The organism is Kitasatospora sp. NPDC005751, assembly GCF_040630835.1.
Taxonomy (GTDB): Bacteria; Actinomycetota; Actinomycetes; order Streptomycetales; family Streptomycetaceae; genus Kitasatospora.
The window spans coordinates 1-57,395 of the sequence record NZ_JBEXYC010000028.1; the positions used below are offsets into that span (position 1 = coordinate 1).

The 57,395-nt window shown below is 73.4% G+C and carries 45 protein-coding genes and 3 tRNA genes (1 of these 48 running past the window's edge); 37 read left to right on the top strand and 11 right to left on the bottom strand.

The features are described 5' to 3' along the window. Positions 1–257: 257 nt before the first annotated feature. The 3 genes from ABZ497_RS23365 to ABZ497_RS23375 all read right to left on the bottom strand — a co-directional run bounded on the left by ABZ497_RS23365 (position 258) and on the right by ABZ497_RS23375 (position 4,647). The gene (locus ABZ497_RS23365; RefSeq protein ID WP_359808008.1) at positions 258–1,799 is read right to left on the bottom strand and encodes a glycosyl hydrolase family 18 protein; all 1,542 of its coding nucleotides are present in this window, start codon (positions 1,797–1,799) and stop codon (positions 258–260) included. A gap of 165 nt (positions 1,800–1,964) precedes the next feature. Then, positions 1,965–3,107 carry a UDP-N-acetylglucosamine 2-epimerase (non-hydrolyzing) gene (wecB, locus tag ABZ497_RS23370; protein WP_359808010.1) on the bottom strand — a complete coding sequence of 381 codons (1,143 nt, stop codon included), beginning with the start codon at positions 3,105–3,107 and terminating at the stop codon, positions 1,965–1,967. A gap of 106 nt (positions 3,108–3,213) precedes the next feature. Beyond that, entirely contained in the window at positions 3,214–4,647 is a 1,434-nt protein-coding gene (locus ABZ497_RS23375; protein WP_352289173.1) for a glycosyltransferase family 2 protein, read from the bottom strand. Positions 4,648–4,821: 174 nt separating this feature from the next. Here ABZ497_RS23375 and ABZ497_RS23380 point away from each other — a divergent pair, with 174 nt between their 5' ends. The 8 genes from ABZ497_RS23380 (at position 4,822) to rodA (ending at position 13,621) form a co-directional block, all read left to right on the top strand. Beyond that, positions 4,822–6,213, top strand: a complete 1,392-nt coding sequence (locus tag ABZ497_RS23380) for a folylpolyglutamate synthase/dihydrofolate synthase family protein (protein ID WP_359808012.1) — start codon at positions 4,822–4,824, stop codon at positions 6,211–6,213. A gap of 2 nt (positions 6,214–6,215) precedes the next feature. Beyond that, positions 6,216–6,560, top strand: coding sequence for a DUF4233 domain-containing protein (locus tag ABZ497_RS23385; RefSeq protein ID WP_329487632.1), 345 nt, complete (start codon positions 6,216–6,218; stop codon positions 6,558–6,560). Positions 6,561–6,669: 109 nt separating this feature from the next. Beyond that, positions 6,670–7,083 carry a nucleoside-diphosphate kinase gene (ndk, locus tag ABZ497_RS23390; RefSeq protein WP_329487631.1) on the top strand — a complete coding sequence of 138 codons (414 nt, stop codon included), beginning with the start codon at positions 6,670–6,672 and terminating at the stop codon, positions 7,081–7,083. A gap of 309 nt (positions 7,084–7,392) precedes the next feature. Beyond that, positions 7,393–8,418 carry a rod shape-determining protein gene (locus ABZ497_RS23395; RefSeq protein ID WP_305067939.1) on the top strand — a complete coding sequence of 342 codons (1,026 nt, stop codon included), beginning with the start codon at positions 7,393–7,395 and terminating at the stop codon, positions 8,416–8,418. A 93-nt stretch (positions 8,419–8,511) separates the two neighbouring features. Then, positions 8,512–9,465: a rod shape-determining protein MreC gene (gene mreC, locus ABZ497_RS23400; protein WP_359808014.1), complete on the top strand. Its 954-nt coding sequence runs from the start codon at positions 8,512–8,514 to the stop codon at positions 9,463–9,465. A 3-nt stretch (positions 9,466–9,468) separates the two neighbouring features. Beyond that, a complete protein-coding gene (mreD, locus tag ABZ497_RS23405; RefSeq protein ID WP_329487629.1) occupies positions 9,469–10,110 on the top strand; it encodes a rod shape-determining protein MreD in 642 nt (213 codons plus the stop codon). Between the two features lie 53 nt (positions 10,111–10,163). Continuing rightward, entirely contained in the window at positions 10,164–12,425 is a 2,262-nt protein-coding gene (gene mrdA, locus ABZ497_RS23410) for a penicillin-binding protein 2 (RefSeq protein WP_329487628.1), read from the top strand. Then, positions 12,422–13,621: a rod shape-determining protein RodA gene (rodA, locus tag ABZ497_RS23415; RefSeq protein WP_352289164.1), complete on the top strand. Its 1,200-nt coding sequence runs from the start codon at positions 12,422–12,424 to the stop codon at positions 13,619–13,621. The genes mrdA and rodA overlap by 4 nt, the downstream gene beginning before the upstream one ends. 76 nt (positions 13,622–13,697) lie before the next feature. Here rodA and ABZ497_RS23420 read toward each other — a convergent pair whose 3' ends face one another. Further along, positions 13,698–15,002 (bottom strand): M14 family zinc carboxypeptidase, encoded by a 1,305-nt coding sequence (locus tag ABZ497_RS23420; protein WP_329487626.1) that lies wholly within the window; start codon positions 15,000–15,002, stop codon positions 13,698–13,700. 276 nt (positions 15,003–15,278) lie between these two features. On the opposite strand from ABZ497_RS23420, the gene ABZ497_RS23425 reads away from it, so the two are divergent. The 11 genes from ABZ497_RS23425 (at position 15,279) to ABZ497_RS23475 (ending at position 30,143) form a co-directional block, all read left to right on the top strand. Then, on the top strand, positions 15,279–17,204 hold the full coding sequence (locus tag ABZ497_RS23425; protein ID WP_359808015.1) for a TIGR03960 family B12-binding radical SAM protein: 1,926 nt from the start codon (positions 15,279–15,281) through the stop codon (positions 17,202–17,204). Positions 17,205–17,426: 222 nt separating this feature from the next. Further along, positions 17,427–18,227 carry a TIGR03936 family radical SAM-associated protein gene (locus ABZ497_RS23430; protein WP_359808016.1) on the top strand — a complete coding sequence of 267 codons (801 nt, stop codon included), beginning with the start codon at positions 17,427–17,429 and terminating at the stop codon, positions 18,225–18,227. A 396-nt stretch (positions 18,228–18,623) separates the two neighbouring features. Beyond that, the gene (locus ABZ497_RS23435; RefSeq protein ID WP_359808018.1) at positions 18,624–22,301 is read left to right on the top strand and encodes an Rne/Rng family ribonuclease; all 3,678 of its coding nucleotides are present in this window, start codon (positions 18,624–18,626) and stop codon (positions 22,299–22,301) included. Between the two features lie 223 nt (positions 22,302–22,524). Beyond that, positions 22,525–22,842 carry a 50S ribosomal protein L21 gene (gene rplU, locus ABZ497_RS23440; RefSeq protein WP_030397424.1) on the top strand — a complete coding sequence of 106 codons (318 nt, stop codon included), beginning with the start codon at positions 22,525–22,527 and terminating at the stop codon, positions 22,840–22,842. 12 nt (positions 22,843–22,854) lie between these two features. After that, positions 22,855–23,112 (top strand): 50S ribosomal protein L27, encoded by a 258-nt coding sequence (gene rpmA, locus ABZ497_RS23445; RefSeq protein WP_329487622.1) that lies wholly within the window; start codon positions 22,855–22,857, stop codon positions 23,110–23,112. Positions 23,113–23,211: 99 nt separating this feature from the next. Next, positions 23,212–24,690, top strand: coding sequence for a GTPase ObgE (gene obgE, locus ABZ497_RS23450; RefSeq protein ID WP_359808020.1), 1,479 nt, complete (start codon positions 23,212–23,214; stop codon positions 24,688–24,690). 333 nt (positions 24,691–25,023) lie between these two features. Beyond that, a complete protein-coding gene (gene proB, locus ABZ497_RS23455; RefSeq protein ID WP_329487620.1) occupies positions 25,024–26,160 on the top strand; it encodes a glutamate 5-kinase in 1,137 nt (378 codons plus the stop codon). A 118-nt stretch (positions 26,161–26,278) separates the two neighbouring features. Then, the gene (locus ABZ497_RS23460; protein ID WP_329487619.1) at positions 26,279–26,806 is read left to right on the top strand and encodes a hypothetical protein; all 528 of its coding nucleotides are present in this window, start codon (positions 26,279–26,281) and stop codon (positions 26,804–26,806) included. 109 nt (positions 26,807–26,915) lie between these two features. After that, positions 26,916–28,238 (top strand): glutamate-5-semialdehyde dehydrogenase, encoded by a 1,323-nt coding sequence (locus ABZ497_RS23465; protein WP_359808022.1) that lies wholly within the window; start codon positions 26,916–26,918, stop codon positions 28,236–28,238. 100 nt (positions 28,239–28,338) lie between these two features. After that, complete coding sequence (locus ABZ497_RS23470) at positions 28,339–28,932, top strand: hypothetical protein (RefSeq protein ID WP_329487617.1); 594 nt, start codon at positions 28,339–28,341, stop codon at positions 28,930–28,932. A 134-nt stretch (positions 28,933–29,066) separates the two neighbouring features. Then, complete coding sequence (locus ABZ497_RS23475) at positions 29,067–30,143, top strand: hypothetical protein (RefSeq protein ID WP_359808024.1); 1,077 nt, start codon at positions 29,067–29,069, stop codon at positions 30,141–30,143. Between the two features lie 135 nt (positions 30,144–30,278). Here ABZ497_RS23475 and ABZ497_RS23480 read toward each other — a convergent pair whose 3' ends face one another. Further along, positions 30,279–31,337: a M48 family metallopeptidase gene (locus ABZ497_RS23480; RefSeq protein WP_329487615.1), complete on the bottom strand. Its 1,059-nt coding sequence runs from the start codon at positions 31,335–31,337 to the stop codon at positions 30,279–30,281. A gap of 245 nt (positions 31,338–31,582) precedes the next feature. Between ABZ497_RS23480 and ABZ497_RS23485 the strand changes: the two genes are divergently transcribed. The 8 genes from ABZ497_RS23485 to ABZ497_RS23520 all read left to right on the top strand — a co-directional run bounded on the left by ABZ497_RS23485 (position 31,583) and on the right by ABZ497_RS23520 (position 36,348). After that, entirely contained in the window at positions 31,583–31,729 is a 147-nt protein-coding gene (locus tag ABZ497_RS23485) for a hypothetical protein (protein WP_329487614.1), read from the top strand. Between the two features lie 159 nt (positions 31,730–31,888). Next, positions 31,889–32,047, top strand: a complete 159-nt coding sequence (locus tag ABZ497_RS23490; protein ID WP_329487613.1) for a hypothetical protein — start codon at positions 31,889–31,891, stop codon at positions 32,045–32,047. A 136-nt stretch (positions 32,048–32,183) separates the two neighbouring features. Next, positions 32,184–32,816, top strand: coding sequence for a nicotinate-nucleotide adenylyltransferase (nadD, locus tag ABZ497_RS23495; protein WP_329487612.1), 633 nt, complete (start codon positions 32,184–32,186; stop codon positions 32,814–32,816). A gap of 19 nt (positions 32,817–32,835) precedes the next feature. Next, the gene (locus ABZ497_RS23500; RefSeq protein WP_359808027.1) at positions 32,836–34,698 is read left to right on the top strand and encodes an LCP family protein; all 1,863 of its coding nucleotides are present in this window, start codon (positions 32,836–32,838) and stop codon (positions 34,696–34,698) included. Positions 34,699–34,871: 173 nt separating this feature from the next. Continuing rightward, positions 34,872–35,342, top strand: coding sequence for a ribosome silencing factor (rsfS, locus tag ABZ497_RS23505; protein WP_329492097.1), 471 nt, complete (start codon positions 34,872–34,874; stop codon positions 35,340–35,342). Beyond that, positions 35,339–35,986: a histidine phosphatase family protein gene (locus ABZ497_RS23510; protein WP_359808067.1), complete on the top strand. Its 648-nt coding sequence runs from the start codon at positions 35,339–35,341 to the stop codon at positions 35,984–35,986. Before rsfS ends, ABZ497_RS23510 begins: the two co-directional genes overlap by 4 nt. Positions 35,987–36,165: 179 nt before the next feature. Next, positions 36,166–36,238 (top strand) — tRNA-Ala (locus ABZ497_RS23515). 37 nt (positions 36,239–36,275) lie between these two features. Further along, positions 36,276–36,348 (top strand) — tRNA-Ala (locus ABZ497_RS23520). 86 nt (positions 36,349–36,434) lie between these two features. On the opposite strand, the gene ABZ497_RS23525 is transcribed toward ABZ497_RS23520, so the two are convergent. Beyond that, a complete protein-coding gene (locus ABZ497_RS23525) occupies positions 36,435–37,340 on the bottom strand; it encodes a helix-turn-helix transcriptional regulator (protein WP_359808029.1) in 906 nt (301 codons plus the stop codon). A gap of 102 nt (positions 37,341–37,442) precedes the next feature. Between ABZ497_RS23525 and ABZ497_RS23530 the strand changes: the two genes are divergently transcribed. The 8 genes from ABZ497_RS23530 to ABZ497_RS23565 all read left to right on the top strand — a co-directional run bounded on the left by ABZ497_RS23530 (position 37,443) and on the right by ABZ497_RS23565 (position 50,137). Further along, positions 37,443–38,885 carry an MFS transporter gene (locus ABZ497_RS23530; protein ID WP_359808031.1) on the top strand — a complete coding sequence of 481 codons (1,443 nt, stop codon included), beginning with the start codon at positions 37,443–37,445 and terminating at the stop codon, positions 38,883–38,885. A gap of 101 nt (positions 38,886–38,986) precedes the next feature. Continuing rightward, positions 38,987–39,059: transfer RNA gene (locus tag ABZ497_RS23535), tRNA-Ala, on the top strand. Positions 39,060–39,282: 223 nt separating this feature from the next. Further along, entirely contained in the window at positions 39,283–40,731 is a 1,449-nt protein-coding gene (locus ABZ497_RS23540) for a hypothetical protein (RefSeq protein ID WP_359808033.1), read from the top strand. A gap of 208 nt (positions 40,732–40,939) precedes the next feature. Further along, positions 40,940–43,837, top strand: coding sequence for a leucine--tRNA ligase (gene leuS / locus ABZ497_RS23545; protein ID WP_359808035.1), 2,898 nt, complete (start codon positions 40,940–40,942; stop codon positions 43,835–43,837). 296 nt (positions 43,838–44,133) lie between these two features. Continuing rightward, positions 44,134–44,919, top strand: a complete 786-nt coding sequence (locus tag ABZ497_RS23550) for a hypothetical protein (protein WP_359808037.1) — start codon at positions 44,134–44,136, stop codon at positions 44,917–44,919. Positions 44,920–45,175: 256 nt separating this feature from the next. Continuing rightward, entirely contained in the window at positions 45,176–46,021 is an 846-nt protein-coding gene (locus tag ABZ497_RS23555; protein ID WP_359808038.1) for a DegV family protein, read from the top strand. 278 nt (positions 46,022–46,299) lie between these two features. After that, the gene (locus ABZ497_RS23560) at positions 46,300–47,337 is read left to right on the top strand and encodes a ComEA family DNA-binding protein (protein WP_359808039.1); all 1,038 of its coding nucleotides are present in this window, start codon (positions 46,300–46,302) and stop codon (positions 47,335–47,337) included. 232 nt (positions 47,338–47,569) lie between these two features. Next, on the top strand, positions 47,570–50,137 hold the full coding sequence (locus ABZ497_RS23565) for a ComEC/Rec2 family competence protein (RefSeq protein WP_359808041.1): 2,568 nt from the start codon (positions 47,570–47,572) through the stop codon (positions 50,135–50,137). A 125-nt stretch (positions 50,138–50,262) separates the two neighbouring features. On the opposite strand, the gene ABZ497_RS23570 is transcribed toward ABZ497_RS23565, so the two are convergent. Beyond that, positions 50,263–50,556, bottom strand: a complete 294-nt coding sequence (locus ABZ497_RS23570) for a hypothetical protein (RefSeq protein ID WP_329487602.1) — start codon at positions 50,554–50,556, stop codon at positions 50,263–50,265. Positions 50,557–50,743: 187 nt separating this feature from the next. Here ABZ497_RS23570 and holA point away from each other — a divergent pair, with 187 nt between their 5' ends. Then, on the top strand, positions 50,744–51,745 hold the full coding sequence (gene holA / locus ABZ497_RS23575) for a DNA polymerase III subunit delta (protein WP_329487601.1): 1,002 nt from the start codon (positions 50,744–50,746) through the stop codon (positions 51,743–51,745). Between the two features lie 136 nt (positions 51,746–51,881). Here the strand turns inward: holA and ABZ497_RS23580 are convergent, their stop codons facing one another. The 3 genes from ABZ497_RS23580 to ABZ497_RS23590 form a co-directional block, all read right to left on the bottom strand. Next, entirely contained in the window at positions 51,882–52,454 is a 573-nt protein-coding gene (locus tag ABZ497_RS23580) for a hypothetical protein (RefSeq protein WP_359808044.1), read from the bottom strand. Between the two features lie 838 nt (positions 52,455–53,292). Further along, positions 53,293–53,559 (bottom strand): 30S ribosomal protein S20, encoded by a 267-nt coding sequence (gene rpsT, locus ABZ497_RS23585; protein WP_329487599.1) that lies wholly within the window; start codon positions 53,557–53,559, stop codon positions 53,293–53,295. Between the two features lie 169 nt (positions 53,560–53,728). Further along, the gene (locus ABZ497_RS23590) at positions 53,729–54,034 is read right to left on the bottom strand and encodes an antibiotic biosynthesis monooxygenase (RefSeq protein ID WP_329487598.1); all 306 of its coding nucleotides are present in this window, start codon (positions 54,032–54,034) and stop codon (positions 53,729–53,731) included. A gap of 297 nt (positions 54,035–54,331) precedes the next feature. On the opposite strand from ABZ497_RS23590, the gene lepA reads away from it, so the two are divergent. Continuing rightward, on the top strand, positions 54,332–56,200 hold the full coding sequence (gene lepA / locus ABZ497_RS23595) for a translation elongation factor 4 (RefSeq protein ID WP_352289110.1): 1,869 nt from the start codon (positions 54,332–54,334) through the stop codon (positions 56,198–56,200). Between the two features lie 188 nt (positions 56,201–56,388). On the opposite strand, the gene ABZ497_RS23600 is transcribed toward lepA, so the two are convergent. Continuing rightward, positions 56,389–57,395 carry the 3' portion of an FAD-dependent oxidoreductase gene (locus tag ABZ497_RS23600; protein ID WP_359808046.1) on the bottom strand. It continues 61 nt past the right edge of the window, so only the last 1,007 of its 1,068 coding nucleotides appear in the window; its start codon lies beyond the right edge, outside the window; the stop codon is at positions 56,389–56,391.

Here is a 57,395-nt window from a genome sequence, read left to right on the forward strand (position 1 = left end):
GCACATCCGCGCGGGCGTAAAGGCATTCGTAGAACTCGACCCGAAAGCGGGACAGGACGCCCAATGCATCACCAGCGGGCACATCGGCAGGCAGACTCATACACAGCGGCCGTTCTCTTGTGCTTCGTGACTCAACACCTCGAAGCGTGGAGAACGGCCGCCTCTGCTGTCCCGGGAAGAACCGCAGATCAGCAGGTCGAGTGACGTGCGTGGATAAACGCCAAGCTGAGACCCGGCCCGGGCCCACGGGGCCGCGCCTACGGCATCGCGTGCAGGTGCGAGCCGACGGTGCCGGCGATGCCGCCGCCGGCCTTGGCGTCCCAGTTGGTCGACCAGGTCATCGCCCCGCCGATGCCGGGCCACTTGGAGTCGGGCTTGAAGCTCCCGCAGTTGGTGCCGGCGGCCAGGCAGTCCAGGGCGTTGTTCACCACGGACGGGCTGACGTACCCGCCGCCCGCCGCGCTGGTGGAGGCGGGCACCCCGAGCCCGACCTGGTCGGGCCGCAGTCCGCCCTTGAGCTGGATGCAGGCGAGCGCGGTCAGGAAGTTGACGCTGCCCTGCGAGTACACCTGCCCGTCGCAGCCGAGCATCGCGCCGGAGTTGTAGTACTGCATGTTGACGATGGTGAGGATGTCCTTCACGTTCAGCGCCAGCTTGAAGTACTCCATCCCGGTCGACTGCATGTCGATGGTCTGCGGCGCCATGGTGAGGACGAACCCGCTGCCCGCCTTCGCCGCCAGCGCGTGCAGGGCCTGGCCCATGTAGGTGGCGCTGACGCCGTTCTCCAGGTCGATGTCGATCCCGTCGAAGCCGTAGCTCTGCATCAGGGCCCAGGCGGTGTTGGCGAAGGTGGTGGCCGAGGCGGAGCTGTTCACCGAGACGGTGCCGTTCTGGCCGCCGATCGAGAGCACCACCTTCTTGCCGGCCGCCTTCTTGGCCGCGATGTCGGCCTTGAACTGCGCGTCGGTGTAGCCGCCGAGCTTGGCCGACAGGGCCGGGTCCAGGGTGAAGCTCAGGCCCCCGGGTGTGCCGGTGGCGTCCGCGAAGGAGACCGCGATGATGTCGTACGCGGCCGGGACGTCGCTGATCCGCTGCACCGTGGCGGTGTTGTCGAAGTTCTGCCAGTAGCCGGTGAGCAGGTGCTTGGGCAGCCCCGGCCGGGTCGGCGTGACGGTCGGCGTGACCGTCGGCGTCCCGGTGGGCGTCGGGGTCGTGGTCGTGGTCGGCGTCGCGGTGGGGGTCGCGGTCCCGGTCGGGGTGGGCTTCGGGTCGCCCGGCCCGATCAGCGAGACGTCGTCGGCCAGGTAGGAGGGCTGGCCGTACCAGCCGTGCAGGTAGACCGTGACGCTGGTGGTGGCGGCCCCGGTGGTGAAGGTGGTGGAGAGCTTGGACCAGCCCGCCGAGTTGGTCCAGGTGCCGGGGTCCGTGCCGCCGGTGCCGCGGGCGCCGAGGTAGACGTAGGAGCCCTGCACCCAGGCGCTCAGGGCGTACGTGGACGAGGGCTTCACGGTGACGGTCTGGGTGCACTCGCCGGTGTCGCCCGAGCCCGGGGTGGCGCGCAGCGCGTACGAGCCGGAGTGGACGGTGGCGGTGTCCGCGGCGGCGCCGGACGGACAGGTCCAGTGGCCGAGGTGGTCGGCGGCCTCGAAGCCGCCGTTGTCGATCACGTCGACGTCGGCGGTCGCCGCGCCGGAGGCGCTGGTGGCGACGACCAGGCCGCTCAGGCCCAGGGCGATCGCCGAGGCGCCGGCGAGCAGGGTGTGGACGACGCGGGCGCGCCGGTGTCGGGCAGGTGGCATGACTCCATCTCCTGTGGGGGGAGACCGTCGGCTCACGTGGGGGAGAGCCGTCCGGCTGTCGCTGGTGCGGGAGCTACCGACATCTCAAGTCCCTGTCGGGGGAGGAGACTTGCCCTCACAAGGTGGAGTAGACCAATCCGGCTGTCAAGAGTGCCTGTCCGGGCGTCAGGCGGCGGCGGGCTCCGACCGCGCGGCGAGCCCTGCCGTGAGCCGGGCGATCCGGGCGGAGGCCAGGCCGTCGCCGTACGGGCTCGGGGTGGCCGCCAGCCGGGCGAGCCGCTCGGGGGTGTCGGCCAGCCAGGTCCGGGCCAGCCCGCCGAGCTCCTCGCCGGGGGCGACCAGGGCGGCGAACCCCGCGTCGACGGCCTCCGGGCGTTCGGTGGAGCGGCGCACCACCAGCAGCGGGCGGCCGAGTACGGTGCACTCCTCCTGGACCCCGCCGGAGTCGGAGACCAGCAGTGCCGCGTGCCGGGCCAGGCCCAGGAACTCCGCGTACCCGACCGGCGCGGTCACGGCGATCCGCTCCAGCAGGCCGTCCAGCGCGAACCGCTCGACGGCGGCCGCGGTCCGCGGGTGCATCGGGAACAGGACGGGGGTGCCGGCCCGGGCGATCCGGTCCAGTTCGGCGAGGACGGCGCCCAGGGCCTCGGCGCTGTCGGTGTTCTCCGGCCGGTGCACGGTGGCCAGGACGTAGCCGTCCGGCTCCAGCCCGTGCGCGGCCAGCAGCGCGGCCCGGGCGGCCCGGTCGGGCAGCCGGCGGTGGACCACCTCGACGACGGTGTTGCCGGTGACGGTGATCCGTTCCTCGTCCAGCGACTCGGCGCGCAGGTTGGCCGCGTTCTCCGCGGTGGCGGCGCAGAGCAGGTCGGAGACGTGGTCGACCATCACCCGGTTGTGCTCCTCGGGCATCGCCCGGTCGAAGCTGCGCAGCCCGGCCTCGACGTGCACCAGCGGGATCTCCCGGGCGTTGGCGGCCAGCGCGCCGGCCAGGGTGGCGTTGGTGTCGCCCTGGACGACGACGGCGGCGGGCCGGTCCTCGGCGAAGGCGGCGTCCAGCTGGCCGAGCGACTGGGCGATCTGGCCGGCACGCGGGCGGCCGCCGACCCCGGTCAGCAGCTCCGGCCGGGGCAGGTCGAGGTCGCGCAGGAAGCGGCCGGACAGCGCCTCGTCCCAGTGCTGGCCGGTGTGCACCAGCCGGGTCGCGGCGCCGAGCTCGTGGATCAGCGGGGCGAGCTTGACCAGCTCGGGGCGGGTGCCGAGGACGACGGCGACACTGGCGGGCGGCAGCGGGGGAAGGCACGGGGACACGGTGGAACTCCGGACGGGTCTGGGCGGGACGGCGGGATCGCCTGCGGGCATCGAGGGTGTCGAGGACGCCGAGGCGCAAGCGGGTGGAGGGCGGAGCCGGCGCGGCTCAGGTTTCGAGGGCGGTGGGGGCGCCCACCGCGACCTTCTCGGCGTTGCGCCTGGTCTTGGCCCAGCCGTTGCGGCCGAGCAGCAGGCGGACGGCGGCCCGGGTGGCGACCAGGAACAGGTGGTAGGCGTAGAGCCAGACCAGGACGCCCCAGAGCAGGCCGGTGAGCCGGCTCCGGTCGGGGTGCACGCGCCGGCGGTAGGCGAAGCCCCAGAGCACCATCGGCAGCGTCGCGATCACGAAGGCGGCGGCCATCAGCGGCCCGAACCGGGCCTGGAAGTCGACGGTGTCCTCGGGGAACAGCGCCAGTCCGGCGGCCGTGATCCCGAGCGACAGCGGGGTGAGCACCACCAGCAGCACGCAGACCACCGGCTGCAGGAAGGTGTACAGCACCTCGGCCTTGCCGGCCCAGCGGTAGTGCGGCGAGCGCAGCACCCGCCCGGTGTAGCGCAGGCACTGCATGTTGCCCTGGGCCCACCGGGTGCGCTGGGTGAGGAAGCGGCGGAGCGAGACCAGCCCCTCCTGGGACACCCGGGCCTCCGTCACGTGTGTCAACCGCCACCCGGCCAGCCGCAGTTCGAGACCGGACTCGTAGTCCTCCAGGAGGGCCCGCTCCGGCCAGGGGCGGCCCTCGCGGCCTTCGTCGGCGGTGAGCGAGTCCAGCGCGGTGAGCCGGACGAACTGGCCGTTTCCGCCGAGACCGACGCTGCCGGTGCGCCGGCGCAGCAGCTGCATGCCGGCGTTGTTGGCCTGGAACTCGACGTCCTGCATCCGGACCAGCGCGCGGGCCAGCGCGTTGGCGGTCCGGCCGCGGCCGGGCAGCGGCCGTTCGTCGTCCGCGTTGCGCATCCGGACGCCGATCTGCACGGCGCCGGTGTCGGGGCGGGCCAGCGCGTGGTCGGAGCAGACCAGGCCCAGGGTGCCCGGCTCCAGCTCGCCGTCGGCGTCGACGACGCCGATGATCACCCGGGCGCGGTCGGCGTCCTCGGGCAGCCAGGCGTCGACGCTCCGGTAGGCGGCGTTGAGCGCGGCGCCCTTGCCGATCCGCGCGTGCGGACGGCGGCGCTGGACGAGGTGGATCCGGTCGTCCCGCTCCGCGGCGGCCAGGACCAGCTCTCGGGTGCGGTCCTCGCTGTCGTCGTCGATCACCCACAGGTGCGCCTCGGGGGCGGCGGCGCGCAGCCCGGCGAGGGTCTGGGTGACGACGGCCTCCTCGTCCCGGCAGGGGATCAGCAGGTGCCACTGGAAGGCGGCCGGATCGCCCGGCTCGGCGGGCCGGTCGTGCCGGAAGGCGTGCCGGGAGCCGGCCCAGTAGAGGAGGAAGCGGCCGAACACCAGGACCATGTAGGCGAGGAGCACCAGCGACAGCAGCTCGGCGAGCTGGACGACACCGCTCCGATGGACCAGGAACGACTCGCGCAGGGCGTCGGGCATGGGACTGTCCTCCTGGTGATCAAAGGTGATGCGTCTCCCTGGGGTGCGAATCGATGCTTCATTGCCGTCTGAACTCGCTGAATCAATAGTAAATCGGGTGAATCGGAAAGTCAGGGCAAAGTGGTGGTTCTCACCCCGTCGGGAGCGCGCGACGCCGCTCCGTAGACTGTGCTCGTGAGCGACAAGGCCGACCCGAACCCGTACACCCTCCGCCCCGCCGACGACGGCTCCGGCGACGCCCTGCGCGACGTCGAGGTGGAACTCTCCAAGCGCTGGCCTGAGAACAAGCTGGAGCCCTCGCTCGACCGGATCGAGGCGCTGATGGACATCCTGGGCCAGCCCCAGCGGTCCTTCCCCTCGATCCACATCACCGGCACCAACGGCAAGACCTCCACCGCGCGGATGGTCGAGCAGCTGCTCAACACCTTCGAGCTGCGCACCGGCCGCTACACCAGCCCGCACGTGGAGTCCGTCACCGAGCGGATCAGCCTGGACGGCGCCCCGATCACCCCCGAGCGGTTCGTCGAGGTCTACCGGGACATCGAGCCCTACGTCCGGATGGTCGACGAGCGCGAGCCGGTCGCGATGTCCTTCTTCGAGGTGCTGACCGGCATGGCCTACGCGGCCTTCGCCGACGCCCCGGTGGACGTCGGCGTGATCGAGGTCGGCATGGGCGGCTCCTGGGACGCCACCAACGTGATCGACGCCGCCGTCGCGGTGATCGCCCCGATCTCGCTGGACCACACCGACAAGCTGGGCGAGACCACCGGCGAGATCGCGGTCGAGAAGTCCGGGATCATCAAGCCGGGCTCCATCGCGGTCGTCGCCCAGCAGCAGCTGGACGCCGCCCAGAACATCCTGCGGCGCGCCGTCGAGGTGGACGCGACGGTGGCCCGCGAGGGCATGGAGTTCGGGGTGATCCGCCGTGAGGTCGCCATCGGGGGCCAGCTGGTGACGCTGCGCGGGCTCGGCGGCGAGGAGTACACGGACGTCTTCCTCCCGCTGCACGGCGCCCACCAGGCGCAGAACGCGGCGCTCGCGCTCGCGGCGGTCGAGGCCTTCTTCGGTGTCGGCGGCGCGCGCGGCGGGCAGCTGGACGCGGACAAGGTGCGGCAGGCGTTCTCCGGCGTCGCCTCGCCGGGCCGCCTGGAGGTCGTCCGCCGCAGCCCGACCATCGTCCTGGACGCCGCGCACAACCCGGACGGCGCGCACGCCACGGTGGCCGCGATCGGCGAGTCCTTCGGCTTCACCCGGCTCGTCGGCGTGATCGGCACCAGCGGCGACAAGGACGTGGCCGGCCTGCTGGAGGCCTTCGAGCCGATCCTGGCCGAGGTCGTCATCACCCAGAACTCCACCCACCGCGCGATGGACGCGGACGCGCTGGCCGCGCTCGCCGTCGAGGTCTTCGGCGAGGACCGCGTCCAGGTCGAGCCCCGGCTCGACGATGCCATCGCCGCCGCCGTCACCCTCGCCGAGGAGGACGGGGACCTCGGCGGCGCCGGGGTACTGGTCACCGGTTCGGTCATCACGGTGGGCGAGGCCCGCCTGCTGCTCGGGAGGAAGTGACGATGAGGACGCTCTGTTCCTCGACGCTGATCGGCGAGGCGCTGCTGGCGCTCTTCGCCGGGCTGGTGGCCATGCAGCTGTCCGACGTGCCGACCGCCACCGTCTGGACCGTGACGGGCATCGCGATGGCGCTGTGCGTGCTGCTCTGCGGCATGATCACCCGCCCCGGCGCGGTCGCGATCGGCTGGGTGCTCCAGCTCGGCCTGATCGCCAGCGGCTTCATCCTGCCGACCATGTTCGGCCTGGGCGTGGTCTTCGCCGGACTCTGGTGGTGCTCGGTGCACTACGGCCGGAAGATCGACGAGTTCAAGGCCGCCCGCGCGGCCGGCGCGGTCCCGGCGGCATAGGGCCCGGGCTCGCCCAAGGCCCGCTGCTCACGCAAGGTAACCTCTGCGGTAGTCGCACTCCGCACCGCGAACCGGGTGCGCGCCGAACCGAATTCCCAGGAGACGCACCGTGTCCCAGCGCACTCTCGTCCTGCTCAAGCCCGACGCCGTCAAGCGCGGCCTGGCCGGCGAGATCATCAGCCGCATCGAGCGCAAGGCCGGCTGGCGGCTCGCCGCCGTCGAGCTGCGGACCTTCGACCGGGCGACGCTGGAGCAGCACTACGCGGAGCACGTCGGCCGCCCGTTCTACGAGCCGCTGCTGGAGTTCATGACCTCCGGTCCGTCGATCGCGCTGATCGTCGAGGGCGAGGAGGTCGTCCCCGGCATCCGGATGCTGGCCGGTGCGACCAACCCGCTGGAGGCCGGTGCCGGCACCATCCGCGGCGACTACGCGACGATCACCCGGGAGAACCTGATCCACGCCTCCGACTCCACGGAGTCCGCCGAGCGCGAGATCAAGATCTTCTTCCCGACGCACGCCTGAGAACCACCCAGGACCTTCGGGTGCCCCGGTCGGGACCATTGGCCCGGCCGGGGCATTCTTATCGTGAAATAGGGAACTGGGGACGCCGACACGGCGTCCCAATGCTCGGAGAAGCGATCACGCTCCGGACAATGGACGGTATGCCCCACGTCGACGTCCGTACTGGCGGGCGTGACTACGATGGACGCGACTCATGGGCCCGGTACGGCTGGTCAGCTCGTCTTCGCCCAAGCCGTGGGCGTGCTCCCTCGTCCACCCCCCGCAATGACTCCGAGCCCGGGAAGGCACCTACACCCCATGGCAACCAACCTGTCGTTCATCGGCCGCGATCTGGCGATCGACCTCGGAACCGCCAACACGCTGGTGTACGTCAGGGGCAAGGGGATCGTGCTCAACGAGCCGTCCGTGGTCGCGGTCAACACCAACACCGGCGGCATCCTGGCGGTCGGCGCCGAGGCCAAGAAGATGATCGGCCGCACGCCCGGCAACATCGTCGCCATCCGCCCGCTCAAGGACGGCGTGATCGCCGACTTCGAGATCACCGAGCGGATGCTCCGCTACTTCATCCTCAAGATCCACCGCCGCCGCTACCTGGCCCGCCCCCGCGTCGTGGTCTGCGTTCCCTCGGGCATCACCGGGGTCGAGCGCCGCGCCGTGATCGAGGCCTCCTCGCAGGCCGGCGCGCGCCAGGTGCACATCATCGAGGAGCCGATGGCGGCCGCGATCGGCGCCGGCCTGCCGGTCCACGAGGCCACCGGCAACATGGTGGTCGACATCGGCGGCGGCACCACCGAGGTGGCCGTGATCTCGCTCGGCGGCATCGTCACCGCGCAGTCGATCCGGGTGGCCGGCGACGAGCTGGACAACGCGATCGTCCAGCACATCAAGAAGGAGTACTCGCTCCTCCTGGGCGAGCGCAGCGCCGAGCAGATCAAGATGAGCATCGGCTCCGCCTTCGCGCTGGAGGGCGAGAAGGACGAGCACGCCGAGATCCGCGGCCGCGACCTGGTCAGCGGCCTGCCCAAGACCGTCGTCATCTCGGCGGCCGAGGTCCGCGAGGCCATCGACGAGCCGGTCAACTCGATCATCGACGCGGTCAAGACCACCCTCGACCAGTGCCCGCCCGAGCTCGCCGGCGACGTCATGGACCGCGGCATCGTGCTCACCGGCGGCGGCGCCCTGCTGCGCGGCCTGGACGAGCGGCTGCGCCGCGAGACCGGCATGCCGATCCACATCGCCGAGAACCCGCTGGACTCCGTGGCGCTCGGCTCCGGCAAGTGCGTCGAGGAGTTCGAGGCCCTCCAGCAGGTACTCGACGCCCAGCCGCGCCGTTAGCAGAGACGTCAGACCTTGTAGTCAACTGAACGGCCCCCGCCCGGGCCCACAGCCCGGGTGGGCGGCCAGGTACGAAGGGGCAGTACCAGCACCGTGAGGGACACACGAGAGAGCCGGCTGCTGCTCATCCTGCTGGTGGCCGTCGCCTTCGCGCTGATCACCGTGGACATCAAGGGCGGCGAGAGTTCGCCGCTCGGCGGCGCCCGGCGCGCCGCCGCAGGCGTCCTCGGCCCGGTCGAGCGCGGCGCCGCCACGGTGGTCGACCCGGTGGCCGACACCGTCCGCGCCTTCCGCGACGCCACCGGCCACAGCGGCCGCACCGACCAGCTGGCCCGCGAGAACACCGAGCTGCGCCAGAAGCTGGCCTCCTCCGACATGGCCGGCGGACGCACCAAGCAACTCGACGACCTGCTGCGCACCGCCGGCTCCGGCGGGTACACCGTCAAGGCCGCCCAGGTGATCGCGATCGGGCCGGCGCAGGGCTTCTCCTGGACCATCACCATCGACGCCGGCGGTGACGACGGCCTCACCCGGGACATGACGGTGATCAACGGCCAGGGCCTGGTCGGCCGGATCACCACCGTCGCCCCGACCACCTCCACCGTCCTGCTCGCCTCCGACCCGGGCTTCAGCGCCGGGGCCCGGCTGGAGGGCACCGGGGAGATCGGCTTCGCCTCCGGCGGCGGCACCAGCGCGATGAAGGTCTCCCTGCTGAACGGCAAGGCCCAGGTGAAGGAGGGCGACCGGCTGGTCACCTTCGGCTCGCAGAGCGGCCGCCCGTTCGTGCCCGGAGTCCCGGTCGGCAAGGTGGTCCAGGTCGAGGCGACCCCGGGCCAGCTGACCAAGACGATCCTGGTCGAGCCCTTCGTCCAGTTCACCCGGCTCGACCTGGTCGGCGTGGTGGTCGTGCCGCCGCGCACCGACCCGCGCGACGCCGTCCTGCCGCCGGCCCCGGCCGCCCAGGGCCAGGCGGCGGCACCGGCCCCGGCCGCGCCCGCCGTCCCGGCCGCCGCCGCCCCGCCCGCCAAGACCACTGGGGGGAACTGAACCATGCGCCTCGCCCGCGTCCCCGTCACCGCCGTCCTCGTCCTGCTCGGCCTGATCCTTCAGGTCAGCGTCTTCGGCAGGCTCCAACTCCCGGGCGCCACACCGGACATACTGCTCCTCGTGGTGGTCGGCCTGGCGATGGTCTACGGGCCGACCGGCGGTTGCCTGGTGGGCTTCGCCGCCGGCCTGCTGGCCGACCTCGCGCCGCCGTCCGACCACGCGATCGGCCGCTACGCGCTGGTGCTCTGCCTGATGGGCTACGCCGCCGGACTGCTGCGCCCCGACCACGGTCGGCAGCGCTCGGTCTCCAGCGCGCTGCTGGTGGTGGCCGCCGCGGCGGTCGCCTCCACCCTGCTGTACGCGATGGTCGGCGCCCTGGTCGGCGACACCGCCGCCCGCCACGTCGGCCTCGGCAGCCTGGTGCTCACCGCCCTGCTGTACGACCTGCTGCTGGCGCCGTTCGTCGTCCCGGCGGTGATGCTGATCGGCCGCCGCTTCGGGCGCGACCCGGTGGCCGCCGCGGCCGGTGACGACGAGGGCGGCCCCGGGCTGGGCACGCTCGCCCGCTACCGGACGACCCGTGAGACCTCGTCCGGGCCGGGCTACAAGAAGCGGCGCTCGCTCGGCTTCGCCAAGCGGCCGTAGCCCCCGCCCCCGCCCATGAACCCCGGAACCCCGCACTCTGGAGCGCACGAGACGTGAGCAACATCCCCGAGACCGGCCGTACCCGGCGGGTGACGATCCGTCTGGTGGTACTGCAGATCCTGGTGCTGTCGCTGCTCGCCACCCTCGGTGGCCGGCTCTGGTACCTGCAGATCCGCAACGCCAGCGTCTACACCGCCAAGGCGACCGGCAACCACATCCGCGAGGTCGTCGAACCCGCCGTGCGCGGCGAGATCCTCGACGCCTCGGGCCGCATCCTGGCCGGCAACGAGACCCGGCTGGTGGTCTCGGTCAGCCGCACCTCGCTGCTCCAGCAGAAGGACGGCGGCAAGGCGGTGCTGGGCCGGCTCGCCGAGGTGCTCGGCATGCCGGCCAAGGACGTCCAGGAGAAGGTCCGGCTCTGCGACGCCAAGACGCCGCAGCCGTGCTGGAACGGCTCGCCGTACCAGCCGATCCCGGTCACCAAGGAGGCGACCACCCAGCAGGCGCTGCAGATGATGGAGCGCCGCGAGGACTTCCCCGGGGTGACCGCGCAGCCCACCGCCGTGCGCCACTACACCGGCGTCGAGGGCGCCAACATGGCCCAGGTGCTCGGCTACCTCTCGCCGGTGACGGACGAGGAGGTCAGCAAGACCGCCGACAAGACCGGCCTGGACCGCTACCTGCCGGCCGACCAGATCGGCCGCGCCGGCCTGGAGTCGGTGTACGACCGCGACCTGCGCGGGACGGCCGGGATCACCAAGCTGGAGGTGGACAACCTCGGCCGGGTGATCGGCAACGCCGGCATCGTCGAGCCGCAGACCGGCAACAACCTGGTGACCAGCATCGACGCCCGGGTGCAGAAGGTCGTCGAGGACAACCTGGCGCAGGCGATGAACGACGCCAGGAAGACCTTCGACAAGGTGACCAACCGCAACTACGAGGCCGACTCCGGCGCCGCGGTCGTCATGGACGTGCACACCGGGCGGATCGTGGCGATGGCCAGCGCGCCGACGTACGACCCCAACCTCTGGCAGGGCGGTATCTCCGGCAAGGACTACCAGGCACTGACCAGCAAGGACTCCAACTTCCCGCTGCTGAACCGGGCCATACAGGGTCAGTCCGCGCCCGGCTCGACCTTCAAGGTCATCTCCACCACCGCCGCCGTGCAGGCCGGCTACTCGCTGGACGGGACGTACCCGTGCCCGAAGAGCATGACCATCGGCGGCCGTGAGTTCAAGAACTTCGAGAGCGAGAGCTTCGGCTCGATCACGCTGGAGAAGGCGCTCGAAGTCTCCTGCGACACCGTCTTCTACGGGCTGGCCTACGACCAGTGGATGAAGGACGGCGGCATCAAGCCGAAGAAGGAGACCGCCGACTGGTTCTTCAAGACCGCCCACCAGTTCGGCCTCGGCGCCAAGACCGGCATCGACCTGCCCAGCGAGGTCACCGGCCGGGTGCCGGACCGGCAGTGGAAGCAGTCCTTCTACGACAACAACAAGGACGCCTGGTGCCGGCAGGCGGAGAAGGGTGGCAACACCTTCTCCGACCAGATCGCCCGGGAGAACTGCGTCGACGGCTACCAGATGCGCGCCGGGGACTCGGTCAACTTCGCGATCGGCCAGGGCGACACCCTCGTCACCCCGATCCAGATGGCCCGGATCTACTCGGCGCTCGCCAACGGCGGCACCTTCTACCGGCCGACCGTCGCCAAGGCGGTGATAAGCCCGGGCGGGGAGCTCGTCCGCGAGATCGCCCCGCACGAGGACGCCAAGTTCCCCGGCGACCAGAAGCTGCTGAGCTACATCGACCAGGCCACCGCGGGCGTCGTCACCAGCGGTACCGCCGCCTGGAAGTTCACCGGCGCCGGCTGGCCGCAGGGCAAGATCGAGCTGCACGCCAAGACCGGCACCGCCGAGGTCGAGGGCAAGCAGACCACCTCGTGGCTGACCACCTACAGCGGCGACTACGCGGTCGTGATGACGATAAGCCAGGGCGGCACCGGCTCCGGCGGCTCCGGCGACGCGATCCGACGGATCTACCAGTCGCTCTACGGCGTCGACGACAAGGGCAACATCGACAACGGCAAGGCACTGCTGCCCAAGCCGCAGGCCGAGCTGCCGAAGTTCAACGCGGACGGCACCGCCATCATCAAGCCGGCCGGCTTCACCGCCGCCGCTGGGGACCCGGGCGTGACCGGCGGCTCGCCGCGGGTCTTCCTGGACCCGGCACCGCCGGCCGGCCCGCCGATCGCGCTCGCCGCGGTGGACGCCGCCGCCGTCGAGCCCAACCGGAGCACCGGAAGGAGCCGGACATGACCTCCTACGGCTCGTACCGCCAGCTGCGGCTCGCCCCGCAGCGCAGCGGGGTCTCGAAGGCCCTCGCCAAGGACTCCCCGCTCTGGCGGATCGACTGGATACTGCTGCTGGCCGCGATGGTGCTGTCGCTGGGCAGCTCGCTGCTGGTCTGGTCCGCCACCCGGGGGCGGGACTCGCTCACCCACGGCGATCCGCAGTACTTCCTGTTCCGGCACCTCACCAACGTGGTGATCGGACTGGTGCTGTGCGCGGTGGTGATAGGGATAGGGAGCCGGCGGTTCCGCACGGTGGTGCCGTTCCTGTACGTCGCGGTGATCCTGCTGCTGGTGGCCACGCTGAGCCCGCTCGGCTCGACCATCAACGGCCAGCACTCCTGGATCCAGCTCGGCGGCGGCTTCTCCGTCCAGCCGGCCGAGTTCGCCAAGCTGGCGATCGTGCTGGCGATGGCCGTGGTGCTGTCCGACCAGGTGGACGCGGGGGAGCGGGAGTTCCCCTCGCACCGGGCGGTCTTCCGCGGACTGGTCTGGGCCACCGTGCCGATGGCGATCGTGATGCTGATGCCGGACGCCGGGTCGGTGATGGTCATGGCCGTCATCGTGCTGGGCATCCTGCTCGCCTCCGGCGCGGCCAACCGCTGGGTGTTCGGGCTGATCCTGGCCGGCGTCGGCGGCTGCGTGGCGATCTGGAAGCTCGGGGTGCTGAGCAAGTACCAGATCGACCGCTTCGCGGCCTTCGCCAACCCGGCGCTGGACCCGTCCGGAGTGGGCTACAACACCGCCCAGGCCCGGATCGCGATCGGCTCGGGCGGGCTCACCGGCAAGGGCCTGTTCCACGGGACGCAGACCACCGGGCAGTTCGTGCCGGAGCAGCAGACCGACTTCGTCTTCACGGTGGCCGGCGAGGAGCTGGGCTTCCTCGGGGCGATGGCCATCATCGTGCTGCTCGGCGTGGTGCTCTGGCGGGCCTGCCGGATCGCCCGGCACGCCACCGACCTGTACGGCACCATCGTGGCCGCCGGGGTGGTCGCCTGGTTCGCCTTCCAGGGCTTCGAGAACATAGGGATGTGCCTGGGCATCATGCCGGTGGCCGGCATCCCGCTGCCGTTCGTCTCCTACGGAGGGTCGTCGATGTTCTCGACCTGGGTGGCGATCGGACTGCTGCAGGCGGTGCAGAGCCAGCGGCCGATAGCGGCCTGAGCGAACGGACGCACCGGCGGGGCCGGTCCGGGGTCACCCCCCGGACCGGCCCCGCCGCCGTGCGGGCGGCCCGCCGCTACCGGCTCCGGCCGCGCAGGCAGGCGGCCGCGGCGAGCACCGCGCGGGTCTGGTGGGCGGTCTGGACCTCCACCGGCACCCAGCGGGCGCCGAAGCGGTGGCGCAACTGGTCCAGGCTCTCGGTGACGATCCCCAGCGCACGCTCGCGGGCGGCGTCCACGGCCGGACCCCCGGTGTCCGCCAGCAGGCGCAGCAGCACCGAGGCCACCCGCAGCGGGATCCGCGCGGCGGCGAGCCCGGCGGTGGTCACCCGGGAGACGGTGAGCGGCTGGGCGCACCACTGCTCCAGCCACTCGTCGGCGACCGGCGAGCAGACCGCCAGCGTGAACTCCACGGCGCGCACCATCGGGCCGTAGGCCCGGCGGGCGTGCGGCGGGACGTGCACGAGCAGGCCGGACAGCTCCTCGGCGCGGTCCCGCAGCACCCGGGCGGCGGTCCCGACCGCCTGCCGGACGGCCGGGTGCCGGCGGCCGTCCCCCACCGCGTCGACGGCCCACATCGGCACCTCCAGGACGGCCGTCACCCCGCCGTGGCGGCCGGCGTACGACCAGGTGGACAGCTCGGGCTCGTCCGGGAGCGCCCGGGACAGGCCGGAGCCGCCGGGCGCGGGCATCAGGTACGTCCCGGGGGCGGGGCTGGCCCAGCCGACCGCGTCGTACGAGTCGACGTCCAGCGGGACGGCGCCGCGCGCCGCCGAGCGGCCGAAGCGCTCGGACAGGCCCGGGACGGGCCCGGTGAGCTGCACGAAGGCGCCGCCGAAGTCCACGCCGTGCAGGGAGCACTGCAGGAACGGCCGCAGCTCGTCGATCAGACCGGTCAGCGCCAGGCTCTCCGGCATCGGCGCGCGGTCGGCGCCAGCGGGCGGCAGCAGCTCGGGCTGCTCCTCGAAGGAGGGCCGGAAGAAGTGCTCGTAGTGGCGGCGCATAGTGAGCGGGCCGTCCAGCCAGCCGGCGTTGAACGCGGCGCCGTCCGGGTCCAGGCAGGGCAGGATGTGCCAGGAGACGCCCGGCCGGGGCGGGTGGTCCAGCAGCCGCTCGGCCAGCCGCAGGGCGCTGCTGACGCCGACCGGCTCGTTGGGGTGCGGGCCGCCGACCACCAGGACGGCGTCCGGGCCCGCGTCCACGGAGAGCAGCAGCAGCGGGTGCCCGGCCCGGGAGCGGCCCACCTCCCGCAGCCGGCAGCGGCCCGGATGGCGGCGGGCGAGCCGGCGGGCCGCCGCCTCGGCGCGGGCCACCGTGAGGTAGCGGTCCGCCTGCTCGGGCGCGGGGTGGCACTGGGGCACCCGCCGGCCGGTGTCGGTCATGTCAGGAGGCCGGTGTCGGTGCCGTCGTGCATGGTCAACTTCCTTGTCCCGATGGCGTGCAGGGCCTCCCGGCGGAGCCCTGCCAGTACCGCATGGGCCGTCCGGGGCTGTCAACAGCCGATTCGACCCCCGCTCGGGGGCCGGCCCAGGCCCGCGGCCGGCCGGAGCGTCCCGGGATTCGGCTACCCTTGAGGGTCACCCCTCCCAGCCGTCGCGCACCACCCCACCGGGTCCGATGCCAGCGACACCATTCAACGTCGTAAGGGTTCCTAGTACATGACTGTCGAATCGGTCTTCCCACGCCTGGAGGCCCTCCTCCCGCACGTCCAGAAGCCGATCCAGTACGTCGGCGGCGAGCTCAACTCGACCGTCAAGGACTGGGACGCCTGCGACGTCCGCTGGGCGCTGATGTACCCCGACGCCTACGAGGTCGGCCTGCCCAACCAGGGCGTCATGATCCTCTACGAGGTGCTCAACGAGCGCGAGGGCGTGCTCGCCGAGCGCACCTACAGCGTCTGGCCGGACCTCGAAGCGCTCATGCGCGAGCACGACGTCCCGCAGTTCACCGTGGACGCGCACCGGCCGGTCAAGGCCTTCGACGTGTTCGGGCTCTCGTTCTCCACCGAGCTCGGCTACACCAACATGCTGACCGCGCTCGACCTGGCCGGCATCCCGCTGGAGGCCCGCGACCGGACGGTGGACGACCCGATCGTGCTGGCCGGCGGCCACGCCGCGTTCAACCCCGAGCCGATCGCCGACTTCATCGACTGCGCGGTGGTGGGCGACGGCGAGCAGGCCGTCCTGGACATCACCGAGCTGGTCCGCGGCTGGAAGGCCGAGGGCCGCCCGGGCGGGCGCGACGAGCTGCTGCTGCGCCTGGCGCGCACCGGCGGCGTGTACGTCCCCCGGTTCTACGACGTGGAGTACCTGGCCGACGGCCGGATCGCCCGAGTGGTGCCGAACGCGCCGGGCGTGCCGTGGCGGGTCTCCAAGCACACCGTGATGGACCTCGACGAGTGGCCCTACCCCAAGCAGCCGCTCGTCCCGCTCGCCGAGACCGTGCACGAGCGGATGTCCGTCGAGATCTTCCGCGGCTGCACCCGCGGCTGCCGCTTCTGCCAGGCCGGCATGATCACGCGCCCCGTGCGGGAGCGAAGCATCACCGGCATCGGCGAGATGGTGGAGCGCGGGCTGAAGGCCACCGGGTTCGAGGAGGTCGGCCTGCTGTCGCTGTCCAGCGCCGACCACACCGAGATCGGTGACATCGCCAAGGGCCTGGCCGACCGCTACACCGAGGACAAGATCGGTCTGTCGCTGCCGTCCACCCGGGTCGACGCCTTCAACATCGACCTCGCCAACGAGCTCAGCCGCAACGGCCGCCGCTCGGGCCTCACCTTCGCCCCCGAGGGCGGCAGTGAGCGCATGCGCAAGGTGATCAACAAGATGGTGTCGGAGGAGGACCTCATCCGCACCGTCTCCACCGCGTACGGCAACGGCTGGCGCCAGGTGAAGCTGTACTTCATGTGCGGCCTGCCCACCGAGACCGACGAGGACGTCCTCCAGATCGGTGAGATGGCGAAGAACGTCATCCAGAAGGGGCGCGAGGTCACCGGCCAGAACGACATCCGCTGCACCGTCTCGATCGGCGGATTCGTGCCCAAGCCGCACACCCCGTTCCAGTGGGCCCCGCAGCTGTCCGCCGAGGACACCGACGCCCGGCTGGCCAAGCTGCGCGACTCGATCCGCGGCGACCGCAAGTACGGCAAGAACATCGGCTACCGCTACCACGACGGCAAGCCCGGCATCGTCGAGGGCCTGCTCTCCCGGGGTGACCGCCGGATCGGCGCCGTCATCCGGGCGGTCTACGAGGACGGCGGCCGTTTCGACGGCTGGCGCGAGCACTTCTCCTACGACCGCTGGATGGCCTCGGCCGCGAAGGGCCTGGCCGGCACCGGCGTCGACGTCGACTGGTACACCACCCGCGAGCGCACCTACGAGGAGGTGCTGCCCTGGGACCACCTGGACAGCGGCCTCGACAAGGACTGGCTCTGGGAGGACTGGCAGGACGCCCTCGAAGAGGTCGAGGTCGACGACTGCCGCTGGACCCCGTGCTTCGACTGCGGTGTCTGTCCTCAGATGGACACGGCCATCCAGATCGGCCCGACGGGCAAGAAGCTCCTGCCGCTGACGGTCGTCAAGTAGGGCGGCGCACGCCATCGCGGGACCCCGGCCGGGCGCTCCGGCCGGGGTTTCGCGCATCCGGGCTGACCAGGGGCGGAGCGAAGGTGGCGCGCGGGCGCGTACCCTTTGGGTGACAGAGTCCGGAGAGTGGCGCGATCGTGTCACGCCGGACGGGGACATCTGACTAAGGACTGAGCGACTCTGGCACGCCGTACGCCCGACGGTCCGCCGCCCGCGCCGACGGTGCAGCGGATCCGTCTCCGCTACACCAAGCGCGGCCGGCTCCGCTTCACCAGCCACCGCGACTTCCAGCGCGCCTTCGAGCGCGCCCTGCGCCGGTCGGCCGTGCCGATGGCCTACTCGGCCGGCTTCACGCCGCACCCGAAGGTGTCCTACGCCAACGCGGCCCCCACCGGGGTGGCCAGCGAGGCGGAGTACCTGGAGATCGGCCTGGCGGCCCACCGCGACCCCGAGGAGCTGCGCGCGCAGCTGGACGAGTCGCTGCCGAAGGGCCTCGACATCATCGACGCGGTCGAAGTCCGGACGCCGAACTTCGTCGAGCGTCTGGAAGCCTCCGAATGGCAGGTCCGGCTGGACGGTGTCACCGGGCCGGAGGCGTCCCGCGCGGCCGCCGCCTTCCTCGCCGAGGAGCGGGTCGAGGTCGAACGCCGCACCAAGAACGGCGTGCGCGTCTTCGACGCGCGCGGCGCGGTCGCGGCGCTGGAAATCCTCTCGCCGCAGGTCGACGACGGTGCGGACACGGAGGGCGAAGGGGCCCGCGATGTTCGGACCGGCCGTGCCTGTGCGATACTGCGCCTGGTAGTACGACACGCCACACCAGCCGTACGACCCGACGACGTATTGTCCGGTCTCCGTGCGACGGCTGACCTGGCGCCGCCGGTCCCCGCAGAGGTGACCAGGCTGGCGCAGGGGCCGCTCGACGAGGAGACCGGCACGGTGACCGACCCGCTGGCGCTCGACCGCGCCGCGGCTCCGGTCGGCCCTGTGGCCGCCGACGAGCCGCGCGCAACCGCGTCCGCCTAGCGGGCGGAGGCCTGGTCCAGTGCCTCACTGGACCCGTTGGTCCTCCAGGCCCCCGCGGCTCCCCAGGGGAGCGAGCGTCGTCGAAGCACAGGCCGGCCTCTTGCGGCCCGCCGACCCGGATGGTCGGTGGGCCCGAGGTCCCCGTCCGGGAGCCACCCGGGGTTGGGGAACGGCGCAGCTTGGGAAAACCTCAGAAGACTGGGCAGACCAGAAGACTTTCGACACCCCGCCGCGTGCGGGGCGCCGAGCGAGACTACGAGCCCCTGTGCGGCCTCGCGTCCGCACGGCGGCACCAGGAAAGGGTCCGGCCCGAGCATCCTCGTGATGCCGGCCGGCCACCGGTGCCCTGCCGTGCCCGGATACGGAGCCCGGGGGCCTGACGGGAGATCCACCCGCATGCTCGATAACACCGATCCGCAGCAGAACGCGGCGACGGAAGCGAACGAGAACACCGCCGCCACCGGCGACGGCACGACCGGCGCACCGCCGCGCCGCCGCCGCCGTGCGGTGTCCCGCCCCGCGGGCACCCCGCAGGGCGCGGCCGCCGACGGCGCCGAGACGGTCATCGCGACCGAGGCGCCCGCCGCCGAGGCCCCCGCCGTGGAGGCGCCGGCCGTGGAGGCGCCGGCCGCCGAGAAGCCGGTCCGGGCCCGCCGGACCCGCAAGCGGGCCGAGGCGCCCGCCGGGGCGCCGGAGGCCACCCCGATCGTCGTCACGCCGGCCGAGGCCGAGGCGCCCGCCGCCGAGGCCCCCGCCGCGAAGGCGCCGGCCGCCGAGCCGGCCGCCGAGCCCGTGGCCGAGAAGCCCGCCAGGGCCCGCCGGACCCGCAAGCGGGCCGAGGCGCCGGTGAGCGCGCCCGCCGCGGCCGACGCACCCGTCGAGACCCCGGTCGAGGCCGCACCCGCCGAGGCGCCCGCCGCCGAGGCCGCGCCGGTCGAGGAGGCCCCCGCGGCCCCCGCCCGCCGCCCCCGTCGCCGCCGCGTGGCCGAGGCCGCGCCGGCCGTCGAGGAGGCCCCGGTCGAGGAGCCCGCCGCGGAGGAGGAGCCCGCCGAGGAGGCCGAGGCCGTCGCGCCCGCCGCCGAGCCGGAGCCCGCCCCGGCCCCCGCGCCGGTCGCCGAGGCCGAGCCGACCCACCGGGTGCGCCGCCGTGCGGTCCGCCCGTCCACCGCGATCTTCCAGGCCCCCGTCTTCCAGGAGCCGGCCCCCTACACCGCGCCGTCGGCCCCGGCCGCCGCCGCCCCCGCCGCGGCCGCCCCGGCCGAGACCCCGGCTCCGGCCGAGGCCCCCGCCGTGAAGAGCACGGAGGAGGACGAGTACGAGTACAGCGGCGTCGGCCGCCGTCGCCGTACCCGCACCCAGGTGCGGGTGCAGACCCCGAACCGCCGCAGGTCGGCCGCCGCCGCCGCTCCGGTGGCGCCCGCCGCCCCCGTGGTCGAGGCCCCGGTCGCGCCGCCCGCCCCGGTCGCGGCCCCGGCCGCCGTCGAGGCGCCCGCCGCCGGTCCCGAGGCCGAGGACGAGTGGGAGGACGGTCGTCCGTCCCGCCGTCGCCGCCGGGGCGGTCGCCGCCGCCGTCGTGGCGAGGCCGAGGACTTCGAGGCCGAGACGGCCGAGACCGAGCAGCCCGTCCAGGAGCCGGCCGCCGAGGCCGAGGCCGAGGACGAGGACGGCGAGGACGACGACGACCTGTCGGTCGGCCTGGCCTCGTCCCGTCGTCGCCGTCGTCGCCGCCGTCGCAGTGGCGAGGCCGGTGCCGGCGAGGCGGCCGAGACCACCGAGGACGGCGTCCGCACGGTGGTGAAGGTGCGCGAGCCGCGCCGCCGCTCCACCGAGCCGTCGTTCGACCCGGACGAGGTGCAGTCCATCAAGGGCTCCACCCGCCTGGAGGCCAAGAAGCAGCGCCGCCGTGAGGGCCGCGAGCTGGGCCGCCGCCGGGTGCCGATCATCACCGAGGCCGAGTTCCTGGCCCGTCGCGAGTCGGTCGAGCGCGTCATGGTGGTGCGCCAGAACGGCCAGCGCACCCAGATCGGGGTCCTCGAGGACGGCGTGCTGGTCGAGCACTACGTCAACAAGGAGCAGGCCACCTCGTACGTCGGCAACGTCTACCTGGGCAAGGTCCAGAACGTGCTGCCGTCGATGGAGGCCGCCTTCGTCGACATCGGCAAGGGCCGCAACGCGGTGCTGTACGCCGGTGAGGTGAACTTCGGCTCGCTGGGCGGCCACGGTGGCCCGCGCCGGATCGAGTCGGTGCTGAAGTCCGGCCAGTCCGTCCTGGTGCAGGTCTCCAAGGACCCGATCGGCCACAAGGGCGCCCGCCTGACCAGCCAGATCTCGCTGCCCGGCCGCTACCTGGTCTACGTGCCCGAGGGCTCGATGACCGGCATCTCGCGCAAGCTGCCCGAGAACGAGCGGGCCCGTCTGAAGCAGATCCTCAAGAAGATCGTCCCGGACGACGCGGGCGTCATCGTGCGCACCGCCGCCGAGGGCGCCTCCGAGGACGAGCTGACCCGTGACGTCCAGCGCCTCCAGCAGCAGTGGGAGGAGATCCAGAAGAAGGCCGCGACCGGCAACGCCCCCGCGCTGCTCTACGGCGAGCCGGACATGACCGTCCGGGTCGTCCGCGACATCTTCAACGAGGACTTCACCAAGGTCATCGTCTCCGGCACCGAGGCGTGGAACACCATCCACGACTACGTCTCCAACGTGGCCCCCGACCTGGCCGAGCGCCTGCAGCGGTGGACCTCCGAGGTCGACGTGTTCGCGACCTACCGGATCGACGAGCAGCTGATGAAGGCGCTGGACCGCAAGGTCTGGCTGCCCAGCGGCGGTTCGCTGGTGATCGACCGCACCGAGGCGATGGTCGTCATCGACGTCAACACCGGCAAGTTCGTCGGTCAGGGCGGCAACCTCGAAGAGACCGTCACCCGCAACAACATCGAGGCGGCCGAGGAGATCGTGCGCCAGCTGCGGCTGCGCGACCTCGGCGGCATCATCGTGATCGACTTCATCGACATGGTGCTGGAGTCCAACCGGGACCTGGTGCTGCGCCGTCTGCTGGAGTGCCTGGGCCGGGACCGGACCAAGCACCAGGTGGCCGAGGTCACCTCGCTGGGCCTGGTCCAGATGACCCGCAAGCGGGTCGGCCAGGGCCTGCTGGAGTCCTTCTCCGAGCCGTGCGTCCACTGCAACGGGCGCGGCGTGATCGTCCACATGGAGCAGCCGAGCAGCCACGTCCACACCGGTGGCGGCCACGCCGTCGCGGCGGGCGAGCCGGCCCCGGGTGGCGGCAAGCGCCGGCGCCGGGGCAAGGGCGGCGGCGCCCAGGACGAGGCGCAGACCGTGATCGAGGCCGACATCGAGGCTCCGGAGCACGAGGAGGTCGAGGGGCAGCTCGCGATCGACGTGCCGGTGGCCGAGGTCGAGGTCGAGGCCGTCGTCGAGCCGGTCGCCCAGCCGGTGACCGAGCCGGTGAGCGAGCCGGTGGTCGTCGAGGAGACGGCCCAGCCGAGTCTGGTCGAGATCCCCGCCGCCACGGCGGCGCCGGCCGGCCGCACCCGCCGCCGGGCGGTGCGCAAGGCGACGGCTCCGGCCGGGGCGCCCGCCGAGGCCGAGATCGTGGTGCTGCAGGCCCGTGCCGACGCGGCGCTGCAGGCGGCCTTCGCGGCCGTCGAGACGCCCGCCGAGGCCCCGGCCGAGCCGGTGGCGGAGGCCGTCGAGGCACCCGTCGAGGCGCCGGCCGCGGCCGAGCCGGTCGCGACGGAGCCCGAGGCCGTCGAGGCACCCGTCGAGGCGCCGGCCGCGGCCGAGCCGGTCGCGACGGAGCCCGAGGCGGCCGCGGAGACCGGTACGCCGGAGCCCGCCGCCGAGGCCGCCCCGGCCGAGGAGCCCGCCGAGGAGGCGCCGGCCCCGAAGAAGCGGGCCGCCCGCAAGACCACCGCGAAGAAGACGGCCGCCAAGAAGACCACCACCACGGCGGCCGCCGCGAAGAAGACCACCGCCCGCAAGACCGCCACCAAGCGGACGAGCGCGGCGGCCAAGAAGGCCGCGGCCGCCGAGGGTGATTCGGCAGCCGAGTAGTGCGTCGGTCCGGGGCGGGCTCGCGCCCGCCCCGGACCGGGACGGCCCGGTTTGCCCCCGAGGGGGCCGGTCCGTATTCTTGACCCTCGGCGTGTCTACGCCGTCGCTCCCGAACACATCACCTTCCGGGCCCCTCGTCAGAGGAGTCGGGGAGAGGCCCCTGTGTCCGTACCCAGGTGGCTGGCATCTGGAGCTCCGACCGAGTTAGGAAAGTGGGTACCGCATGTACGCGATCGTTCGCGCAGGCGGCCGCCAGCACAAGGTCGCCGTCGGCGACGTGCTGGAGATCGACCGTATCGAGGCCAAGCCGGGTGACTCGGTGGAGCTCTCCACCATCCTGGTCGTCGATGGTGAAGCTGTCACCTCCGACCCGTGGGTGCTGGCCGGCGTGAAGGCTCACGCCGAGGTGGTCGACCAGACCAAGGGCGACAAGATCGTCATCCTGCGCTACAAGAACAAGACCGGTTACCGTCGCCGCCAGGGTCACCGCCAGCAGCACACTGCTGTGCGGATCACGAGCATCGACTCCGTCAGCAAGTAAGGGGATAGCGAGATGGCACACAAGAAGGGCGCAAGCTCTACCCGGAACGGCCGTGACTCGAACGCCCAGCGCCTCGGCGTGAAGCGCTTCGGCGGCCAGGTCGTCTCCGCCGGCGAGATCATCGTCCGCCAGCGTGGCACCCACTTCCACCCGGGCGCCAACGTCGGCCGTGGTGGCGACGACACCCTGTTCGCGCTGTCCGCCGGTGCGGTGCAGTTCGGCACCCGTCGCGGCCGCAAGGTCGTCAACATCGTGGCCGTCGAGGCCTGAGTCCGACAAGACTCACAATGAAGGGTGGGCCGGAATGATCCGGTCCACCCTTCATGCTTGAGAAGCAGGCAACACTTTCTTCGCACTGGAGGCACAACCATGACCACCTTCGTGGACCGCGTCGAGCTGTACGTCGCCGCGGGTAACGGGGGCCACGGCTGCGCCTCCGTTCACCGGGAGAAGTTCAAGCCGCTGGGAGGCCCCGACGGCGGCAACGGCGGTCAGGGCGGCAGCGTCATCCTCACCGTGGACGCGCAGATCACCACCCTGCTGGAGTACCACCACTCGCCCAAGCGCAAGGCGACCAACGGCAAGCCCGGCGCGGGCGGCAACCGGACCGGCGCCGAGGGCCACGACCTCGTCCTGCCGGTGCCGGACGGCACCGTCGTGATGGACCGGCAGGGCAACGTCCTCGCCGACCTGGTCGGCCACGGCACCAGCTTCGTCGTCGCCGCCGGCGGCCGGGGCGGCCTGGGCAACGCGGCGCTGGCCTCGTCCCGCCGCAAGGCGCCCGGCTTCGCGCTGCTCGGCGAGCCGGGTGAGGCCCGTGACATCGTCATGGAGCTCAAGTCCGTCGCCGACGTGGCCCTGGTGGGCTACCCGAGCGCCGGCAAGTCCTCGCTGATCTCGGTGATCTCCGCCGCCAAGCCGAAGATCGCGGACTACCCGTTCACCACCCTGGTCCCCAACCTCGGTGTGGTGACCGCCGGCGACTTCGTCTACACCGTCGCCGACGTCCCCGGCCTGATCCCGGGCGCCAGCCAGGGCCGCGGCCTCGGCCTGGAGTTCCTGCGGCACGTCGAGCGCTGCTCGGCGCTGGTCCACGTGCTCGACTGCGCGACCCTGGAGCCCGGCCGCGACCCGCTGACCGACCTGGAGACCATCGAGGCCGAGCTGGCGCAGTACGGCGGCCTGGAGGACCGGCCGCGACTGGTCGCGCTCAACAAGGTCGACGTCCCGGACGGCCAGGACATCGCCGACCTCACCCGGGCCTCGCTGGAGGAGCGCGGCTACCGCGTGTTCGAGGTGTCCGCCGCCTCCCGCAAGGGCCTGCGCGAGCTGAACTTCGCGATGGCGCAGATCGTCGCCGAGGCCCGCGCCGCCAAGCCGCTGGAGGAGTCCACCCGGATCGTGCTGCGGCCCACCGCCGTGGACGACGCGGGCTTCACCATCACCGAGGAGGACGGCGCCTTCCGCATCCGCGGTGTCAAGCCGGAGCGCTGGGTCCGCCAGACGGACTTCTCCAACGACGAGGCCGTCGGCTACCTCGCCGACCGGCTGGCCCGCCTCGGCGTGGAGGACAAGCTCTGGAAGGTCGGCGCCCACGAGGGCGACACCGTCATCATCGGCGCGGAGGACAACGCGGTCGTCTTCGACTGGGAGCCGACCATGGCCGCCGGCGCCGAGATGCTCGGCCGCCGCGGTGAGGACCACCGCCTGGAGAGCCCGCGTCCGGCGGTCGACCGCCGCCGCGACAAGCTGAAGAACCGCGACGCGGCCGAGTCCGAGTTCCTCGCCTTCGAGGCGCTCTCCAGTGGCCGCCAGGCCGCCGTCGAGGGCGACGACGACGAGGAGTAGGACCGGCCGGTCCGACCCGTGCAGTGCCGCGGCCCCGCCTCCTCCCGGAGGCGGGGCCGCGGTGCGTCGGGGCGTTGATGAACGTCACTTCGCTTGGCGGGAGCCGGACTTGGCGGGACCGCCCCCGGCCCGGGGGCGGGACGGGGCCCGCCGGGCGGGTGCGGTCCGCCCGGCGTCCCGCGACCGGTCCGGGCCGGCCGGTGACCGGGGAGGGGCGCGGTCCAGCCGGTGAAATGCCCTGCGGACGGGCTGCGCCGATCGCGTAGATTGCGGGGGTGACGGCCGGGCCCGGGCCCGCCGTACCCGCACCACACCGGAAGGGCGTACAGCGAGATGAGCGAGGACTCACTGCGGCAGGAGGTCCTGACCGCACGACGGATCGTCGTCAAGGTCGGTTCCTCCTCTCTCACCACGGCGGCCGGCGGCCTGGACGCCGACCGGGTCGACGCCCTGGTGGACGCGCTCGCCAAGGTGCGCAGCGGCCCGGACGCCCCCGAGGTGGTCCTGGTCTCCTCCGGTGCCATCGCGGCCGGCCTGGCCCCGCTGGGCCTGGACCGCCGGCCCAAGGACCTCGCCCGCCAGCAGGCCGCCGCGAGCGTCGGCCAGGGCCTGCTGGTCGCCCGCTACACCGCCTCCTTCGCCCGGTACGGCATCCGGGTCGGCCAGGTGCTGCTGACCGCCGAGGACGCCAGCCGGCGCGCCCACTACCGCAACGCCTACCGGACGCTGGACCAGTTGCTGGCGATGGGCGCGATGCCGATCGTCAACGAGAACGACACCGTCGCCACCGCCGAAATCAAGTTCGGTGACAACGACCGGCTGGCCGCGCTGGTCGCCCACCTGGTCCGGGCCGACCTGCTGGTGCTGCTCTCCGACGTGGACGGGCTCTACGACGGCGACCCGAGCCGCCCCGGCACCAGCCGGATCGCCCAGGTGGCCGGGCCGCACGACCTGGACGGCGTCTCGATCGGCAGTGCGGGCAAGGCCGGGGTCGGTACCGGCGGCATGGTCACCAAGGTGGAGGCGGCCCGGATCGCCACCGGCGCGGGCATCCCCGTGGTGCTCACCGCCGCCAGCCGGGCCGCCGACGCGCTGGCCGGCCGGCCCACCGGCACGCTCTTCCTGCGCACCGGCAGCCGCTCCTCCGACCGGCTGCTCTGGCTGGCGCACGCGAGCAGCCCGCGCGGCGCCCTCCACCTGGACGAGGGGGCCGTCGCGGCGGTCGTCTCGGGGGGTGCCTCGCTGCTGCCCGCCGGGGTCACCAAGGTCGACGGGGAGTTCGCCGCGGGTGATCCGGTGGACCTTCTTGGCGAAAACGGCCACATCGTGGCGCGCGGACTGGTCAACTTTGATGCGAGGGAGCTGCCCCGGCTGCTCGGCCGGTCCACCCGAGACCTGGCCCAGGAGTTCGGTGCCGCGTACGAGCGCGAGGTCGTCCACCGCGACGACCTGGTCGTCCTGCGGGGCTGACCGGTCCGCGGGCGCGGCGGCGGTGCGGGCCTTGCCGCGGGCGAGGGGGCGCAGCCGTACGCGCCGGACCGGGGCCGGCGGGTACGACGACACGAGATCGCCGAACAGGAGGCCGCCGGTGGAACGCAGGCGCGAGGCAGCGCTGACCGGAGGAACGGCGGGCCGGCGGCTGACCAGCATCGACGGCGGGCGCGGGGCGGACACCCCGGCCGGGCCGGCCGGTCCGCCGCCGCAGGAGCCCGGCGCGCTACGCGGGGTCCGGCCGGACCGCCGGGACGAGGGGGAGCCGCCCACGGTGCCCGAACAGGCCCGGCTCTGGCACGTGGTGCTGAGCGTGGCGGGGCAGACCACCCCGCTGTCCGCGTTGCGGGCGGGCCTGGAGCGGCTGGCGCACGACCACTCGTTCTTCCTGACCGCCCGCTACGCGGCCGACCACGCGGAGATCCGCTACTGGGAGCAGGCCCGGGACCTGCACGACGCGGCGGCGATCGCGCTGCGGCTCTGGGGCGAGCACAAGGTGACCGCGAACCTGCCGCCGTGGGAGATCGTCGGGCTGGAGGTGGTCGACCGGGCGACGTACCACAAGCGCGTCGCCGAGGGCTTCGGCGGCCCGCCGCCCCATCCGGGCGGGGTGCACCCGTACTGACGCACGTGCCGTGCCCGGGGCACGGCACGTGCGGGCCTTGCCGGGCACCCATGTCTCACCGGGCGAAATGCCCGGTGGGCGGGGGCGGCGCACTCGCTACCCTTGGCGCATGACCAGCGACCTCGCCACCGCCGACAGCCCCGTCCTCGCCGTAGCGCGCCGAGCCCGGGAGGCCGCCGCCGTGCTCGCCCCGCTCCCGCGCCGGGCGAAGGACGCCGCGCTGTCGGCGATCGCGGACGCCCTGGTGGCCCGGAGCGCCGAGATCACCGCCGCCAACGCCGAGGACGTCGCCCGGGCCCGTGAGGCGGGTACCGCCGAGTCGGTGATCGACCGCCTGACCCTCACCGACGAGCGGATCGCCGCGATCGCCTCGGACGTCCGCGACGTGGCCGGCCTGCCCGACCCGGTCGGCGAGGTGGTGCGCGGCTACACCCTGCCCAACGGCCTGGACGTGCGGCAGGTCCGCGTCCCGCTCGGCGTGGTCGGCATCATCTACGAGGCCCGTCCGAACGTCACCGTGGACGCCGCCGCGCTCTGCCTGAAGTCCGGCAACGCGGTACTGCTGCGCGGTTCGGCCTCGGCCTACCGCTCCAACACCGCGCTGATCGCGGTGCTGCGCGACGCCGTCGTCTCGGCGGGCCTGCCCGCCGACGTGATCCAGCTCGTCCCGGGCGAGAGCCGGGACTCCGTCCAGGAGCTGATGCGCGCCCGGGGCCTGGTGGACGTGCTGATCCCGCGCGGCGGGGCCTCGCTGATCCGTACCGTGGTCGAGGGCTCGACCGTGCCGGTGATCGAGACGGGGACGGGCAACTGCCACGTCTACGTGGACGCCGAGACGGACCTGGCGATGGCCGTCGGCATCCTGCTGAACTCGAAGGCGCAGCGGGTCAGCGTCTGCAACTCGGCCGAGACCCTGCTCGTCCACCAGGACGTCGCGGGGGCCTTCCTGCCGCTCGCGCTGGCGGCCCTGGCCCAGGCCGGGGTGACGGTGCACGGCGACGACGCGGTCCTCAAGGCCGCGGAGGGCTCGGCGGCGACCGTGGTGCCGGCCACCGAGGCGGACTGGGAGACCGAGTACCTCTCCCACGACCTGGCGGCGGCCGTGGTGCCCTCGCTGGAGGCAGCCGTCGCGCACATCCGCCGCTGGTCCTCCGGCCACACCGAGGCGATCGTGACCACCTCGCAGGCCGCGGCCCGCCGTTTCACCCAGTTGGTCGACGCGACGACGGTGGCCGTCAACGCCTCGACGCGGTTCACCGACGGCGGTGAGTTCGGCTTCGGCGCCGAGATCGGCATCTCGACCCAGAAGCTGCACGCCCGCGGCCCGATGGGCCTGCCGGAGCTGACCAGCACCAAGTACATCGTCACTGGTGACGGGCATGTCCGGGGCGAGGCGACGCAGACCGTGGGCGGGGCGGCCGACGCCGGCTGAACCGGCCGGGAGCCCCCGGCGGGCGGTCCGCGTCACACGGGTGACGGACCAAGTGCGAGGAGCCACAGACAAAACGCCCGACCGGTAATACGCTGAATCCGTGGCTGACGATGTGGGGGGCTTGCCGTACCCCGACGGCGCCGACCACGGTGGTGCGGACGACGAGTTCGCCACCGTGGTCTTCGATGAGGCCTTCGTCCGGTCCGCCGCCGTGCACGAGCCGACAGCCAAGGAGCGGCAGCTCGCCGCCGCCGAGGCCCGGTTCGAGCCGGACGCGGTGGTACCGGGCTGGGGCTATGACGTTCCCGTGGGGGACGGGGTGCCGCTGGAGCTGCGCCCCTACCCGAGCGGACTGGACGACGACCGCCTCTACCCCGATCCGTGGTCGGGCCCCGGCCGGGTGGTCGGGCGCCGGGCCGGGCGCTGGGGGCGGGACAGTGTCTACGACCCGGTCCGGTCGCGGCGCGGGCGCTATGTCGCCCAGCAGCGCTGGCACCGGCCGGTGGCCTGGGTGCTCGCCGTGATCATGGGCGTGAGCCTGGTCGCGGTGGCGGTCGCGGCGGTCTACCAGGGTGTGGGCGGCTCCGGTGGCGGTACGCCCCGGCGGCCCGACTCGGGGAGCAGCAGCGCGGGTGTCGATCCGGCGCCCACGCCGGCCGAACCGTCGCTCGTGGTCACCGCGCCGGCGGGCTGAGGCACTGGTTCGCGGACGCTGCGCCGGAGTGCGCCGGAGCGCGTTCGCGCGCCGGGCCTCCGGTCACGGAGCGCTCCCGGGAATCTGGGTGAACACCCTCGTGGCGGGGCGTGGATGCGGCTTACCCTGGTGTCATGGGTGACCCGCGAGAGCCTCCGGAGGGTGCGCCCGACGGTGGTTCCGGAAGCGATGACGAGTACCGGTCCGTCGTCTTCGACGAATCCTTCGTCCGTGCTGCCCGGATCCAGGAGCTCTCCGCCCGGGAGCGGCTGGCGGGCTCGTTCGGCCGGGCTACCCGCCCGCGGGTGCGGCTCGGTCCGCTGGGCACCGTGCCGCGGCAGGCGCTCGCGCTGCTGCTGTTGATCCTGCTGGCCTTCGCGGCCGCCGTGTACTTCGGCATCAGTACGCCGAACCGGCAGACCTCCCGCCCCGAGGGCAGCCAACTGACCGTCAGCCTGGTGGCGTTGAGCCCGGCGTCGGCCGTGCGGCCGGTCGCCGACCCGGCCGCCCCGTTCGCCGCGCTGCCGCCCGGCTACGGGGACGGTGCCATCGGTCTGGGGACGCCCGCCGGGGCGGCCACCGCGCACTTCAGCAAGATCGAGGTCACCAAGGCGCTCGACACCGTCCAGCGCTATCTGGTGGCGTCCTCGCTGGCACCGACGGCCCTGGTCCAGGGGTCGACCGCCGATGTGCGGGCCTTCGTGACGCCCGGCGAGCAGGCCCAGTTCGACGCCAGTGCGGCGCACCCCGTCGACGACCGCCACCACGCGCTGACCGGGTGGGTGGTCCGGTTCGACCCGGCGCAGGTCGCGCTGGCCGCCGACAGCGTGAAGGTGGCCGGAGCGATGCGGATCGACGAGGCGGACAGCACCACCCTGCAGATCACCACCGACCACACCTTCGTCTACGCGCTCAAGCCCGCCGGGGCCCCGAGCGGCGCACCGGTGACGCTGGAGACCGTCCGGCGGCAGCTGACCTTCCAGTTCGACCGGATCGACCTGGCCTCCGCCCAGCTGCGGCTGGTGGACTCGGTGCTCCAGGCCGGGCCGGCGCCCTGCGCCGGCTCGCTGGCCGGGTACGTCCGGCCGCTGCTGGCGGGGGCGGACGGCGCCGTGACCGGTGCGCAGCCGACGGAGGGCGCGCAGCCGATCGATCCGGGCAACCACGCCCGTCCGGCCTGGCAGGTCTGCGGGGTCCTGGCGGGCAGCTGACGTCCGGCGGCGGGCCCCGTCGCGGCCGGCCGCTCGGGCACACCGGGGCCGCCGCCGGGGCACGGCGGGTGCCGGGGCCGGGGACGCCGACGGCCCCCGGCGGGAAGCCGGGAGCCGTCGGGAGCCGTCGCGGGATCAGTCCTCGTCGCGCGGCGTCGAGGAGCCGTTGGCGCGGGTGGCGCCGGTGAAGGTGTCGCGGAGCTTGCCGCCGACGGTGGCGGCGCCGCCGGCGACGTCGCGGATCAGGCCCATCAGCGGGTCCTTGCTCTCCTTCACCGAGGTCGTGTAGTGGTCGGCCGCGGCCTTCCACTGCTCGCCGACCGAGGTGTCGCCGTCGTCGGAGCGGCGCGGGTAGGCACCGGCCAGGATCGAGCGGTACTCCTCGCTCTCCGCCCACTTCTTCAGCTTGGCGACCCGCACCACCGCGAACGGGTGGCTCTGCGGCAGCACCTGCAGCAGCTTGAGCACGCCGTCGCGCAGGTCCCCGGCCTTGTCGTACTCCTCGGCCTGCTCCAGGAAGGCGTCGACGTTCATCTCGGCCAGGTTGTGGCCGCCGGCCAGCTTCATCAGGGCCCGCATGGAGGCCTGGAGGTCCTGCCCGGCGAGCAGGCCGGCCCGGTCGCTGGAGAGCTCGGCCTTGCGGAACCACTCCTTGAGGGCCGTCACGATCGCCATGATCGCGAGGTTGCCGAGCGGCACCCAGGCGATCCGGGCGGCGATGTTGGTGAGGATCAGCAGCATCGTCCGGTAGACCGCGTGGCCGGACATCGCGTGGCCGACCTCGTGGCCGATGACGGAGCGCAGCTCCTCCTCGTCCAGGAGCTCGACCAGGCCGCTGGTCACCACGATGATCGGGGTGTCGATGCCGATGCAGTAGGCGTTGACCGTCGGGTCCTGAGAGACGTAGAGGTCCGGGACCTTCTCCAGGTCCAGCACGTACGCGGCGTCGCGCACCATCCCGTGCAGCTCGGGGAACTGCCGCTCGGACGTCTTCACCGCGGTGGCCAGGAACATCAGCCGGATCGAGCGCTCGGAGACCAGCCCGGCGAGCTTCTTCAGGATGTCGTCGAAGCCGGTCAGCTTGCGCAGCGCGACGAGCGCGGAGCGGTCCGCCGGGTGCTCCCAGGCGCGGGTGGAGATCTCCGGGAAGCGCTGGCGGCGCCGGCTCGGGGTCTTCGAGGTCGTATCGGTCATGGTGTGAGTACCCTCCTGGTCGACGGCGGCCCCGGCAGCTGGCCGGCCCCCGCTGGTCTTCGCCTGCAACGACTGTCTGTGCAACGTCCGTGGTTGCGTACTCGTCCCCGGGCTCACCCTACGCGGCGCGAACGGCGCCGCAGGGGGCGGTGGCCGTCGCGGGTGTGAGGCCGGTTTACCCTGAATGCCCTGGAGAGCCGAGACCAGACCTGGCCGCGGTACCGAGCAGTCCGAGGAGCCCGCAGATGTCCACCTCCGCCCTTGTCAGCCTGGCCGGCCCGATCTCCACGGAGAACGGCCCGGGGCTCTTCCTGCGGATCATCGTGGTGGCCTCCTTCGTCGGCGTCGGCCTGCTGGCGTGGGTCCTGCTGCGGGCCGGCCGCAACAACTGAGCACCCTCCCGCCGGGCTCCGCCGGGCGCCCGGCTCACGCCGGATCAGACGCGGTGGGCCGCCGAGCGGTTGCCGTGTCGGCACCCGTACGATGACAGGCGGGCCCTCACCGGCCCGCACACCCTGGTCCGTCATCCGAGCCGAGAAGGTCCGCCGACCATGAGCACTGCCGCCGCACTCCCCGTCCTGAACCTGCTCGCCTCCGAGGGCGAGGGGGGCAATCACGACAGCCTCAACCCGTACCTGACGGGTGGCGCCGCGCTGTTCATCCTGCTGCTGCTGCTCTACGTCACCACGCGCTTCAACCGGGACCGCTGAGCGGGGCACCGAGCCCCGGCCGGGGCGGCCCGGGGAGCGTCCGGCGGGAGCGCCGGCCGCTCCCTCACGCGTCCTCCCGGCGGCCGCCACCCGGTCGTTCCCGCCCCGTCACGGGCGTCGCGTAAGGTGTGGCGCCATGGGAGAGCAGGCCGGGAATCCCGGCGGACCGGAACCGGTGAAGAAGCGGCTCGGTGTGATGGGCGGCACCTTCGACCCGATCCACCACGGGCACCTGGTCGCCGCCAGCGAGGTGGCGAGCGCGTTCCACCTCGATGAGGTGATCTTCGTGCCGACCGGACAGCCGTGGCAGAAGACCGACCGCCTGGTGACGCCGGCCGAGGACCGCTACCTGATGACGGTCATCGCCACGGCGGAGAACCCGCAGTTCTCGGTCAGCCGGATCGACATCGACCGCGAGGGCCCGACCTACACCGTCGACACCCTGCGCGACCTGCGCGCGCTCCACCCGGACGCCGACCTCTTCTTCATCACCGGCGCCGACGCGCTCGCGCAGATCCTCTCCTGGCGGGACTCCGAGGAGCTCTTCTCGCTCGCCCACTTCATCGGCTGCACCCGGCCGGGGCACACTCTGTCGGACGCCGGACTTCCGGTGGGCGGGGTCTCCCTGGTGGAGGTCCCGGCGCTGGCCATCTCCTCCACGGACTGCCGCAACCGGGTCGCCAAGGGCGAACCGGTCTGGTACCTCGTCCCGGACGGCGTGGTCCGCTACATCGACAAGCGGGCGCTCTACGCGCCGCACCGGACCTGATCCCCGGAGGGGCCGACGGATGACCGATCGCAGGGGACAGCAGGACGACTGGTCCACCGGGCAGTACCAGCAGCAGTACCCGCCCCAGCAACAGGGCGGCTACGAGCAGCAGTACGACCAGTACGGGCAGCCGGTCCCGCCGGCGCAGCCCTACGGGCAGGACCAGTACACCGCCTACCAGGGGCAGGGCCAGGACCAGTACCAGCAGGCGTACCAGCCGTACGAGCAGCAGCAGCAGCAGCAGGGCGGCGGGTACGACCAGCAGCAGTACGACCAGTACGACCAGTACGACCCGTACGGGCAGCCGCAGCAGGGCGGCGGCCAGGCGTACCAGCAGCCCGGGGTCTACCAGGGGCAGTACCAGCAGGGGTACCAGCCGTACGAGCAGCAGCAGGCGCCGCGGCAGGGTGGCGGGTACGACCAGCAGGGCGGCTACGAGCAGCAGTACGCGACCGCGCCGCAGCCGGTCGTCACCGAGCCGGTGGCCGAGCAGGCCGCCCCGGCGCCGCCGCGACGCCGGACGCCCCGGCCGGCCCCCGCCGAGGCGGCGCCGGCCCGGCCCGCGGCGCCGTCCGAGCAGGTCGGCGGAAGCCGCGCGGCCAAGGCCGCCGGCGGCGCCGGCAAGGCGCCCACGGGCGACTACCCCACCGGTGAGTTCACCTTCGTCGACGAGGAGGCGGAGGAGACCGAGGACGTCATCGACTGGCTGAAGTTCGCCGAGTCGCGCAGCGAGGTGCGCGCCGAGCGCCGCCGCAAGCTCCGCAACCGGCTGGTCGGCGTCGGCGTGGTGCTGGCCCTCGCCGCGGCCGGCACCGGCGGCTACCTCTGGTTCACCGGCGACAAGCAGAGCGCGGCGACCGCCGCGGGCCCGCGCCAGGTCAACGTGGTGCACCTGCGGGACCTCCAGGGCAAGGTCTCCAGCGCGCTGCTGGTCAACGACGCCTCGGGGCACAAGGGCACCGTGCTGCTGCTCCCGGACACGCTGCGCCTGCCCGGCCCGGGCGACCCGCCGGTCACCACGGTCGGCCAGGCGATGGACAGCGTCGGTCCGTCCGCCACCCGGGACGCCCTGGCCACCGTGCTGGGCGCCCCGGTGGCCGGCACCTGGCGGCTCGACACGCCGTACCTGGAACTGCTGGTCGCCCAGCTCGGCGGGGTCCGGGTGGACACCAACGCCGAGACCCACGAGGGCGGCAAGCCGGACGGCAAGCTGCTCGCCGCCGCGGGCAAGAACACCCTGCTGAGCGGGAAGGCCGCGGTCGCCTACGCCACCCTGCAGGGGGCCGGCGAGGGCCGTGACGCCCAACTGGCCCGGTTCGGGCAGGTGATGGACGCGGTGGTGCGGACCATGCCGACCGAGTTCAAGGACGCCAAGGACGACGTGCACCGGATGAACGCGGTGCTCGACCCGTCGCTGCCCGAGGACGCCCTGGCCGGCGTGCTGGTCCAGCTCGCCCAGCAGGCGAAGGACGGCCACCTCGGGACCACGGTGCTGACCGTGAAGCCGGACGGCTCGCTGGACGAGGCCGCCGCCGGCCAGCAGGTCAAGGACGTGCTGGGCGGCACGGTGAAGTCCGCCACCTCGGCCGACACCCCGGCCCGGGTCTCGATCCAGGACGCCACCGGCAACGACCAGGCGGCCGCCGCCGCGCAGGTCCAGGTGGTGAACGCGGGCCTCACCTTCATCCCCGGCGGGACGAAGACCGCGGCCCAGGCCGCCAGTGAGATCCGCTACACCGACGACGCCCGGCAGGCCGCGGCGAAGTCCCTGGCGCTGAGCCTCAACCTGCCGGAGACGGCGGCGAAGAAGGTCACCGACGCGCAGAACGCCGACCTGGTGGTCGTCCTCGGCAAGGACTACCAGCCGCCGAAGACCCCGTAGGGCGGCGGCGGCCCCGCGTCCTCCACGCAGGGTCGTGGGGGCTCGGGGCGGGGCCGCGGCGGGCGCGGGCCGGTAAACGGTTCCTGGGCCACCTGGGCGGCGTGAGACCCTGGAAGGCGATGCCCGGCCCCGTGCCGGGCATCGCCCCCAAGCCGCCGAGCCGGAAGAACATCGTGACCGCCACCGAGCACAGCCAGGAAATCATCAACGTCGCCGCCCAGGCGGCGGCCGACAAGCTGGCGCACAACATCATCGCGTTCGACGTCAGCGACGTGCTGTCGATCACCGACGCGTTCCTGATCGCCTCCGCGAACAACGACCGCCAGGTCAAGTCCATCGCCGAGGAGATCGAGGACAAGCTGCGCGAGCAGCTGGACATCAAGCCGGTGCGCCGGGAGGGCGAGCGCGACGGCCGCTGGATCCTGCTCGACTACCTGGACATCGTGGTGCACGTCCAGCACTCCGAGGAGCGCTCCTTCTACTCCCTGGACCGGCTCTGGAAGGACTGCCCCGAGCTGCCGCTGCCGGCCGACGCGCTGGCCTCGCGCAACCGCCCCGACGCGCACACCGACGAGGCCGGCAACGCCCTCGCCCCGGCCGAGGCCGCCCCGGCCGACAACTTCGGCGCCGAGGACTACAGCTGAGCCGGGAGGCGCGGGGCCCGCGCATCGTCTTCTGGCGGCACGGCCAGACCTCCTGGAACCTCGAATCGCGGTTCCAGGGCAGCACGGACATCGAGCTGACCGGCCAGGGCGTCCTGCAGGCCCAGCGGGCGGCCCGGCTGCTCTCCGGCCTGCGCCCCGACCTGCTGATCTCCTCGGACCTCCAGCGCGCCCGGCGGACCGCCGACGAGCTGGCCGTGATCACCGGCCTGGACGTGCAGCACCACGAGGGGCTGCGCGAGACCTACGCCGGCTCCTGGCAGGGGCTGACCAACGCGGAGATCCGGGCCCGGTTCCCGGAGGAGTACGAGGCCTGGGCGCAGGGCGAGCCCGTCCGGCGCGGCGGCGGAGAACTCTCCACCGAGGTCGCCGACCGTTCGGTGCCGGTGGTGCTGGACGCGGTCGGCAAGCTGCCGGAGGACGGCACGCTGGTGGTCGTCAGCCACGGCGGCACCATCCGCACCATGCTCGGGCGGCTGCTCGGACTGGAGCCGGAGCTCTGGGAGTGCTTCGGCGGCCTGTCCAACTGCTGTTGGTCCGTGCTGGGCCGCGGCGCGCGCGGCTGGCGCCTGCTGGAGCACAACGCGGGCACCCTCCCGCAGCCGGTGATCGGCGACGACACCTGACCGGCGACGGCACCTGACCGGTGGCGACGGCCGATCGGCGACGGTCGAGCCGCGCCCCCGCCGTTCGCCGGCACCGCGCGGGGACGGATTTCGCAGTTCCGGGCCTGACCGGTTAGAGTCTTCCTCGTTCGCACGGAAGAAACGCGGCCCGGAAGGGAAGCGGGAAATCCGGTGAGTGCGGGGCTGTAGCTCAGTTGGTAGAGCGCTTGCATGGCATGCAAGAGGTCCGGGGTTCAATTCCCCGTAGCTCCACTCCGCACCTGCGGTCCGCGAGGGCCGTGCGTGTCGCGGGGCTGTAGCTCAGTTGGTAGAGCGCTTGCATGGCATGCAAGAGGTCCGGGGTTCAATTCCCCGTAGCTCCACAGACCGCGAGAAGGCCGTCACCCACCGGGTGGCGGCCTTCGGCGTTCCCCGGGCCTCGGACGCCAGCGCGCCGGGCCCCGCCCGTTCAGGAGTGGCAGCTGTTCAGCCAGCCGCCGGGCGGCAGCGCGGCGAGCTCCTCGATCCGCTCACGGTCCCCGTCCCCGTCCGGGAGGTAGACCACCACGTAGGTCTCGGGCACCCCGGGCAGCGTCAGGTACGAGGCGTTCAGCCGCAGCACCCCGACCTGCGGGTGCCGGAACACCCGCAGCGACGTCTCCGGCGGCGCCACCTCCTGCCGGGCCCAGAGGTCCCGGAACAGCTCGCTCTTCGCCGACAGCCCCTGCACGTGCTGCTCCCAGACCGGCTCGCCGACGTGTTTGCCGTACGCGGCCCGCAGCACCGCCACCATCCGCGGCAGCGCCTCCGCGCGGTTCAGGAACGGGTTGCAGCACGGCGGCATGAGCAGCGTGCACCAGATGCTGTTGAACCGCCCGCTGGGCGTCACGTTCCGGTTCGTCCCGAACAGCGACTCGTACGACCGGTTGTACATCAGCACGTCGAACCGGGTGTTCGAGACCGCGGCCGGCAGCGGCGCGAGGGCGTCCAGGATGGCCTGGGTGGACGGGTCGAGGACGGGGGGCTCGGGCCGGCTGCTCGGGCTCGCGGACACCCCGGCGAGCCGGAACAGGTGCTCCCGTTCGGTGTCGTCCAGCCGCAGCGTCCGGGCCACCGCCGCCAGCACCTGCTCGCTGGCGTTGATCGGCCGCCCCTGCTCCAGCCAGGTGTACCAGGTGACGCCGACCCCGGAGAGCTGCGCCACCTCCTCCCGGCGCAGCCCCGGCGTGCGGCGGCGCAGCCCCGGCGGCAGGCCGACCTCCTCGGGGGTGACCCGGGCGCGGCAGGCCTTGAGGTAGCCGGCCAGCTCGGTGCGGCGGCGGTCCTGCCGGCGCGGTCCGACGGGGGTGGCGGTGCGGTCGTCCAGGACGGTCATACCCGCCATCGTGCCGCAGACCGGGCGGCCGAGACAGGTGCTGCCAGTACCAGGATCGGCAGGCTCTAACCACCAGTACCGGACGCGCCGCAGGCTGGGCCCATGACGGACCTTCAGATCCGGCCCGGTGCGGCCGGCGCCACCACCACCGGCGGCCCGGCCACCAGGCCCGGGCTGCTCCTCACCCTCCTGCTCTGCGGCCAGTTCATGGCCATCCTGGACGTCTCCATCGTCAACGTCGCGGTGCCGACCATCCGCACCGACCTGCACGCCTCGGGCGCGGCCCTCCAACTCGTGATCGCCGGCTACACCATCGCCTACGCGGTGCTGCTCATCACCGGGGCCCGGCTGGGCGCCCGCTACGGCTACAGCCGGCTGTTCCAGCTGGGCCTGGCCGCCTTCACCCTCGCCTCGCTGGCCTGCGGGCTGGCACCGGCCACCGGCTGGCTGATCGCCTTCCGGCTGCTCCAGGGCGCCGGCTCGGCGCTGATGGTGCCGCAGGTCATGAGCCTGCTGCAGCGCACCTTCACCGGCGCCGCCCGGACCAGGGCGCTCGGCCTCTACTCGGCCGTGCTGGCCGGCGGTCTGGCGGTCGGCCAGGTGCTCGGCGGAGTCCTGGTCAGCGCCGACCTGTTCGGGACGGGCTGGCGCCCGGTCTTCCTGGTCAACGTGCCGATCGGGCTGGCCCTGCTGGCGGCCGGCGCCCGGCTGCTGCCGAGCCTGCCGGGCGACCGCGGGCGCGGGTTCGACCTCCCCGGCCTGGTGGTGCTCGGCGCGGCCCTCGGGCTGCTGGTGGTGCCGCTGGTGCTCGGCCACGAACTGGGCTGGCCCGTCTGGGGCTGGGCGATGCTCGCCGCCAGCGCCGTCCTGTTCGCCCTGTTCGCGGTGGTCGAGCGGCGGATCGCCCGACGCGGCGGACAGCCGCTGATCAGCGGCCGGGTGCTGCGGACGGCCACGCTGCGACCGGCGGCGGGCGCGATCTTCATGATCATGGCCGCCTTCGCGGGCTTCCTGTTCGCCTTCGCGCTGCACCAGCAGTCCGGCCTCGGGCACAGCGCGCTGCGGGCCGGCCTCTGCTCGGCGCCGATGGCGCTCGGCTTCGGGTTCTCCAGCCTGCACTGGCACCGGCTGCCCGCCCGGCTGCACGGCGTCCTGCCGCTGCTCGGCGCCGGGCTGCTCGTCCCCGGCTATCTGCTGCTCGGGCTGCTGCTCGGCGGCGGCGCGGAGATCGGCCCGGTGGCGCTGCTGCTGATGACCGGGCTGGGCCTCGTGGCCGGCTGCACGTACTCGCCGCTGTTCGCCCGGGCGCTGGGCGGCGTCGCCCCGGCCGACGCGGCGGACGCCAGCGGGGTGATGGTGACGGTCGTACAGCTCGGCCAGGTGGTCGGGGTCGCGGTGCTGGGCTCGGTCTTCCTCGGCGGGGTCTCGCTGCCGGCGGCGGCCCGGGACTCCGGACACGCCCTGCTGGTGACCGCCGCCGCGATCGCGGGCCTGGTCGGCGTCGGCGCGGCCTTCGCCGCCCGCGCCCGCCCGACGGCCGGGTAGTACCTCCGGTAACGGATTCGTGGAGCACCCCTTCGACCGTGTAAAGTAGTCGATGTCGCCGAGGGAAACCGAAGGAAACCTCCGGTGACGCAGCAGGTCAAGGGGCTGTAGCTCAGTTGGTAGAGCGCTTGCATGGCATGCAAGAGGTCCGGGGTTCAATTCCCCGTAGCTCCACAGCAGTCGAGGGCCGTCTCCCGTTCCGGGAGGCGGCCCTCGGTGTTTTCCGGGGCGCGCCGGCCGCGTTTCCGGGGCGCCCGGGGTGCTTTCCGCGGCGTCCGGGGTGCGTTCTCGCGGCCCGGGATCCCTCCGTCGGGTTCGGGGGCGCTCGCGGCCCCGGCGGTCCGGGGTTTTCCGAACGGCTCGGCAGCCGGCCCCGCCGGACCGCTACCGTCGTCCCATGGCCGATCTGGAGCGCAGGCGCAACGAGGAGCTGGCCCGGATACTGCACCAGCTCGGCTGGAACCCGGAGCGCCTGGCCCGCGAGGTGAACCTCACCCTGCCGCCCGGCCTGGCGATCAGCTCCACCGCCCCGTACAAGTGGCGCGACCGGGGCATGGTCCCGCGAAGCCCGCACGACCAGACGGTCTGCGAGGTGCTCGGCCGCGCCCTCGGCATCGCCGTCACCTACGAGCAGCTCTGGGGCCGGATGGGCGGCAACCGGGGGGCCAAGATCCTCTCGCCGCGGCTGCTCACCGACCCCTGGACGGCCGACACCGCCCAGACCGCGTTGCGCGAGGCGGCCACCGACGCCGGCCCGGTCCGTCTCACCGACCTGTTCCGCGGCGCCGACCTCGACCAGGCCGCCGGCCGGCTGGGCACCGCCCCGCCCCCGGTCGGCGGCGGGGAGGGCGCGCTGCGGATCGACCCCGCGCTGGTCGGGGAGCTCCGGCTCTCCTACCGGAGCAAGCTGCGGCTGGAGCGGGCCTGCGGCGGCGGCCTGGTGCTCGGGCCGACCCGGGCCGAGCTGGCCATGGTCGCGAAGCTGCTGGAACTCGGCGGTTACGACGAGGAGTTGGGCCGCGTGCTGTACGGCACGGCCAGTCGGCTGGCCCGGCTGGCGGGCTGGGCCGCGTACGACCTGGGGCACGAGGCGGCCGCCCAGCGGGCGTTCGTGGCCGCGCTGCGCGCCGCCCACCTCAGCGGGGACCTGCGGCTCGGGGTGGGCGTGGTGGGCTGCCTGGTGGTGCTGGCCACCCAGGGCGGGGGAGGGCGCGGGCTGGACGCGGTCACCGTGCTCGCCGGGGTGCTGGAGACGGCGGGTGACGCGCTCGGGCCGGTCGACCGGGCCCTGCAGCTCGGCCGGATGGCCCGGGCGTACGGGCGGCGCGGCGAGCCGGAGGAGCTGGCGGCGGTGGCCGGGCGGGCGTTCGCGGAGCTGGACGCCGCGGCGGGTGCGGGTGCGGGTGCTTCTGCCAGTGCGGGTGCCGGTGCCGGTGCCAGTGCCGGTGCTGGTGCTGGTGCTGGTGCTGGTGCCGGTGCGTCTGCTTGTGCTTGTGCGGGGCAAGGTGCGGCTTCCGGCGCGGGTGCCGGGCCGGATGTGGCGCAGGCCCGGGCGGACCTCGCGGGGATGGTGGGGGAGGGCCACCTGTTCCTCGGCGACCACCGCGGCGCCCAGGCCCTGCTCACCGAGGCGGTGGCCGGGCTCGGCCCCGGCCGCGCGCGGGCCAGGGCCCTGCTGATGGTCCGGCTGGCGGACTCCCAGCGCCGCACCGGCTCCCTCCGGGAGGCCGCCGACACGGCCGAGCGGGCACGCGCCCTGGCCGCGGGCATGCAGTCCGAACGGGTGGCGCGCGCGCTGCGCGACTTCGACGCGGCCTCGCGGTCGGTATCTCCGGAGGAGGCCTGAGCCCCTTGCGGTACCCTGAGCCCATGCGAACCGTGCGCCTGCTCCTTAGCCGGCCGCGCTGACCAGGACCGGCCGCGCCCCAGGGCGGGTGCCGGAGTCGGCGTGGCACCCCCTCCTGCGAGGGGCTTTTTTGTTTTCCGCCGCCTTTCGTGCCGCGCCCGGCCCTGTGCCCGGTTCGCCCACTGACATCGATGGAGCCTGAAGGACCATGAGCGAGACGACCCCTGCTTCCGGCGCGGCCGAGGCCGCGACCGAGCCGTTCCGGTACAGCGCCACCCTGGCAGCGGAGATCGAGTCCCGCTGGCAGGACATCTGGGAGAAGGAGGGCACGTTCAGCGCCCCCAACCCGGCCGGTGACCTGGCCGACCCGAGCGCCGGGGACGTCTCCGCGAAGCCGCACAGCTTCATCATGGACATGTTCCCGTACCCCTCCGGCGCGGGCCTGCACGTCGGCCACCCGCTGGGCTACATCGCCACCGACGTCTTCGCCCGCTACCAGCGGATGACCGGCCACAACGTGCTGCACACGCTGGGCTACGACGCGTTCGGCCTGCCCGCCGAGCAGTACGCGGTGCAGACCGGTACCCACCCGCGGGTCTCCACCGAGGCCAACATCGCCAACATGCGCCAGCAGCTGCGCCGGCTGGGCCTGGGCCACGACCCGCGCCGCTCGATCTCCACGATCGACCCGGAGTACTACCGCTGGACCCAGTGGATCTTCCTGCAGATCTTCAACTCCTGGTACGACGAGGAGGCCGGCCGGGCCCGCCCGATCGCCGAGCTGATCGCCGACTTCGCGGACGGCTCGCGCGAGGTCCCCGGCGGCCGCGCGTGGTCGGAGCTGTCCGCCGCCGAGCGCGACGAACTGCTGGGCGACTACCGGCTGGCGTACTCCAAGGAGGTGCCGGTCAACTGGTGCCCCGGGCTGGGCACCGTGCTGGCCAACGAGGAGGTCACCGCGGACGGCCGCTCCGAGCGCGGCAACTTCCCGGTGTTCAAGTCGAACCTGCGCCAGTGGATGATGCGGATCACCGCCTACTCGGACCGGCTGATCTCCGACCTGGACCTGCTGGACTGGCCCGAGGCCATCAAGCTGCAGCAGCGCAACTGGATCGGCCGCTCGGAAGGCGCCCGGGTCGACTTCGCGGCCCCCGGCGACCGGAAGATCACCGTCTTCACCACCCGCCCCGACACCCTGTTCGGCGCCACCTACATGGTGCTGGCCCCCGAGCACGACCTGGTCGACTCGATCGTGCCGGCCGCCTGGCCCGCCGGCATCCGTGACGAGTGGACCGGCGGCGCCGCCACCCCGGCCGAGGCCGTCGCCGCCTACCGCGCGAGTGCCGCCGCCAAGTCCGACGTGGAGCGCCAGGTCGAGGCCAAGGTCAAGACCGGTGTCTTCACCGGCGCCTACGCGGTCAACCCGGTCAGCGGCGAGCCCGTCCCGGTCTTCGTCGCCGACTACGTGCTGATGGGCTACGGCACCGGCGCGATCATGGCCGTCCCGGCCCACGACCACCGCGACTTCGCGTTCGCCCGCGCCTTCGAGCTGCCGATGCGCTGCGTCGTCAAGCCGACCGACGGCCGCGACGAGGACCCGCACACCTGGGACGACGCCTTCAGCACGTACGACTCCGTCATCGTCAACTCGGCCCACGCCGAGGGCACCGAGAACGGCATCTCGCTGGACGGCCTGAGCGTCGCCGACGGCAAGGCCGCCGTCACCGCCTGGCTGGCCGAGCGCGGCATCGGCGAGGGCACCGTCAACTACCGGCTGCGTGACTGGCTGTTCAGCCGCCAGCGGTACTGGGGCGAGCCCTTCCCGATCGTCTACGACGAGGACGGCGTGATGCACGCGCTGCCCGAGTCGATGCTGCCGGTCGAGGTCCCCGAGGTGGACGACTACTCGCCGCACACCTACGACCCGTTCGACTCGACCTCCTCCCCGAAGACGCCGCTGTCGCGCAACGAGGACTGGGTCAACGTCGAGCTGGACCTGGGCGACGGGCCGAAGAAGTACCGCCGCGAGACCAACACCATGCCCAACTGGGCCGGTTCCTGCTGGTACGAGCTGCGCTACATCGACCCGTCGAACGGCGCGCGGGTCGTCGACCCGGCCAACGAGCAGTACTGGCTGGGCCCGACCGCCGAGAAGCCCGGCGGCGGCGCCGACCTGTACGTCGGCGGTGCCGAGCACGCCGTGCTGCACCTGCTGTACGCGCGGTTCTGGCACAAGGTCCTGCACGACCTGGGCCACGTCTCCTCGGTCGAGCCGTTCCACAAGCTGTTCAACCAGGGCATGATCACCGCCGACGTCTACCGCGACGAGCGCGGCTTCCCGGTGCCCGCCACCGAGGTCGAGGAGCGCGACGGCGGCTACTTCTGGCAGGGCGAGCCGGTCAAGCGCGAGGCCGGCAAGATGGGCAAGTCCCTGAAGAACGCCGTCGCCCCGGACGAGATCGCCGACGAGTACGGCGCCGACACGCTGCGCCTGTACGAGATGTCGATGGGCCCGCTGGACGTCTCCCGCCCGTGGGACACCCGCGCGGTGGTCGGCTCGTACCGCTTCCTGCAGCGGCTGTGGCGCAACATCGTCTCCGAGGCCACCGGCGAGCTGGTCGTCACCGACGAGGAGCCGGACGAGGCGACGCTGCGCGCGCTGCACAAGGCCATCGACGGCATCCGCGGCGACATGGCCGCGCTGCGCTTCAACACGGCCGTGGCCAAGGCGATCGAGCTGAACAACTTCCTGGTGAAGCGCGGCTCCACGCCGCGACCGGTCGCCGAGCGGCTGGTCCTGCTGGTCGCCCCGCTGGCCCCGCACATCGCGGAGGAGCTGTGGCGCCGACTGGGCCACGGCGACTCGCTGGCCCACACCGACTACCCCGTCGCCGACCCGGCGTACGTGGTGGACGAGGCGGTCACCTGCGTCGTGCAGATCAAGGGCAAGGTCAAGGCCCGGCTGGAGGTCGCGCCGTCGATCTCCGACGCCGAGCTGGAGGCGCTGGCGCTGGCCGATCCGGCCGTCGTCGCGGCGATCGGGGACGCGCCGGTGCGCAAGGTGATCGCGCGGGCGCCGAAGCTGGTGAACATCGTCACCGGCTGACTGCCGGTGGTCGCCGTGGGTCGTTGACGGCCGGGGCGGGTGTCCTTCGGGGCGCCCGCCCTCGGCGTTCCCGGGGCGGTGGTCCGCCGGGTGTGGGTGGAGGCAGGTGGGGGCGGGATGCGTTGCCCGAGGCCGGGCCCGCCTCGGGGAGATCCCCCATCTGTCCCTGATCTCCGGAGCCCGGGCCCGTTCGACCTGCCCCCGGCACGGGTCGGGCGGCTACCGTGGAACCCACGGTGGGCCGGCCCGCGTTGGGCCCGGTGGGGGCCGGTTCGGCGGACGGAAGGTGGCTCGTGATGGACGCGCTCGGCGTGATGGTCGGTCTGGCCCTGCTCTTCGGCCTCGCGATGCTGGTGCTGGTGGTGGTCGGGACCGTCAAGGCGGCGAGGGCGGTCGCCACGAAGGTGGAGCGGCACGAGGCCAACGCCCGGCGCGCGGTCGAGAACGTGACCCTCAAGGCGAAGACCTACGCCAAGCCCGGCCCGCAGGGCCAGATCTCCGCCGTCCGGCTGGGGCTGCGGACCTCCCTGGACGGCACGCGCCAGGTCCTGGAGAGCGGTCTGGTGCAGGACGGCCAGCTCGGTGAGGCACTCGCCCTGCTGCGGCGGCTGGACACCCACGCGGCCGAGCTGGACGCTGAGCTGCGGATCCTGGAGCGCGAGCCGGACCCGGGCCGGATCGCGGCCAAGCTGCCCGAGCTGCGGGAGCGCGCCGAACGGATCACCCACTCCGCCGAGACCATGCGCTGGGCGGCCCAGGACCGGATGCACCGCTTCGCCGACGACGAGCTCCGGCGGCTCAGCCAGGAGTGCGAGAGCGAGGCGGGGGCGCTGCGGCACTGGGACCACTCGGGGGCGGGGTCGGATTCCGGGTCGGGTACGGGGGCGGGCTTCGGCTCGGGCGTCGGTTCCGGTGGGTCGGCTGGTACTGGTACTGGTGCTGGCGGGGCGGCGGCGGGTCGGGCCGGGCTGACGGACGGGAAGGGGCGCCCGAGCGCCGAGGAACTGCTGGGGCTGAACGACCCGCTGTCGCGGCTGGCGGACCGGCTGCGGAAGCCGTCGGCCGGGCCGACGGCGGGCTGACCGGACGTCCCGCTCCTCCGGCCCCGCCACATCCCGGAAGACTCGATCCTCCCGGACGGCTCGGGTGGGGTCGCCGTGCCCGGCGCACCGACCGGCTGTCCCTGGCGCCCGCCCGGTGCCGGGGCCGGTGCCGGGGCCGCCCGGCGCTTCGCCCGGTTCCGGCGCCGTGGCCGGGGCCGGACGGCGGGCGGGCGGGCCGGGGCAGGCCCGGTTCGGGCGCTGTCCTCCTGGCCGGACGCGGAGTAACCTCCGCCTCATGCCCGCCGACCTCGCACTTGTCACCGATTCCACGGCTTATCTGCCCCAGCAGGCCGTCGACCGTCACGAGATCGCGGTGGTGCCGCTGAGCGTCGCGGTCGGTGACACCGTCCTCGCCGAGGGCGTGGAGATCTCGCCCAAGGACGTCGCCGAGGCGCTGCGCGGCAAGCAGCGGGTGACGACCTCCCGGCCGAGCCCCGAGGCCTTCGCCGCCGCCTACCGGGCCGCCGCCGAGGCCGGCGCGAAGGGCATCGTCTCGGTGCACATCTCCGCCGAGCTGTCCGGGACGGCGGAGGCGGCCCGGCTGGCGGCCGCCGAGGCGCCCGTCCCGGTGCGTGTGGTGGACAGCCGACTGGTCGGCATGGCCCTCGGATACGGCGTACTGGCGGCGGCCGAGGCGATCGAGGCGGGGCGGGAACTGGACGAGGTGGTCGCCGCTGTGACCGCGCGGACGGCGGTGACCAGCGGATTCTTCTACGTGGACACCCTGGAGCACCTGCGTCGGGGCGGCCGGATCGGGGCGGCCCGGGCGCTGCTCGGGTCGGCGCTGGCGGTGAAGCCGCTGCTGCACCTGGACGGCGGGCGGATCGAGCCGCTGGAGAAGGTCCGGACGGCGTCGCGGGCGATCGCGCGGCTGGAGGAGATCGCGGTCGAGCAGGCGGGGGAGCGGGAGGTCGACATCGCCGTCCACCACCTGGCGGCGGAGGAGCGGGTCGAGCCGCTCGCGGAGCGGCTGCGGGGGCGGATCCCCGGGCTGCGCGACCTGTACGTGGGCGAGGTGGGCGCGGTGATCGGTGCGCATGTCGGACCAGGGCTGCTGGCAGTGGTGGTCTCGCCGCGCTGAGGCCCGTGAAGCCGGGGTGCGTGAAGCCGGGGTGGTGAACCCTGAGGGGCGTGAAGCCGCGGTGCGTGAAGACGCGGTGCGTGGAAGCCGCGGTGCGTGAAGACGCCTCCGGACGGGGGCTGAGACGGGCCTCGTGAGGACCTCTGCCAGGCGGGAAGTCAACTCCGACAACTGCTGATCACTCGTGCGAGCGACATGAGTTGTCCACAACCCCGGAGTTTTCCACAGGGTTTCGCCGATTCTCCCATCGACGGCGGACGGCTCCTAGCGTGCTCCGCATGACGAGCATGAACATCGGCGCGGTGAAGCGCCAGCGGGTCGGGGAGACGGCGCGGCGTCGGCTGGCAGCGCTGCTGCCGGCGGCCGGGGGAGGCGCTGAAGGGGCCGCCGAGGAATCGGCCGCGAGGGTGGCCGGGGGAGCCGCCGGTGCGGCGGAGCCGTCGGCCACCGGGCCGCCCAGGGGCTCGCCCCTCGGCGGCGGGTCGGGCGGCGGGTCGGGTGACGTGCCGAGTGCGGCGGTCGATGGACCCGCTGGTGGCGCGGGGTTTGACGGTGTGCCGCCCTACGGTGCGCCGCCCTACGGTGCGCCGCCCTACGGTGCGCCGTCCGACGATGACGGGTCTGCCGACCCGGGTCGCGCGCGGTTTCGCTTCGGTCCTGCGGTGATGCTCGACCGGCGGGCCGTGTCGGGGCTGGTCGTCCTGCTGCTGCTCGCCGTGGGCTACGGCGTCCAGCACTTCTGGCTGGCGCGGCCCCAGCCGGTCGCGGTGCCGGCGGTGGCGGTGCCAGCGCCGGCGGTCGCGCCGGCCGAGCCGGGGGCATCGCCCCCGAGCACACCGGAGTCCTCCGCCGGCCCCGTCCCAGCAGCTCCGGGAGACGCCGAGGCGCGCACGGTCGTCGTGGTCGACGTCGGGGGGCGGGTGCACGCACCCGGTGTCCACACGCTGCCCGGCGGCTCCCGGGTGGCGGACGCGTTGCGCGTGGCCGGCGGACCGCTGCCCGAGACGGAGACCAAGGGCCTCAACCTGGCCCGGGTGCTGACGGACGGTGAGCAGATCCTCGTCGGCGAACCGGACGGCGCGGCGCAGGCCGTGGGCGGGCCGGCCACGGGCGCCGTGCCGAAACAGCCGGTCAGTCTGAACCACGCCACCCTCGAACAGCTCGACACGCTCCCGGGAGTCGGTCCGACGCTGGCACAGCGCATCATCGCCTTCCGCGCGTCGCACGGATCGTTCCGCTCACTCGACCAGCTCCGGCAGGTCAGCGGCATCGGCGAACGCACCTATGCGGAGCTCAGACCGATGCTCACGCTCTGACCCGCCCGTACGCGCCCGTACCCGCCCGCACCCGCCCGGTGACGCTTCCGGTCGGTGCTCCTGCTTCCGGCTCGCCCAACGCACGGAGCCGTTCGACCCGTCAGCCCATCGACCCGTCGGTCACTCCCCGGAAGGAGGTGCCGTCATCGCCGCCACTGCCACCACAGACGCCGTCGGGCCGCACCGGACTCCCGGCGATCTTCGCCTGCTCCTCCCCGCCGTCGCGGCCTGGGTGGTCACGGCGGGTGTTCTCGGGCTGGGCCCCGGACACGGCCTCCTGCTGTCCTCGGCCGCCGGCACGGCCGTCCTGTTCGCCGTCCTCCTGCTCGCCCGCCCGGGAGTGCGGCGGCGTCGCGGCGCCGCCATGACGCTGGCCGCCGTGCTGCTCACCGGTGCGGCGGCCGCCGCCGCGACCCTGCTGCACACCGCCGACCTCCACCGGGGGCCGCTGCCCGGGCTGGCCCGCGCCGGAGCCGCCGCGCCGGAGGTGGGCGTCGAACTGACCATCACCGCCGACCCGAGAGCCCACACCTCCCGCACCAGGGGAACGGCTGCCGGGCAGACCGTCCTCACCGTGGACGCGGTGGTGGAGCGGGTCACCGTCCCGGCGGGCTTCGAGTCGGCGGCTCCGGCCCCGGGCGACGGCGCGGGCGGCCCGCCGGTCGGCACCGAGACGGTGACCAGGACGCGGACGCCGGTGACGGTGATGGCGCGAGGGCCGGAGATCGGCGCGTGGCAACGTCTGCTCCCGTCGGCCCGTGTCGCCGTGGAAGCGGACGTCCGCCCGGCGGGGGAGGGCTACGACGACGAGTCGGCCGCGCTGTTGATCGCCCACGGGCCGCCACGGGAGCTCGCGCCGCCCAGCCTGCCGCAACGGGTCGCCGGCCGGTTGCGGGCGGGGCTGCGGACGGCAAGTGACGATCTGCCGCCGGACGCACGGGGGTTGCTCCCGGCCTTGGTCGTCGGTGACACCTCACGCCTGCCCGGGGACCTCCTGGACGCCTTCCGGGCCACCGACATGGCGCATCTGGTCGCGGTCAGCGGGGCCAACCTCGCGATCGTGCTGGGTGTCCTGCTCGGTGCCCCCAGTCGTGCCGGTACAGCCGAACGACGCGGCCTGGCCGCCGCGTTCGGTATCCCGCTGCGCACCACCGCGCTGCTCGGCACAGTCGTCACGCTGGCGTTCGTGACCGTCTGCCGACCGGAACCCAGCGTGTTGCGGGCCGCCGGTACGGGGCTGATCGGACTGCTGGCGCTCGCCACCGGCCGACCCCGGCAGGCGGTGCCCGCCCTGGCCGGTACGGCGTTGCTCCTGGTGCTTCTCGACCCTTACCTCGCCCGGTCGTTCGGCTTCCTGCTCTCCGTGCTCGCCACCACCGGTCTGCTGGTGGTCGGCCCGCACTGGGCGCAGCGCCTGCGGGCGCGGGGCTGGCCGCACCACCTGGCGGGCGCCGTCGCCGCGACGGCAGCGGCCCAGGCGCTCTGCGCGCCCGTGACGGTCGTGCTGTCCGGACACATCAGCCTGGTCGCGGTGCCGTGCAACCTGCTGGCCGAGCTGGCGGTGGCTCCGGCGACTCTGCTCGGCTTCGCGGTGCTCGTCCTGGAGCCGCTCTCGCCGGCCCTGGCCCGGCTGCTCGCGGAGCCGGCCGGACTCCCGGTGGGCTGGCTCGCGGCGGTGGCCCGGCATGGAGCGGAGCTGCCGGGCGCTCAGATCTCCTGGCCCGGCGGGCTGCTCGGCACGGTGACGCTGGCCCTGGCGACGGTGGCGGTGTGCTGGACGGTTCCGCTCCTGGCACCCGGACGCGCCGCAGCGGTCGGTCTGCGCGTCAGGGGCGGCTGGGCCCGGCCGCTGGTGGCGGGCCTGCTCCTCCTGGTCCTGCTGGCCGTGCTGGTGCGGCCGCCCCTGCTCACCCGGCTCGCGACCGGCTGGCCGCCACCGGGCTGGCGGCTGGTCATGTGTGACGTGGGTCAGGGGGACATGGTGGTGCTGCCGGTCACCGCTGGCGGCGGGGCGCCGGGGAGCGCGGTGGTGGTGGACGCCGGGCCGGATCCGCGTGCGGCGGACCGCTGTCTGCGAGACCTCGGGATCACCCGGGTGCCGTTGCTGGTGGTGACGCACTTCCACGCGGACCACGTGGAGGGTGTGCCCGGGGTGTTGCGGGGGCGTTCGGTGGGCGCGATCGAGGGGACGGTCCTGGGTGAGCCGCCGGGCGAGGCCGCCCGGGTGTCGGGGTGGGCGGCTGCGGCCGGAGTGCCACTGGTGCGCGCGCGGACAGGCGAGCGCCGGTCGGCCGGACCGGGGCTGTCATGGGAGGTGGTGTGGCCCGATGCCGTGCTTCCGGCGGAGGCTGCCGGGGCCAACAACGCGAGTGTGGTGCTGCTGGTGACGGTGGCGGACGGTGTGCGGCTGGCTCTGTTGGGCGATCTCGAACCGCCCGCGCAGGCCGCGCTGTCGGCGCGGTGGGGCCGTGGTGTCCGGGTGGATGTGCTGAAGGTGGCCCACCACGGGTCGGCGCACCAGGACTGGGAGCTCGCGGCCGCGTTGAGGCCCAGGCTGGCGTTGATCTCGTGTGGCGAGGGGAATCCGTACGGGCATCCGTCCGTGCGGACGGTGGAGCGGCTGCGTGCCCTCGGTGCCACGGTATTGCGCACCGATACCGCTGGGGACATCGCGGTGACGGGCGACACCCCGGCTCGTCTGGGGGCGTCCGTGCACCCGCACGGCGGGCAGACCCGCCACGCTGCGGCCGCGTCGCGCGGTCGGCACCCGGCCGGTGGGCCGCGCGGCCCGCCGGGGTGAGCCCTCTCGCTCAACCCGCCCTCTCCACAGGGAGGAGGTGGAGAGGGCGGGGAGGAGGGGGAGGGGGAGCGGGGGTGGGGGTGGGGGGTGGGGCGGGCCCCGGAGGACATGGCGGGGCCGACGGATCAGCCCTCCTCGCGCCACCCCTCGTGCTCGGCGGCGACGGCGTCCAGGGCGCGGAGCAACTCCGCGGTCCAGCCGTCCTCGGGGGGTTCCACGACCACCAGCCACTGGGCGTCCTCGGCGTCGTCCTCGCCGGCGAGGGCGTCCCGGACGATTTCGAGTTCGCCGAGGTCGGGGTGGTTGGCGCTGAGTTCCTCCGTGGCGTCCTCGGCGGCGTCGCGGTCGGGCAGGACGAGGAGCTGCCGGGCGCTCGGGTCGAAGTCGTCCGGCTGGTCGGTGGTGAGGTGTTCGGTCACCGGCCCATTCTCCCGGGAGCGCCTCCCGCGTCGGAGTACACCCCCCACTGGTCAAGCCCACCCCGCCCACCCCCGGCGGCCCCGCCCCTCCGGCCGTCGGACCCGGCCCGCCCACCCCCGCCCACCCCCGCCCGCCGGTCGTTCCTCCGGGTGGGAGTGTCCCCACCCCATGGGATGCTGGTAGGCGATGGCCAGGAAGAGTGCACCCGACGACCTGCTCGCCCCGCTGACCCTCGCGGTCGGCCAGGAGGAGCTGCTGCTCGACCGCGCGGTCGCCCAGGTGGTGGCGGCGGCGAGGGCTGCGGACCCGGACACCGATGTGCGGGACCTCCCACCCGGCACCCTGCAGCCCGGCAGCCTCGCCGAGCTGACCACGCCCTCGCTGTTCGCCGAGCGCAAGGTGATCGTCGTCCGGGCCGCCCAGGACCTTTCCGCCGACTCCGTCAAGGAGCTCAAGGCGTACATCGAGGCCCCGGCCGACGAGGTGATCGTGGTGCTGGTGCACGCGGGCGGCGCCAAGGGCAAGGGCCTGCTGGACGCCGGGCGGAAGGCGGGCGGCCGTGAGGTCGCCTGCGCGAAGCTGGCGAAGGCGTCGGACCGGCTGGCCTTCGTCCGGGGAGAGTTCCGCACGCTCGGCAGGTCGGCCACCCCGGAGGCGTGCCAGGCCCTGCTGGACGCGCTCGGCAGTGACCTCCGCGAGCTGGCGGCCGCGTGCAGCCAGCTCACCTCGGACGTCGAGGGCACCATCGACGAGACGGTGGTGGCCCGCTACTACAGCGGCCGGGCCGAGGCCACCGGCTTCGAGGTGGCGGACTTCGCGGTCACCGGCCGGGCCGCCGAGGCGCTGGAGCGGTTGCGCTGGGCGCTGGCCGTCGGGCAGCCGCCGACCGGTATCACCTACGCGCTGGCGTCCGGGGTCCGCAGCATCGGTCGGCTGGCGACCACCGGGCGGAACATGCGCCCGGCCGATCTGGCCCGCGAGCTGGGGATGCCCCCGTGGAAGGTCGAGCGGGTCCGCCAGCAGATGCGCGGCTGGACGGGCGACGGCGTGGCGACGGCCCTGACGGCGATCGCCCAGGCGGACGCGGCCGTCAAGGGCGGCTCCGACGACCCCGCCTTCGCGCTGGAGCGGGCCGTGGTGGCCGTCGCCCGGGCCGCGCGCGCCGGCTCCGGGGGCCGTTCCTACTGATCCCGGCACGGGCGCCCCGGCAACCCGGGCCCGCCCGCCGGGACGGCCGGCCGCCACGAGCAGCCCCTGCGACCGGCCCGACCGGCCCGACCGGCCCCACGGGAAACCCTCCCGACCGGGCCGCCACGACCGGCCCTTACGAGCCGCCGATCGCCTTCAGGATGTCCCGGGTGTCGTCGAGCATCGCCCGGCGGACGGTCTCGCGGTCCAGCGTGGTGTTCTTCCCGACCTGGTAGTTGTCCGTCCAGTACAGGGAGTACGTCATCCCGCCGTCCCGGACCTGTAGGTAGTGGTTGATGTCGTGGAAGGTCTGGTCCGAGCTGGTCGGCTCGTCGCCGTAGGCGAAGTAGGCCTCCTGGCCGAGGTTCGGCACATCGGTGATCTCGTACTTCTGCTGCTCGAAGTAGCTTCGGGTGGCGGCGAATTCGGGCGCGGAGTCGACCGCCCGGTGCAGTTCGGCGCGGATGTCGAGGGTGGCGTAGTCGGCGACGTCGCTCCCGCTGACCGCCCGTTTGACCAGGGCGTAGCACCGCATGATGTCCATGGAGTCGGACCGGCCGGTGTGCTGCAGCGGGTAGTCGTCGACCATGCGGTACTGCTTCTTGAACGCGGTGAGCGTGCCCGACCCGCAGAGCCTGTCGACCGCGTGGTAGCCGTGGAGGCTCTGCGCCGGGGAGCCGCTGTCGACGATCCGCGGTACCAGGGCCACGGCGCCGGACCAGGCGGCCGAGGCCAGGACGGCGCCGACGAACGCCCAGACGGCGTTGCGGCGCAGGTTTCCGCCCCTCCTGACCGTCCCCTCGCGCGGCCCGGGCTCCCCGGCGGGGGCCGTACCGGGTGAGGGGGCCGGCCCCGGAGCGGCGGGAAGTCCAGGGGAGGCGGGAAGTCCGGGCGACGCGGGAAGGCCGGGCGGAGGTCCGAAGCCCGGGGCCGTCCCGGGCGGCGGTGGCTGCTGCGGGAAGCCGCCGAACCCCGGTCCGCCCTGGGCCGGTGGTGGTGGCGGCGGTGGTGGCGTCGTCATAGGTGCCCCCCCTGAGCGTCGACGAAGATGCCTGCCACGAAGGTGCCGCCCCGGAACCGTGACTCGCAACGATGGCCCGAAACGGTGCCCCGAAACGGTGACCCGGAACGCGGTGGCCCCCCGGGAAGGGGACGCGACCGCCGCCCGCCCGGTTTCCGTGAGCGCGGCCCCCCGAGCCGCCGTCACCGACCATAGCGGCCGGACCACAGAACGCGACAGAAGCCGCAGCGACAGAAGCCGCAGCCGCAGCCGCAGGACCCGCAGCCGGTCCGCCGGGCGACGGGGATCGGCGCGAGAACGTCCGCGGCGGAAGCCCCGGCCCGAAACGACGACTGCCCGCCCGGTGGGGACCGGGCGGGCAGTCGGGGAAGCGCCTACCAACGGGCACTTCCGGTGGATCTTCGTGCACCGCACCCGCGTGGCGAACGCAGGCCGCGTGCGGTGCGAGTCTTGAGCTCGTGCCTCAGGGGACCGGGTAGAGGGCCGGTCCGTCCTGGGGCGGTCGGGGCCGTGGGCCCCGGCGGAGTCAGGCCTGGACGGCGTTGACGCGCTTGGTGATGGCCGACTTCTTGTTGGCGGCCTGGTTGGCGTGGATGACGCCCTTGCTGACGGCCTTGTCCAGCGCCTTGGAGGCGGCGCGGGCCAGCACGGTGGCCTTCTCGGTCTCGCCGGCGGCAGCGGCCTCACGGGCCTTGCGCAGGGCGGTCTTCAGCGAGGACTTGACGGCCTTGTTGCGCAGGCGCGCCTTCTCGTTGGTCTTGTTGCGCTTGATCTGGGACTTGATGTTCGCCACGAAGGAGCCTCAGTCTTGTCAGTAAACGGTTCTGGGGTCCCCCCGGCCGAAGGCTGGGGGAGAGTTGCACCGCGCGGCCGCCGGACTGCTGAGAGGGCATGCCTGGGCCAGGTGCAGCGCCCCACGCTACCAGGGGGGCACCGCCCGACCCAAACCGGCCGGATCCGGATCAGGCCCGGAGCACCGGCTCGCCGTAGTGCTCGACCTCGGGAAACGGCCGGTAGAAGCGGTGCAGCAGCTCGCGCCACCGCTGGTACTCGGCGGAACGGCGGAACCCCTCCGTGTGGTCCTCCAGCGTCTCCCATTCCACCTGGAGCAGGAACCTGGCGCCGCGGCCCTCGTCGAGGCAGCGGCGCAGCGCGAGGGAGCGGAAGCCGGACTGGACCGCGATCAGCGGCTTCGCCTCCGCGAAGGCGGCGAGGAACGCGTCCTCCTGGCCGGGGACGACGTCGAGGAGGGCGCTTTCCAGGATCATGGACGACCATCCTGCCCCGACCGGTCGGGCCGCGGGAAGGGGCGGCCGTTCAAGGGCCCCGCGGCGGCACTTGAACGGGCCCGCGGACTAGCCCCGGACGGACTCCCGGACGGACCCGCGCACCGACCCCCGGAGCACCCCCGGCGCGGCCCCGGTGGAACCGAACGGCGGCGGACGTCGCGGTCGTGGGAGGATGGGAAGAACTATTTCGATCGGACGACTGTCCGGTCCCCGGGAAACCGGTCAGCGATGACCCGGACGCCCCCGGCCCCCGGACCAACGGAGAATCGGACCAAGGTGCCCGCGACCCCCAGCAATGTGCCAGAGCCCAGCCGTACCGACCCGGCGCTGATCCGCAACTTCTGCATCATCGCCCACATCGACCACGGCAAGTCGACGCTCGCAGACCGGATGCTCCAGATCACCGGTGTGGTCGACCCGCGGCAGATGCGCGCCCAGTACCTCGACCGCATGGACATCGAGCGTGAGCGCGGCATCACCATCAAGTCGCAGGCCGTCCGCCTCCCATGGGCGCCGAAGACGGGGCCGAACGCCGGCTCGACGCACATCCTCAACATGATCGACACCCCGGGCCACGTGGACTTCACGTACGAGGTGTCCCGCTCCCTCGCCGCCTGCGAGGGCACCGTCCTCGTGGTGGACGCCGCCCAGGGCATCGAGGCGCAGACCCTCGCCAACCTGTACCTGGCGCTGGAGAACGACCTCACGATCGTCCCGGTGCTCAACAAGATCGACCTGCCCGCCGCCCAGCCGGAGAAGTACGCCGCCGAGATCGCGCACATCATCGGCTGCGACCCGGACGACGTGCTCAAGGTCAGCGCCAAGACCGGTCTCGGCGTCGAGGAGCTGCTCGACCACCTGGTCGACAAGATCCCGGCCCCGGTCGGCGTCAAGGACGCCCCGGCCCGCGCGATGATCTTCGACTCGGTCTACGACTCCTACCGCGGCGTGGTCACCTACGTCCGGGTCGTCGACGGCCAGCTCACCAAGCGCGAGCGCATCGCCATGATGTCCACCGGCGCGACCCACGAGCTGCTGGAGATCGGCGTCATCTCGCCGGAGCCGAAGGTCGCCGACGGCCTGGGCGTCGGCGAGGTCGGCTACATCATCACCGGGGTGAAGGACGTCCGGCAGTCCAAGGTCGGTGACACCATCACCTCGATGCACAAGGGTGCGACCGAGGCGCTGGGCGGCTACAAGGACCCGCGTCCGATGGTCTTCTCCGGCCTGTACCCGCTGGACGGCTCGGACTACCCGCTGCTGCGCGACGCCCTCGACAAGCTGCGCCTGAACGACGCCGCGCTGGTCTACGAGCCGGAGACCTCGGTCGCCCTCGGCTTCGGCTACCGCTGCGGCTTCCTCGGCCTGCTGCACCTGGAGATCATCCGGGAGCGCCTGGAGCGCGAGTTCAACCTCGACCTGATCTCCACCGCCCCGAACGTGGTCTACCGCGTCGTGATGGAGGACGGCACCGAGCACACCGTCACCAACCCCAGCGAGTTCCCGACCGGGAAGCTCGCCGAGGTCTACGAGCCGGTCGTGCGCGGCACCATCCTGGCGCCGAACGAGTTCGTCGGCGCCATCATGGAGCTCTGCCAGGCCCGTCGCGGCAACCTCCAGGGCATGGACTACCTCTCCGAGGACCGCGTCGAGCTGCGCTACACCCTGCCGCTCGCCGAGATCGTCTTCGACTTCTTCGACCAGTTGAAGTCCAAGACCCGCGGCTACGGCTCCTTCGACTACGAGCCCATCGGCGAGCAGAGCGCCCAGCTGGTCAAGGTCGACATCCTGCTGCACGGCGACGCGGTGGACGCGTTCTCCGCGATCGTGCACAAGGACAAGGCCTACAACTACGGCGTGATGATGGCCGGCAAGCTGCAGAAGCTGATCCCGCGCCAGCAGTTCGAGGTGCCGATCCAGGCCGCGATCGGCTCCCGGGTGATCGCCCGTGAGACGGTCCGCGCGATCCGCAAGGACGTTCTCGCCAAGTGCTACGGCGGTGACATCTCGCGCAAGCGCAAGCTGCTGGAGAAGCAGAAGGAAGGCAAGAAGCGGATGAAGATGGTCGGCCGCGTGGAGGTCCCGCAGGAGGCCTTCATCGCCGCGCTGTCCACCGACGCCGAGGCGCCGAAGGAGAAGAAGTAGCCGGCGCGAGCCGGGTGTTTCCGGCCGGCCCGACGGGGCCGGCCGCAGCGGTGCCCGACGGGCCCGGGGCGTCTCGCCCCGGGCCCGTCGGCCTGTCCGCATGGTCGGCCTGTCCGCATGGTCGGCCTGCCCGCATGGCCGGCCTGTCCGCACGGCGGCCGGACGGTGCGGCGGCCCGGCTCAGGCTCTCAACGCAGCGCCCAGACCACGCCGTTGACGATGGCGGCCTTGGTCAGCCGCCCGGCCCGGCCGGTCAGCACCGAGGGCCGCATCGAGTCGTCGCCGTGGATCAGCTGGACCAGGCCGTCCCGGCGGCCGAGGCTCAGGCACTGCACGGCGTAGCGGAACGCGAAGGGTTTGTCGGTGCGCCCGGTGAGCAGCTTGCCGAGGTAGCGGCCCATCGGCTGGGCGGTGGCGCAGCCCATCCGCAGGGTGCCGGTGCCGGGGACGGTCACCGCGGCGGCGTCGCCGATGACGTGGACCTCCGGGTGCGAGACGGAGCGCAGGTGGCCGTCCACCACCGCCCGGCCGGCCGGGTCGACGGTCAGGCCCGCCTCGGCCGCCAGCGGGTGCGGCTCCATGGCGGCGGCCCACGCGACCAGGTCGGCATCGATCCGGCCACCGGTGGTGTCGAGGCCCCCGGCGTCGACCCCGGTGACGGTGTGCCGCTCGTGCACCTCGATCCCGAGCCGGGCCATGACGGTGCGGACGTGGGCCCGGCCACGGGCCGAGAACCAGCCGCCGACCTGTCCGGCGGCGACGATCCGCACCCGCCAGGCGGGGTGGGCCTCGGCGATCTCGGTGGCCAGTTCGATGCCGGTGGCGCCGCCGCCGACCACGGCGACGGTGCCGGGCCGCCCGGCGGTGCGCAGCCGCTCGCCCAGTTCGGCGGCCCGCTCGGCGGAGTAGGCGTGCTCGGCGGCGCCGGGGACGGCGTGCCAGGCGGTGCGGCTGCCGAGGGCGTAGACCAGGGTGTCGTAGGGGAGGGCCTCACCGGTGTCCAGGAAGACCTTGCGGGCGGCGAGGTCCAGGCCGGTGGCCCGGGCCGGGACGTGCCGCACGCCGCGGCCGCGGACCACCTCGGCCAGGGCGGGCCGGTGCTCGGGGAGGCCGGCGGCGGTCTCGTGCTGGCGGACGCGGTGCAGGAAGCGGGTTTCCGGGGCGATCAGGGTCACCCGGTGGTGCCGGCCCGCCC

What these genes read in the sequence shown, in the direction of transcription:
- ABZ497_RS23365 (WP_359808008.1), bottom strand. Translation starts at nt 1,799, where the DNA reads ATGCCACCTGCCCGACACCGGCGCGCCCGCGTCGTCCACACCCTGCTC.
- ABZ497_RS23375 (WP_352289173.1), bottom strand. Translation starts at nt 4,647, where the DNA reads ATGCCCGACGCCCTGCGCGAGTCGTTCCTGGTCCATCGGAGCGGTGTC.
- ABZ497_RS23385 (WP_329487632.1), top strand. Translation starts at nt 6,216, where the DNA reads ATGAGGACGCTCTGTTCCTCGACGCTGATCGGCGAGGCGCTGCTGGCG.
- mreD (WP_329487629.1), top strand. Translation starts at nt 9,469, where the DNA reads ATGCGCCTCGCCCGCGTCCCCGTCACCGCCGTCCTCGTCCTGCTCGGC.
- rodA (WP_352289164.1), top strand. Translation starts at nt 12,422, where the DNA reads ATGACCTCCTACGGCTCGTACCGCCAGCTGCGGCTCGCCCCGCAGCGC.
- ABZ497_RS23420 (WP_329487626.1), bottom strand. Translation starts at nt 15,002, where the DNA reads ATGACCGACACCGGCCGGCGGGTGCCCCAGTGCCACCCCGCGCCCGAG.
- ABZ497_RS23425 (WP_359808015.1), top strand. Translation starts at nt 15,279, where the DNA reads ATGACTGTCGAATCGGTCTTCCCACGCCTGGAGGCCCTCCTCCCGCAC.
- ABZ497_RS23435 (WP_359808018.1), top strand. Translation starts at nt 18,624, where the DNA reads ATGCTCGATAACACCGATCCGCAGCAGAACGCGGCGACGGAAGCGAAC.
- rplU (WP_030397424.1), top strand. Translation starts at nt 22,525, where the DNA reads ATGTACGCGATCGTTCGCGCAGGCGGCCGCCAGCACAAGGTCGCCGTC.
- rpmA (WP_329487622.1), top strand. Translation starts at nt 22,855, where the DNA reads ATGGCACACAAGAAGGGCGCAAGCTCTACCCGGAACGGCCGTGACTCG.
- obgE (WP_359808020.1), top strand. Translation starts at nt 23,212, where the DNA reads ATGACCACCTTCGTGGACCGCGTCGAGCTGTACGTCGCCGCGGGTAAC.
- proB (WP_329487620.1), top strand. Translation starts at nt 25,024, where the DNA reads ATGAGCGAGGACTCACTGCGGCAGGAGGTCCTGACCGCACGACGGATC.
- ABZ497_RS23465 (WP_359808022.1), top strand. Translation starts at nt 26,916, where the DNA reads ATGACCAGCGACCTCGCCACCGCCGACAGCCCCGTCCTCGCCGTAGCG.
- ABZ497_RS23475 (WP_359808024.1), top strand. Translation starts at nt 29,067, where the DNA reads ATGGGTGACCCGCGAGAGCCTCCGGAGGGTGCGCCCGACGGTGGTTCC.
- ABZ497_RS23480 (WP_329487615.1), bottom strand. Translation starts at nt 31,337, where the DNA reads ATGACCGATACGACCTCGAAGACCCCGAGCCGGCGCCGCCAGCGCTTC.
- ABZ497_RS23485 (WP_329487614.1), top strand. Translation starts at nt 31,583, where the DNA reads ATGTCCACCTCCGCCCTTGTCAGCCTGGCCGGCCCGATCTCCACGGAG.
- ABZ497_RS23490 (WP_329487613.1), top strand. Translation starts at nt 31,889, where the DNA reads ATGAGCACTGCCGCCGCACTCCCCGTCCTGAACCTGCTCGCCTCCGAG.
- nadD (WP_329487612.1), top strand. Translation starts at nt 32,184, where the DNA reads ATGGGAGAGCAGGCCGGGAATCCCGGCGGACCGGAACCGGTGAAGAAG.
- ABZ497_RS23500 (WP_359808027.1), top strand. Translation starts at nt 32,836, where the DNA reads ATGACCGATCGCAGGGGACAGCAGGACGACTGGTCCACCGGGCAGTAC.
- ABZ497_RS23525 (WP_359808029.1), bottom strand. Translation starts at nt 37,340, where the DNA reads ATGACCGTCCTGGACGACCGCACCGCCACCCCCGTCGGACCGCGCCGG.
- ABZ497_RS23530 (WP_359808031.1), top strand. Translation starts at nt 37,443, where the DNA reads ATGACGGACCTTCAGATCCGGCCCGGTGCGGCCGGCGCCACCACCACC.
- ABZ497_RS23540 (WP_359808033.1), top strand. Translation starts at nt 39,283, where the DNA reads ATGGCCGATCTGGAGCGCAGGCGCAACGAGGAGCTGGCCCGGATACTG.
- leuS (WP_359808035.1), top strand. Translation starts at nt 40,940, where the DNA reads ATGAGCGAGACGACCCCTGCTTCCGGCGCGGCCGAGGCCGCGACCGAG.
- ABZ497_RS23550 (WP_359808037.1), top strand. Translation starts at nt 44,134, where the DNA reads ATGGACGCGCTCGGCGTGATGGTCGGTCTGGCCCTGCTCTTCGGCCTC.
- ABZ497_RS23555 (WP_359808038.1), top strand. Translation starts at nt 45,176, where the DNA reads ATGCCCGCCGACCTCGCACTTGTCACCGATTCCACGGCTTATCTGCCC.
- ABZ497_RS23560 (WP_359808039.1), top strand. Translation starts at nt 46,300, where the DNA reads ATGACGAGCATGAACATCGGCGCGGTGAAGCGCCAGCGGGTCGGGGAG.
- holA (WP_329487601.1), top strand. Translation starts at nt 50,744, where the DNA reads ATGGCCAGGAAGAGTGCACCCGACGACCTGCTCGCCCCGCTGACCCTC.
- ABZ497_RS23590 (WP_329487598.1), bottom strand. Translation starts at nt 54,034, where the DNA reads ATGATCCTGGAAAGCGCCCTCCTCGACGTCGTCCCCGGCCAGGAGGAC.